The organism is Pirellulales bacterium (genome assembly GCA_019694455.1).
In the GTDB taxonomy this organism is placed as follows: Bacteria; Planctomycetota; Planctomycetia; order Pirellulales; family JAEUIK01; genus JAIBBY01.
In genome coordinates this window covers 1-57,671 of sequence record JAIBBY010000007.1, presented here as the reverse complement: position 1 = coordinate 57,671, position 57,671 = coordinate 1, and the positions used below count along the sequence as shown (strand labels likewise).

Below are 57,671 nucleotides of genomic sequence, written 5' to 3'. Positions count from 1 at the left end.
CTGGCGGTTGGCTGGCGTGACGCCGCGTTAAACCTGACCATGCTCCAAGGCCTGCTCGGCGTTAGTTACGTCGACGGCGTCTATTGGTCGCTGGAAGTCGAACTGGTCTTTTACGCCACGATATTGCTGGTTTGGAAGGTGCTGGGACCAGCGCATCTGGCGGCCACCGTCGTGGCGGGCTTGGCGCTCTCGCTCTTGGCCCATTTCGGAATTCCGGCCCTGCCGCCCGCACTTGCCAGTACCGCCTCCGGGCTATCCACGCGGATCGGCCTGCCATATCTGCATCTCTTTGCACTTGGAATCGGCATGTACCTCTGGAGGTTTCAAGGTCGCCAGAGGACCGGTGCGACGATGGTGGCGAGCGCCGTGATTGCGCACACCTGGGAACACGGCTGGCAGGAGGGCGCGATCATAGTGGTGCTGGCCGTTTCGCTTTGGTTGGCGCTCAATGGGCGCTTTACCATCTTGGCAGCCGCGCCGCTGGTGATGTTGGGCAACATCTCCTATGCGCTCTATTTGACGCATCAGAACATTGGCTACTGCGTGCTGCACGCGCTTGACAATACTGGCTGCAACGCGCATCTGGCCATCGCGGCGGCGATTTTTGTCTCGCTGCTGGCGGCCGGCGCGCTCACCTACGGCGTCGAGCGTCCTGCCTTGGCATGGCTGCGAACGCGGGCGCGAAGCAAGAGGCTGTTGCCGACCACCGACACGCTGCTGAGCGCCATGGCGGCCGCGGCGGCGACCGGCGGCAAGGCGAAACCGATCGGCGCCAGCGCACCGGCGGCTAGCGGCAATAGCAGCAGGTTGTAAACGAACGCCCAGCCGAGGTTCTGGCGAATGGTGCGCACGGTCGCTCGCGCCAAACGCACGGCGTCCGCCGTCAGGCGAAGATCGGGGCGCATCAGCACCAGATCGGCCGTTTCGATCGCCACATCGGCGCCAGAGCCGATCGCGATCCCCAGATCGGCCGCGGCCAAGGCGGGGGCGTCGTTGATGCCGTCGCCGACCATGGCGACCACCTCGCCGCGCTCACGCAGTCGCCGCACTTCTTTCTCTTTGTCTTGCGGCAAGACTTCGGCCGATACCTTATCGATGCCGACGGCCCGCGCCACCGCCTCGGCGGCCAGACGATGGTCGCCGGTCAACAGTCGCACCGACAACCCCAGCGCGTGCAGTGATCGAATCGCCTCGGCGCTGTGGGGGGCCACCTGATCGGCCACCGCGATGATGCCGAGCAGCTTGGCGCCGCGCGCCACCAGGAGCGGTGTTTCGCCATTGGCGCGCAGGCGCGCCAACTCGTCGCGCGCCGCGGTATAGTCGACCTGATGCTCGCGCATCAAGCGCTCATTGCCCACAAACACCAGGCCGCCATCGAGCGCGGCGTAGATCCCCCCGCCGGCCACCACCCGCGCTTCCTGCGCGACAGCCAGCGGCACATGACGGGCTTCGGCCTCGGCCACTATGGGCGCGGCCAGCGGGTGTTCGCTCAAATGTTCGGCGCCCGCCGCCACCGACAAGACTTCCTCAATGGCAACGCCCGGTTGCGGCACGATCTGAGTGACCTTGGGGCGTCCCTCGGTGACAGTGCCTGTCTTATCGAGCACCACCGTGGTCAGTTCTCCCGCCGCCTCCAAGGCCCGCGCGTCCTTAATGAGAATCCCCTTCTCCGCGCCTCGGCCGCTGGCTACGAGAATGGCGGTGGGCGTCGCCAATCCTAACGCGCAAGGACAAGCGACCACCAGCACCGCCACCGCCGCGTTAACGGCCCGCGCCACGTCGCCGGTCAACGACAGCCAGGCCACCAGCGTCGTGGCCGCGATGACGAGCACCGCCGGCACAAAGTAGGCGATCACTCGATCTGCCAATCGCTGCGCGCCAGCCTTCGATTCTTGCGCTCGCTGCACCAGTCGCACCACCTGGGCCAGCGAGGTGTTGTCGGCCAGTCGTGTCACCCGCGCCGTGAGCGCCGCTTGTTGATTGATCGTCCCCGCGAAGATCGAGTCCCCGGGGCGCTTGTCGACCGGAATCGACTCGCCGCTGAGCCATGACTGGTCCACCGCCGAACTGCCGGAGGTCACCTCGGCGTCGAGCGGGACTTTCTCGCCGGGCCGAACCAATATGACGTCGCCAACCGCCACGCTATGCACGCTCTCGTGGGTGGGGCGCCCATCACGAAGCACGACCGCTTCAGGCGGCGACAAATCCAGCAGTTTGCGAATGGCCGACGACGCTCTGCCTTTGGCGCGCGCTTCGAGATACTTGCCCAGGGTGATGAACGTGAGAATCATCCCCGCGTCCATGAATTCCATTCCCTGACCCGACTGGCCGGTAACGTGCTGCCTCTGTAAGAGCGTGGCGACCCCGGCCCCATAGGCCGCGGTGGCGCCGATGGCGACCAGGGTATCCATATTGGTCGAGGCATGTTTGAGTCGCCGCCAGGCGCCAACATAAAACGGCCATCCCAGATACGCCTGCAAGACCGTGGCCAGCGCCAATGCCCCCCAGCCATGCGCGAAGTTGGAGATGGCTCCAAAATGCGCTAGCACCAACGGCGCCAAAAGCGCGAGTCCCGCAGCAACGCGTCGGCCCCAAGCGCGGCGCTCGCGGTCGGAATGTTCCCAATTGACCGCCGGCTGCCCCGTCTCGACCAACTTGGCGCGATAGCCCGATCGCTCCACCGCCTTGACCAGGGTCGATAACTCCGTGGCGGCCGGGTCGATCTCGACGCGAGCCTGTTCGGTGGTCAAATTCACGTGAGCGCTGACGACACCGGGCGCGCTGGCGAGCGCGTTTTCCACACGCGCCACGCAACTGGCACAATGCATCCCTTCGATGTTAAGCGTCATTTCGGCCGCTGCTGGCGCTGGCGTCGTGGGGGCCTTTGGCGCTGGCTTTCGTTTGGAAACTCGGATGGTGTCGCCAAGCGAGCGGACACGCACCGTGTTCGACAAAGCGGGATCAAGCTCCTCCGCTGGCTCTTTGCTCGACGCTGGCGCCGAGAGCTGTAGCTCAACCAAAGGCAAATGAGGCGCGGCGACTCCTGTCACTCGGTAGCCGGCCTGCGCCACGGCCGCGGCCAGATCATCGGGCGAGGGTCCGTCGGCGGCAATCTCCACCATTGCCCGCCGCTGCGGAAAACTGACGCTCACTTCCGCGACGCCAGGAAGCTTTGCCAGCGCGCGACGGAGCGTTTCCGCACACGAGTTGCAGGTCATTCCCTCAATTGGCAATGTCACTCGCGCCATCATCAACCTCCGGCCATGACATTATACGACCGATCGTCAACAATTCGCTGGCGCCTGAGTTTGACATTACTGTCGGCAAATCCAACAATGACGGTCGCTAACTTGGTGGGTCGAACTGGCCAACTCGGGCAGGTCAGTTGCGACCACGGCCAAAGTAGACAGGCGGCGATCTTGCGAGCGAACAGATGTATCGCTTTCAAAGGAGGATTGCGAGATGTCGACCAAGCCGCGAACATCGGGCACTTCGGTCCCCCGCAGCGCCAGTGTGCTTTCGATTACTGAGCGCATCGCCAGTGTGTACGAACAGAGCGGTCATCTGACGCTCCGCGACATCGTGTGCCACGAACATGAAGGCGTGGTGATATTGCGGGGACGTGTGCCAAGTTTCTACTGCAAGCAACTTGCTCAAAGCCTCATCGCCAATTTGCCGGGCGTGCTCGAGGTAAGCAATCTATTGGAAGTGCGAGGAGGCCTGGCGCAGGACGCCGGTGCTTCTCCGTAGCGGACACTCATTGGCCGTTGGTTGAATTCGCTGCTGGCGCCCAGTAGTCTGACAGCCGTCGCTTCGTCTGGCGGCCAGCATAATCGCGTATGACCTAGTGTATTCAGGGCGGCGCCATGCTAATCGAAGGCCAACCTTCCACTTCGCGCCGGCAAATCTTGCGAAAGGGCGCGGCGGCGCTTGGCGCGGTCAGTTTGCCTGCAAGCGCTTGCCGCGCGGATACTAGCGCGCCTGCGGCCGGCAATGTGATTTACGTCTTCCTGTCGGGGGGGCTATCGCAGCACGAAAGCTTCGACCCCAAGCCCGCGGCGCCAGACACCGTGCGCGGAGAATTTCAGCCCATCGCCACCCGCACGCCTGGAGTGATGATATGCGAACACCTGCCGATGTTGGCCGCGCGCAGCGATCGCTGGTCGCTGGTCCGATCTCTGACGCATGCCTCGAACGATCATTCGGCCGGGCACCATATCATGCTCACTGGCCGCGCTTTGATTCCGCCCGCCTTCGACGTGAATAGCCCCCGACCAACCGACTGGCCGTCGATCGCCGCCGTTGCCGGCGCGGTGCTGCCGACGCCGCAATCGTTGCCGCCCGCCGTGGTCTTGCCCGAACGTTTGATTCACCGCACGGGCAGGGTCATCCCCGGTCAGTTCGCGGGTGAGATGGGCGCGCGGCGCGACCCGTGGTTCATCGAGGCATCGCCGTACAACGCCGCGACCTATGGCGCGTATCCAGAATACCTGTTTCATCATCGCACGGGTCCGGCAGACAGCGCGGGACTGGTTTTTCGCGCGCCGAACCTAGCGTTGCCTGCTGGATTAGACGCTTCGCGACTCGGCAGTCGATTGTCGCTGCTAGCCAACATGGAACGACAGCGCGAGCAGCAGGCGTTGCCGGTGTTCGAGCGGGCGCAATCACAAGCGGTCTCGCTATTGACTCATGGCCAGGTTCAGCAAGCGTTCGACGTCACGCGCGCCGATAACGCGACCCAAGATCGTTATGGCCGCAACTCGTTTGGCTGGTCGTGCCTCATGGCGGCGCGGCTAGTCGAGTCGGGAGCGCGTTTTGTGCAGGTGAACTTAGGCAATAACGAAACGTGGGACACGCACGAGGGAATCTTTCCTAATTTGAAGAACTATCTACTTCCGCCGATGGATCGCGCGGTTTCGACGCTGCTCGACGACCTGCACGATCGTGGCCTGCTCGATTCCACACTTGTGGTGGTCGCGGGAGAATTTGGAAGAACACCGCGAGTATCGACGATCCCCGGCGCCAGCCAAGCGGGGCGCGATCATTGGGGCCGCGTGCAGAGCGTCCTAATGGCTGGCGGCGGCGTGCGCGGCGGACAAATCATTGGCGCCTCGGACCGAATGGGGGGCGCGCCCAACGACGCGCCGCACACGCCCGAAGAGTTGGCGGCGACCATGTATAAGACGCTGGGGATCGACGCCAGCGCGGTATGGCACGATGCGGTTGGTCGTCCACATCCCGTGTATCACGGCTCGCCCATCGCTGATTTGTTCTGAGCGGTTGCGGAACCACCGCGGCAGGTGGCACTTAGTTCCGTCCGCTGTTATAAGGGTTGTGTTCGCACCCGGGGCGCGCCTTGGGAAGCTGGCGCGCCGATCCTCCCCAGCCCGATCCGCCATTCTGTCCGCGGAAAGTCGCCTGTCATGGAGCGCGCTCGACTTTTATTGTTGCTGTGCTTTTGCATGCCGTGGGCCGCACACCTGCGGGCAGCGGAGCCAAGCGATTCGCTGGTGATCGCGCCGGGCGACTTCAGCTTGATTGGCCCCCATGCGCGGCAAACCGTGGTGGTGCTGCGGGAGCGAGCCGGGCGCTCGCTCGGCGCGCCGCATGGCGAGGTGACGTTGATGGTCGACAACCCCGCCATCTTGCAGATCGTGGATGGTGTGGCATTGCCCCGCGCTAATGGATCGGCGCGCATCACCGCGCGCGTGCCAACGGGCGAACATGCTGGTCTGGCAGCGACATGTCAGGTGCAGGTGACCGCGTTCGATCAGCCGTTTCAATGGAACTTTCGCAATCATGTTGAGAACGTGCTCACAAAAGGGGGATGCAATTCCGGCGCTTGCCATGGCGCGGCGGCCGGGAAGAATGGCTTCAAGTTGTCGCTCCGCGCCTACGATCCGGAGCGCGACTATTTCACACTCACGCGTCAATCGTTTGGGCGCCGTATTGCGCCGGACGATCCGGGGCGCAGCCTGCTGTTGACCAAGCCGACCGGCGCCATTCCGCACGGCGGCGGAGTGCGCTTCGCTGTTGAGTCGCGCGATTATCAAGTGCTGGCCGGCTGGATCGCCAGCGGCGCGCCGGCGCCTGCCGATAGCGATGCCCGGCTGATTCGGCTCGAATTGCTGCCGGAGCGCGCACTGCTGCGGCCCGGGGTGACGCAGCAATTGATCACGTTGGCGCACTATAGCGATGGACGTCGCGAAGACGTCACGCAGTGGGCCAAGTACACCGCCGCCGACGCTTCGGTGGCTGAGGTCAACGAAACCGGACTAGTCCACGTCATGGGGCATGGCGAGGGGGCGGTAAGCGCTTGGTTCGGCAGCCAAGTGGCGATCGCCTCGATCACGTCGCCATTCGAATCGACGGTTGACGCGAGCGTTTTCGCATCGGCGCCGCGCCGCAACTTCATCGACGACATGGTGCTGGAGAAACTGGCAGAACTGCGGATTCCGCCGTCGCCGCCAGCCAGCGACGCGGAGTTCTTGCGACGCGCGTTTCTCGACACGATGGGAGTCTTGCCGACGCCGGACGAGACGCGGGCGTTTCTGGCCGACAGCGCTGCGGACAAGCGAGATCGCCTCGTGGAGTCGCTGCTGGCGCGCCCGGAATATGTCGATTACTGGACCTACAAATGGTCGGACCTGTTGCTCGTCAGTTCTGAGAAGCTGCCCGTCCCCGCCATGTGGGCGTACCACAACTGGATTCGCAATCGCGTGGCGGCTGGCGCCCCCTGGGACCAGTTCGCCAGAGAGGTGATCACTGCGCAAGGCAACACCTTGGAAAACGGCGCGGCGAATTTCTTTGTCTTGCACGAAGAACCGCTCGACACCGCCGAGACGATCTCGGTGGCGTTTCTCGGCATGTCGATCAATTGCGCGCGATGCCACAACCATCCGCTCGAAAAATGGACCAACGACCAGTATTACGCCATGGCCAACCTGCTGGCGCGGGTGCGCGTCAAGTCGGCCGCTGGCGAGGGCGCGCGGATGGTTTTTTCGTCGAGCGACGGGGATTTGATTCAGCCCGCCACAGGCAAGGCGCAGCCCCCCTGCCCTCTCGATGCGGAGCCCATGACGGCCGACGACCCGCGTGATCGGCGCCTGGTGCTCGCCGATTGGGTCACTTCGCCCGAGAACCCCTATTTCAGCCGCGCGATCGTGAACCGCATCTGGGCGAATTACTTTGGCGTGGGACTGGTCGAAGCGGTCGACGACCTGCGACTCACCAATCCCGCCAGCAACGCCCCGTTGCACCAGGCTCTAGCGCAGTATTTGAAGGAGCAACACTTCGACACGCGAGCGCTCATGCGACTCATCCTGCAATCGGCCACTTACCAGCGGGCCAGCGCGCCGGTCGAGTCGAACGAGGTCGATCGCAAGTTCTACTCCCGATACTACCCCAAGCGACTCATGGCCGAGGTAATGCTCGACGCCTTCGGCCAGGTCACCGGCACGCCCGGCAAGTTCGCGAACTACCCACCCGATTGGCGGGCCTTGCAACTTCCCGACTCGAAAGTGGCCAACTATTTCTTGAAGACCTTTGGTCGGCCAGACCGCGTGACTACCTGCGAATGCGAACGCACGGCTGAGCCAACCATGGTGCAGGCCCTGCACATCGCCAATGGCGACTCGCTGAATGCCCGGCTGCAAGCCGCCGATAGTCGCATTGCGCAGCAACTTGCCGCGGGTCTCGATCACGGACAAATCGTCGATGAGCTGTACCTCGCCGCGCTCTGCCGGACGCCGACTGACATCGAAAGGCAGAGTCTGGTCGCCCAGCTCAACGCGGCGCCCGCCGAAGAGCGTCGGCTGGCGATCGAGGATTTGTACTGGAGCGTGTTGAGCAGCAAAGAGTTTCTCTTTAATCACTGATGACGCTTTGCATGAACCCTCGATGGCTGGCCATTGGACTCGTCGCGATCGCGGCGATGCTCACAACGAGTCGCGTTGTCGCGGACGACGCGCCTCCAGACTTTGCGCGTCAGGTAGCGCCGATCCTCGCCAAGTACTGTGCGGGCTGCCACAACAGCACGGACAAGGAAGGGGGCTTGGTGCTGGAGACATTTGCGTCGCTTTCTCACGGCGGCGACAACGGCCCGGTCGTCGTGGCGAGCGAAACAGCCAAGAGCAAATTGCTATTGGTGCTGACTGGCAAGGCCGAGCCGGCCATGCCGCCAGAGGGAAGCGAACCGCCCAGCACGGGGGAGATTGGCGTACTACAGCGGTGGATCGAGGCGGGCGCCATCGGGCCTGCAAATGATTCACCGGCGCCGAGCTTGAATGTCCCTCAGATTCCGCTCACGGCGCCAGCGCGCAGCGCGGTGTTCTCGGCGGCGTGGTCGGCTGACGGCAAATGGGTGGCGCTGGGGCGTTACTCGCGCGTCGAGCTGATATCCGCCGAGTCTCGCCTGCCGGCGCGAACACTTGCTGGTCCGGCTGGCAACGTGACCGCATTGGCCTTCAGTCGCGATGGCGCTCGGCTGTATGCGGCAGGGGGAGAACCGGGGCTCTACGGCGAAGTCGCCGTGATCGATTGCTCCACAGACCAAGTGGTTCAAAAACTCAAAGGGCACAAAGACAGTCTTTACGCCATGGCGCTGTCGCCCGATGGCAAGTTGCTGGCGACCGGCAGCTACGACCAGAAGGTGCTGCTATGGGATCTCGCCACTGGCCAATCGGTCGCGACGTTGGAGGGGCATAGTGGGGCCGTGTTCGATCTGGCGTTCGCGCGCGAAGGCCGATTGCTGGCCAGCGCCAGCGCCGACCGCACCATCAAGCTGTGGGACGTCGCCAGCCGAAGCCGACTGGATACGCTGGCTCAACCGCTCGGCGAGCAGTACACGGTGGCGTTCAGCCCCGATGGCAAAGTGCTGATTGCGGGCGGCGCCGACATTCGCATTCGAGTATGGGAGCTTAGCGCCACGGCCCAGGAGGGCGCCAATCCGCTCACGGTTTCCAAATTCGCGCATCAGCGTACGATTCTGCGACTGGCCTTTTCGCCCGACGGCGCCACGATCGCCAGCGCGGCGGAAGATGGCGCCGTGCGCTTGTTTGACGCGGCCACGCTCACGGAGAGGCATACCTTGGAGGCACAGCCCGACTGGCCCACCGCGATCGCATTTTCCCCCGACAGCAAGCAGCTTTTGGTTGCCCGCGCCGACGGCGGCTTTCGGTTCTATGCCTTGGACACCGGCGCGCCGCTTCCGCCACCCAAGCCCGAGCTGGCCGTGCTCGCGCCGCGCGGCGCACAGCGCGGCGCCACGGCGCGACTACGACTGTCGGGCAAGCACTTGGCGGGCGAACTGAAATTGGAACTTGATGCCGCGCCCCTGGCGACGAAGATTGTTGAACAAGATTTCGCCGGTTCCTGGGCGGTTGTCGAAGCAGCGCTGCCCGGCGAGTTGCAACCGGGCGATCACGAGTTGAACGTGGCGAGCGCGGCGGGCAAGAGCAACGTCGTTAAGTTGCACATCGACACCTTGCCGCAACTCGTTGCAATAGAACCTGATGACAAGGCCTCGCTGGACGAAACCGCGCTGCCCGTCGGAATCTGGGGTGATCTGCAAAACCCGGGCGACAGCGATTTTGTTCGCTTTCACGCGGAAGCGGGGCAGACCATCGTCTTCGAACTGACGGCGCGCTCGATCGGCAGCAAGCTGAATGGCGTGTTGACGTTGACCAATTCCGCCGGCGCCGTCCTTGCCAGCAACAACGACTATCAGGAAGGCGAAGATCCGCTGCTCGCGCACACCTTTCAAGAAGCGGGCAGCTATGTGCTGCGCGTCAACGACCTGACACAGGCTGGCACGCCAGAGCACTACTATCGACTCACAATCGGCGCGTTGCCGTATGTGACCGCATGCTACCCCTTGGGCGTGCCCGCCGATCGCGAAAGCGAATTGGAATTGATTGGCTGGAATCTGGCCGCCGACGCGCGAGCGAAGCTGCCTGCGGCCAAGTCTGGTGAGCTGAATGTGCCGCTCGACGCGGCCACTCAGCGCTTTCGCAAACCGCTGCGCGTGATCGTCGAGTCACTCCCCGAGACGCTGGAGGTCGAGCCAAACAATCAGCCCGCGGAAGCCACTTCGCTGGTTGTGCCAGGAACCGCCAATGGGCGCATCATGGCGGCTACATCGTCCGCCTCGGCGGATGTTGATCTGGTTCGTTTCGATTCCAAGGGCGGAGAAGAATGGATCATCGAAACCAACGCGGCGCGGCGCGGTTCGCCAATCGACACCAGGGTCGAGGTGCTCGACAGCGAGGGGCGCCCCATCCCGCGCGTGCTTTTGCAAGCCACGCGGGCATCGGCCATCAACTTTCGCGGCATCGACGCCCAGGTTGCTGATGTGCGGGTCGATAATTGGGAAGAGATGGAGCTAAACGAGTATCTCTATCTGGGCGGCGAGGTCGCACGGCTGTTCCGCATGCCGCAGGGGCCCGACTCCGGATTTTTGCTCTATGAACGTGGCGGCAGTCGCGTTTGTTACTTCGACACCAGCGCCACCGCGCATGCCGTCGCCGATGCTTGCTATATCGTACAACCTCAACCTCCCGGCACGCCGCTCGCCAACAACGGCCTGCCGGTCTTTTCGCTTTCGTACTCCAACGACGACGATGGCCAGCGCCAGTTGGGACGCGATAGCCGATTATCGTTCACGGCGCCCGCCGACGGGCAATATCTGGTTCGAGTAAGTGATGTGCGCGGCATGGGGGGCGACCGCTACGCCTATCGTTTGACGATTCGGCGACCGCAGCCTGATTTCCATATCGCGATTGGCGGCGCCAATCCGACGATTCCGCCCGGGAGCGGACGCAACCTCACCTTTACCGCCGATCGGATCGACGGGCACGACAGCGAAGTCAAGCTGGAAGTTACAGGCTTGCCACCGGGATTCGCAATCACATCTCCCATTGTCATTCCGGCCGGGTACAACACGGCGCAGGCGAGTCTGTACGTCGCCGCTGACTCTGCTGTGCCAACCGCGGACAACGCCAAGGCGAGCCGGGTAACTGCCACGAGCATCGTGCAAGGCTCGCTGGTCACGCGCGAGGTTGGCGGTCTTGGCGAACTGAAACTTGGCGGCAAGCCATCGGTGACTGTTCGCATCGAGCCTGCGGAGATCCAGTTGGCGCCTGGCGGCAGTGTCGTCGCGAAATTGAAGATTGAGCGCAGCGGGTTTGCGGGGCGCGTGGAACTCGACGCGGAGAATTTGCCGCACGGCGTCATCATCGACAACATCGGTTTGAACGGCGTACTGATTCCCGAGGGTCAAACTGAGCGGGAAATTTTTCTCACCGCGCGAGAATGGGTGGGCGAAACGACGCGCCCATTCCACGTCGTCACCTTGGAACCTGGCGGCGAAGCATCGCCCCCTGCGATGCTATTGGTTCGAAAAGCGGCCGCTGTCGCGCGGGCCGCCGACGCCATGACTCCCCCAACTCAAGAATGATCGCATGAACGACGCATCGTTTCCTGGTCCTGTCGGCCAGGCGGCCAGTCCACACTTTCCGACGACTCGTATGCGGCGCCTGCGGCAGAATCCGCAACTTCGAGCGTTGGCTCGCGACGTGAACATCGAGCCGGGTCAACTCATTCTGCCGCTGTTCGTCCGCGACCAACTGGCGCAGCGCCAGCCGATTGCGTCGATGCCGCCGCACGCGCAACTCGCCCTGGACGATCTGGCGGCCGAAGCGGCCGAAGCCGTTCGCCTGGGTCTGGGCGGTGTGATTCTGTTTGGCATTCCGGAGCACAAAGACGCCACCGGCAGCGATGCAGTGAGCGATCAAGGCATCGTGCAGCGCGCCGTTCGCGCGGTGAAGCAGGCCGCGCCGCAACTGCTGGTGATCTCCGACATTTGCTTTTGCGAGTACACGCAGCACGGACATTGCGGGCTGGTCAACGATCGCATGGGGCGCGTGGATGTCGAAAACGATTCGACACTCGAGTTGCTGGGGCGTCAGGCGGTGACCCACGCTAAAGCGGGGGTCGATTTGGTGGCGCCGAGCGGCATGATGGATGGCATGGTCGGCGCGATCCGCGGCGCGCTCGATACGGCAGGTTACGATCATTTGCCGATCATGAGCTACGCCGCCAAATACGCTAGCGCGTTCTATGGCCCCTTCCGCGAAGCGGCGGACAGCGCACCGCAATTCGGCGACCGGCGCGGCTATCAAATGGATCCGGCGGCCGGCGCGGGGCAAGCGTTGCGCGAGGTGGCGTTAGACCTGGCGGAAGGCGCCGACTTGGTGATGGTCAAACCGGCGCTCGCCTATCTCGATATCATCCGACAGGTGGCCGACGCTTTCCCAGGTGTCCCGCTCGCCGCCTACAACGTGTCGGGCGAGTACAGCATGATCAAGGCGGCCGCGCAAAACGGTTGGATCGACGAGCAGGCAGCGGCGCTGGAGTCGCTCATCGCCATCCGCCGGGCGGGCGCCAGCGTGATCCTCACCTACTGGGCAAAACAGGTCGCTGGCTGGCTGGCGACCTAGTAGACAGGCAATGCACCGTTGTTGCCAGCGATGCGCTATGCGTCATCGCGCAAGTGTCCCACTCCGGCGCTGGTCGGTACGCGATTTGCGGCTGGCTCGCGATCGCCCCTTGTCCATTTTGTTTGTCATACACATGGCGCCGCCCGAATACGTTCAACTTGCGCTAACGGTCGCTTGAATATTCACCCTGTCGATTCCCATCGTTCTCCACCGCCAGGATCGCGCCACGAATTCAAGTGTTTGCAAGTCACGCATTCATTGAATCAGGTACTGTGAGTCGAGTCGCATCAACGTCGGCATATCTCCCCCGCCCGTTACGACCGGTGTGCGGCCGCAACTTGAGAGAAGCCACGCACATGCAGTTTGCGTGGCGCGTGGGGCATTTCTTCTTGACTGGGCAATTCGAGGGCCGAAGAATGCAGTCAACCACCTGATCGAACTGCAAGGCTGCGGTTTGAGTCTGTGCGGGAGTTTGTCTCGACCAATCCGCGAAAAGCCACGAAACGCTCAAGTCAACCACATCTTGCTGGGTTCCCCAGCCATGTGGAGAGCGATTCGCTTTCGCCGCTAGCGCCGCCGTCACACACTCCGGATGTAGGCAACGTATTTCATATGTCGCGTTCTCCGCGTTTGGCTGTCGGCGCCGTTCAAAGCGATGCCGACTCGCACTGGATCACCTGGGCGCTGCTTGGCGCTTTCAAGAGACGCCAACTGGAAGTGCAACATTTTTTCGGCGATTCGTCGCTGGCAGCGCTGAGCGCGGCAGCCACGATCACCGGCGCTGGCTCTCGCCATTTGGATAGTTGGCTCATGTCGCCCGGGCTCTGTCGCGAGCTCTATGAGCGTTCGACGACGGGGATGGATCTGGCGGTAATCGAGGGAAGATTCCACGGGGGATGCAAAACTCAAAATGAGGCGGCAAGCCTTGAATTGCTCTGCGATTGGCTCGACTTGCCAAAAATTGCGGTCATCGATGTCGAACGGGTCGACGGTTGTCGCTTGCCGATCTTGCCGCATGGCGCCGACGCCTTGCTGCTCGACCGAGTCGCCGGCGCCCGCAGTTTGGTGCGCCATCAAACGGTGCTCGAATCGCGTTATGGCATCCCGGTGCTAGGAGCGCTTCCGCCGCTGCGCGCAGCGCGTCAGTCGATCGCCCGCGCGCCGCACGGTTCGCCCCCTTCGCAAGGCATGTGCAACGAACTGGGCGCCGTGCTCGAGCGTCACGCGCAGCTTGACCGCTTGCTGGAAATCGCCGAGCGTGGATACCCACATCGTTTGCCGTGCGGCTTCTCTAATTGTCGTTGTCAAGGCAGCGGCCGGCGCATTGCCATCGCGTACGACGCCGCCTTCAACTCGTACTTTCAAGACGCGCTCGATCAACTAGAGGCCGCAGGCGCCGAACTGGTGACCTTCTCGCCATTGAACGACGAGCGCTTGCCGGCCGGTTGCGATATTGTTTACTTAGGCGGCGGACAGCCCGAGTTGTTCGCCGACCGGTTGGCCGCGAACCAGTGCATGCTTGCCTCGCTACGAGATCATTATCGCGCAGGGCGCCGCATGTACGCCGAAGGGGGCGGCCTGGCCTATTTGTGCCAAAGCATCCTTGATGTCCGCGGCGCGCGACATGCCATGGCGGCGATTGTGCCCGCCGTGGCGCATTTCCAGTCCGACGCGGCCAGCGGCGTGCCGATCGAAGCGACCCTCGCCAGGTCTTCCTGGCTGGCCGACGCGGGCAGCCGACTACGGGGCTATACGAGCGGCCGCTGGCGATTGGAAGCCGACGCCGAAATGGAATCTTGCCTTCTGGAGCCTGGTTTTCGCAGCTTGGCCCTGGCCATGCGAGGTCTGGTCGGCAGCCTGATTCACGCCAACTTTGCGGCACAGCCATCTCTTCTGGGGCGTTTTCTGGCGCCTTGGCCCCCCGTCGCCGCCCCAACTGTCTGCTGATTTCGTCACGGTCGCCGAGCATGGGTACGCAGGCCATCGTGCTTCGGCTATCTTGCTCCACAGTTGAAATCTGGCGATCTCACCATCGACGGACCAAGCTAGCCTTGTTGCGAACCCGTGGCATACTGCGACATCCGAGTGGCACTAGGCATGCAGTTGGCGAATGATCGGCCAGCGCTCCACCACGGCCGCCGCGACATACTTCTAACACACCTCACTGCAATGGCATGACGAACACGCTCTACCTGCCCGAACTGCGCGAAATGTTGGCCGCCGCCAACTCAGACGAACTACGCGAGTTCTGCACCGCGTTGCATCCGACTCGCGCCGCGGAATTCATGGAGGGCCTTTCGCCGCATGAGGCCTGGGAGGTCCTGCAGCACGCCGATCCACAAACGCGCGCGGAGATCTTTCACTACTTCGACCGCGACCGTCAGGTCGAAATCCTCGAACAGGAGGAACGCGCCAAGGTTGGCCAACTCATTGGCGATTTGGCGCCAGACGACCGCGTCGACATCCTCAACTCCGTCGCGCCCGAACTGGTGCAGGAACTGCTCCCACTGGTTCCCGACGAGGAGCGCCGCGACATCAATCGGCTGCGAGCATACTCCGAGGGCACCGCCGGCGCCATGATGACTACCGACTTCGCTCGCTTGAGCGAAAGTCTAACGGTCACGCAGGCGATTGACGCGGTTCGCAAGCAAGCGGAGGAGTCGGAAACCATCTACTACTTATACGTGGTCGACGACCAAGATCACCTGCGGGGCCTGGTGTCGCTACGGCAACTGGTGTTGGCGCGGCCCGAAACCCCGATCAGCGAACTGATGGAGCGAGCGCTGGTCACGGTGCATGCTGAGGACGATCAAGAAGAAGTCGCCCGGACGGTCTCGCGATTCGATTTTCAGGCCATTCCGGTCGTCGACGACGAACGCCATTTGCTGGGCATCGTGACGTATGACGACGTGATCGACGTTGTTCAGGAAGAGGCGGCCGAAGACGCACAGCGCATCGGCGCCGTGGCCCCCTTGCGGCGCGGTTACCTCGAAACGCCGCTATTGCTATTGAGCTGGAAGCGCGGCATTTGGCTGTCGGTGCTTTTCGTCGGCGCGACGCTGACGATGTACGCGCTCAAGAACTACACCGACGACATTCAGAACTATCCTTGGTTGATTCTGTTCATACCGCTGGTCATCTCAACTGGCGGCAACTCGGGGAGCCAATCCGCCACGCTGGTCATCACCGCCTTGTCCACCGGCGACATCACGCTGCTCGACTGGGCGCGCGTGGTGCGCCGCGAGTTGGTCACGGGCGTATTGCTCGGCAGTTCGCTGGCCGTGATTGGCTTTGGGCTGGCGCTATTGGAGTTTCCGAGTTGGCGAATGGCGCTCACACTGCCCGTAACCGTGGTGGGCGTGGTGATGGCTGGCACGCTGATTGGCGGCATCCTGCCGCTAATTTTCCGGCGGCTAGGCCTCGATCCGGCGATCATGAGCAATCCCTTTGTCTCCGGCATCATGGATATTCTCGGCATCCTCATTTACATGAACGTGGCCCTCGAGATCCTGCGGGTCTTCGCCCCCAGATAGCGGTTTGCGCCGCTTCAAGCGACCGCCGTGCCGATGTAAAGCTGCAAGACCTGGCTCTGCACCTTGATCGCCCGAATCAGCGACCACACTTGCTCCGCCGAGAAGCTCTCTGGCGCGACGCCCGCCAGTTCTTCCAGCTCCGCGGTCATGGCGGCATGCTGATCCGTCGCGGCCTGCAAGCGAATACCCATATCGTGCCAGGCCTGTGCCAGTTCCGCTTGGGAGTCGAGCGCGGGCATGTTGTCGAGATGGTTCGAAAGCAGAAGACAGAGGCGCGCCACGTCGCGCGCGGTCGCTTCGGGATGAATACGCTCGATTCGCTCGGCCAACTGGTGGCAGTTCATGAGTCGCCGTGGAGCGGAGAATTGATTCGTGCGCCGGCACGTCGCCCACGCGTCCATTGCCGGACCACTCAAATCTAGCTTGGCGACGCGCGACTCGGATAGCGGCGACTCCTCAGGCGCGCGGCTGGCCAGAACTTCATGCGCCGACTGTGAGGAATCTGCCGTCGCGGCTCACTCGCCAAACCGCAATCGCGCCACAACCGGAAAATGATCGCTGGGGTATTGGCCATCCTGCGCAAAATCAATCACGCGCGTCGACTCACACTGCACGTCGCCGCGCGTCAATATCCAGTCGATCCGAGCTCCGGGCTTCGCGCCGCGATAATTGTGAAAAGTGCCAATCTCCGCGCCGTGCTCGCGCGCGGTCAGCCAAGTGTCGGAAAATTTCTCCTCGCCGACCAACGTGTCATATGCGGGGTTCTTGCCGGCCGCCGCGTTGAAGTCTCCCACCAAAACGACCGGCAAGCGCCGGCCCAACTTTTCAACTTGCTCCATCACCAGCGCGGCGCTTTTCTCGCGCGCGGCCTGCACCTCGTGGTCGAAGTGGGTGTTCCAAAAATAGAAATCACGCCGCGCAAGCTGATCTCGAAATTTGACCCACGTCACCATCCTGCGATTAGTGTTGCCCCACGTGGTGGACCCAATGACCTGCGGCGTTTCGGACAACCAGAAATGATCGTATTCGAGCGGCGTCAGCCGGTCGCGACGATAGAACACCGCCATGAACTCGCCGCGACTACCGCCGTCGCGCCCGGTCCCAATCCAGGCGTATTCGGACAAATCCTCGGCCAGATCGTTGATCTGCGCGTATACCCCCTCCTGAGTTCCAATTACGTCCGGCTTTTCCTGTTCGATCAAGGCTCGCATGACCGGCCGGCGCGCGGGCCAGGCGTTAGGCGGCCGATTGCTGGCGTACCGCAAATTGAAAGTCATCACGGTCAAATCGCGATCGCCGGCGGCTTCTTCCGCTAGAAGAGAACCGATTCCACAGCACAACAGAACCGCCGCCAAAACCAATCGCTGCATGGCACACCTCGTATTGATTACGTCGTAGGCGTACCGTAACAGATTCGCAAACGCTTGTCGTGCGTGCAGGCATTGCGAAGAATCGCAGGCGCTTTATTCAGCCTATTCAGCCACGAACCGCGGCGGTTGCTGGCGCGCACCGGTCCCCCTACGATGAAGCGCCGCGCGCGACGTGCGCAATTGGTTGCTCTTTTCACGGACTATTTTCGCCTTATGGCCAAACGGAATCGCCAAATTCAGTTGCCCGGCATGGACGTCGAACCCCCTGCCCTTGCCGCAAGCGATACGCGGGCATCGACTGCCAGCGCGCCGCCAGAGAACGGGCACGTCGCCGCCGCCGAGCACACATCGATGGAAGCCGCGAAGTTGCTGGATTCCACGGCTGGCCCTTTGTCATTGGTCGATCGATCGATATGGGTCATCGACGCGCATGCGCTCATCTTTCAGGTATTTCATGCCATTCCCGACATGACCAGCCCGCAAGGGCAGCCAGTGAACGCGGTATACGGCTTTACGCGCGATGTCTTGTTTTTGCTGGAGCAAAAGAAGCCGGACTATTTGATCTGCGCCTTCGACCTGAGCGGCCCCACCTTTCGGCACACGCTGTTCAGCGACTACAAGATTCAGCGCAGCGAAATGCCCGCCGACTTGCGCCCACAAATACCGCTGATCCGGCGCGTGCTGGAAACCTTGGGCGTGCTGATCGTCGAACTCGAATCGTACGAGGCGGACGACGTGCTGGCGACGGTCGCAAGTCAGACCGAAAAGCTTGGTGGCCGCTGTGTGCTGGTCACCAACGACAAGGACTCTCGCCAGTTGATTACCGACCGAACGCAGGTGTATCTGGTGCGCAAGAACGCCTTTTACGACGCGGCCGCGCTAGCCGCCGACTGGGGTATTCGCCCCGATCAGGTGGTCGACTATCAGGCCATGGTGGGGGATTCGATCGACAATGTGCCCGGCATTCCGCTGATTGGCCCCAAGGCGGCGCGCGATCTGCTTAATCAATTCGACACTCTCGACGCAGTGCTCGAAAACGCCGACCAGGTAACCGGCGAAAAGCGGCGCCAAAACCTGATCGCCGGCCGGCAACAGGCGCTGCTCAGCCGCGAACTAGTGCGACTAGCGACCGACGTGCCGGTGCAAATTGATTGGCGCGCCGCGGATACGTCCCGGCTGGATGTCGGCCGTTTGCTGCCGATATTCAGCGAGTTGGGATTTCACTCCTTTGCCGACAAGGCGCGCGCCGCGGCGCCCAAACCGATCGCAGAGCCCTGGCAGGCCGATTATCGCACGGTCGACACACCGGAAAAATTTCAAAGCTTTTTGGCAGAACTGCGCGCGCAGAGCGCCATCTCGCTCGATACCGAAACCACCGACATCGGTCCCACGCGGGCGGAGCTCGTTGGGCTGTCGTTCTGCTGGCAAGCCGGCGTCGCCTGGTACTTGCCGGTGCGGGCGCCTGAGGGCGAAGCGCGACTCGATCTGCAAACGACACTCGCCGCGCTGCGACCGGTGCTGGAGGATCCGGCGGTCGCCAAAGTCGGCCAGAACTTGAAGTACGACATGATTGTGCTCCGCGGCCACGGCATCCGCGTGGCAGGGGTCGAGTTCGACACCATGGTCGCCAGCTACCTGCTCGACGCCGGCGAGCGCAACCACAACCTCGATGAGCTGGCCAAGCGCTATCTCGATCACGAGACCATCAAGATCTCCGAACTGATTGGCGCCGGCAAGAATCAGAAGCGCATGGACGAGGTGAGTGTGGCGCTTGTTGCGCCCTACGCCGCCGAAGACGCCGACGTTGCCTGGCGCTTGCGGCCGCTACTTGCGCCGCGACTGGCCGAGCTTGGGCTGGAGCCGTTGTTTCGCGATCTGGAGTTGCCGCTGATCGATATCCTGGTCGAACTGGAGTCGAACGGGATTCGCATCGATCCTGCCCGATTGCACACGCTCAGCGAGCAATATGGCCAGCGCATGCGGCAATTGGAGGTGGAGATCTACGGCCTGGCCGGGCACGAATTCAATATTGCGTCGCCTAAGCAGCTTCAGCAGGTGTTGTTCACGGAACTGCGCTTGCCGGTCGTCAAGAAGACCAAGACCGGCCCCAGCACCGACGCCGACGTGCTCGAAACACTCGCGCCGCAACATCCGCTACCCGCGAAGATCGTCGAGTATCGGCAATTCGCGAAACTGAAAGGCACGTATGTCGATGCCTTGCCGGCCATGCAAAACCCCCGCACGGGGCGCGTGCATGCCAGCTTCAATCAAGTGGTCGCGGCCACCGGGCGGCTGAGTTCGAGCGATCCCAATTTGCAGAATATCCCCATCCGCCATGAGACGGGGCGCGAAATCCGATCGGCGTTCCTACCCGGTCAGGATGGCTGGCGACTGCTAGCGGCGGACTATTCACAGATCGAACTGCGGGTGCTGGCGCATTTTTCGCAAGATGCGGCGCTGTGCGAGGCGTTCGCCAACGATCAGGACATTCACACGCTGGTGGCGAGCCAGGTGCAAGGGGTACCGCTGGACGAGGTGACACGCGAGATGCGTTACAGCGCCAAGGCGGTCAACTTTGGCGTGATTTACGGACAAAGCGCGTTTGGACTGGCCAAGCAGCTAGCGATCGAGCCGGAGCAGGCCGCTGAGTTCATCGACGCGTACTTCAAGCGCTATCCCGGTGTTGATCGATTCATGTCCGAGGTGCTCGCCGAGTGCCACGCTCGGAGCTACGTCACTACTATGCTGGGGCGGCGCCGCGCCATTCAAGGGGTGCGTTCGTCGGTCGGTCGGCAACTCAACATGGCCGAACGGACGGCGGTGAACACAGTGATTCAAGGCTCGGCCGCCGACCTGATCAAGCTGGCCATGATCGCCGTTCAAAAGCGATTGATGCGCGAAGGACTTGCCGCGCGGATGCTTTTGCAGATTCACGATGAGTTGGTGTTCGAGGCCCCGGCAGACGAGGTCGCCACGTTGGCCGCATTGGTTGCGGAGGAAATGTCCGGGGTCTCCCCATTGAGCGTTCCGCTCAAGGTGGACGTGAAATCGGGAGCTACTTGGGCCGACGTCGAACCTTGGCAGGCATAATCGCAATTGGAGAAGCGGCACGATGACCAGCGACACGACGCCTATCGCCGACGGCTCTCGCCGGTTCTTGGTGATCGGCCTCTTGGGCGGCGTAGCCAGCGGCAAGAGCTTCGTTGCAGAGGAGTTCCGCCGCCTGGGCGCCGTGGTGCTCGATGCCGATCGCGCAGGCCACGACGTGCTGCGATTGCCCGAGGTCATGCAGTCCGTGCGCCAACACTTTGGCGATCAGGTGTTTGACAGCAATGGCCAAGTCGACCGGCGCGCGTTAGGGCGACTCGTTTTTGGCGACGACGCCCAGGCGTCCAGCAATTTACGACGACTCGAAGAAATTACGCATCCGCCGATTGGCGAGCGGTTGGCGGCCCAGGTCCAGGCGGCAGCGGCAGGTGGAGCGGCGGCCGTTATCCTAGACGCGCCAGTGATGCTAAAGGCCGGCTGGGACAGGCTTTGCGACAAGATTGTTTACATTGAAGCCGCCGATGAGGTACGTTTAGAAAGGGCCCGCGCCAGGGGCTGGTCAGACCAAGAATTCCGCCGGCGCGAGGCGGCCCAGGAAAGTTTGGATTCCAAAAGAAGCCGCTCCGATGCGATAATAGACAACTCCCGCTCCGCCGACTCAACACGAGTCCAAGTCGAACGCCTCTGGCAAAGTCTTTTCCCGTAGAACCGTCGCGACAGCAGTTCTTGCTGAGCGAACCATCCAACCTCAATCGTTTCTAGCTCTACCGAATCTATCTCCATCCATTGATCGCGCGGCGAAAGAGCACTTGCCAAGTCGCCGCAAGTCCTTTAATTAAATCCTATCCCGCGAAAGGCCTTTGCGCGAGGTCTTACCGACGCTCGCGTTCCCTCCGCCGACGCCATCCGCGCGTTGGCTCCCCACCTGTCACAGGACTGCCGGATCATGACGCCCATCAAGAGCACCCGTCCGTATAAATCGCGGCCGTCGGGTATCGACGGAGACGGGCAGCACGCGCCGCACAATGGCGACGCCTTCGAGTCCGAACCGTTGTCGCTGGCCGAAGAACTGGCCGAAGAGGCGGATCGCCGCAAGAATCGGCCCGCCAACAGCGAAGATTCGCTCGATCGCTATGAGCAAATCAAGCAAGGCGACATCCATATTGCCGAGTTGCAACGAATGTCGATGTCGCAACTCATCGACGAGGCGCGCCAAGAGAACCTCACCGACTACATGGGGATCAAGAAGCAGGACTTGATCTTCAAGATTCTCAAGGAGCGGGTGAAGCTCAATGGCCTGATGTATGGCGAGGGGACGCTGGAAGTCTTGCCCGACGGCTTTGGCTTTTTGCGCAGCCCCGATTATCACTATCTTTCCTGCCCCGATGACATTTATGTCTCGCCAAGCCAGATTCGCCGCTTTGGCCTGCGGACCGGCGCCACGGTTTCGGGCACGATTCGCCCGCCCAAGGAAAACGAGCGCTACTTCGCGTTGCTGCGCGTCGAGGCAATCAACTACCAAGACCCCAACGAGTTGTCGACGCGCGTATTCTTCGACGACTTGACGCCCATTCATCCCGACAAGCGCATTGTGCTCGAAGCGACGCCCGAAGAAGTGAACATGCGGGTGGTCGACCTGATCAGCCCCATTGGCTTTGGACAGCGAGGATTGATCGTCAGCCCGCCCCGCGCCGGCAAGACCATCCTGTTGCAGAAGATGGCCAAGGCCGTGCTGCACAACTTTCCCGAGGTCTACGTCATCATGCTGTTGATCGACGAGCGACCGGAGGAAGTGACCGATATGGAGCGGCAGGTCAAAGGCCCCAATTGCGAAGTCATCAGCTCCACGTTCGACGAGCCATCGGCCCGCCACATTCAGGTCGCCGAGATGGTGATCGAGAAGGCCAAACGCATGGTCGAGTACGGCCACGACGTGGTCATTTTTCTCGACTCCATCACCCGCCTGGCGCGCGCCTGGAACTCCGAGTGTCCGAACTCGGGCAAGATATTGTCGGGCGGCGTCGACGCGAACGCGCTGCAGCGTCCCAAACGGTTCTTTGGCGCCGCGCGGCGGGTGGAAGAAGGAGGATCGCTCACCATTATCGCCACGGCGCTGATCGAAACCGGCAGCAAGATGGACGAGGTGATCTTTGAGGAATTCAAAGGCACCGGCAACATGGAGGTGATGCTCGACCGGCGCCTGGTGGACAAGCGCATTTGGCCAGCCATCGACATCAATCGCAGCGGAACCCGCCGCGAGGAGATGATTATGGATCCCGAGGAGCATCGCCGAGTGTGCCTGTTGCGGCGAGTGCTCAATGACATGAACTCGCCCGAGGCCATGGAACTGTTGGTGACGCGGTTGCAAAAGACCAAGACCAACGCCGAGTTCTTGATGAGCATGAAATCGTAGTCGCTTAGAGCGGAAAGGAACGCGGCGTGGCACGGGTATTCGAGGGGCGGCTGGTCCCCCCCCAGGGGCGAGTGGCCATCGTCGTCGCGCGCTACAACGACTCGATCACCGGGCGCTTGCTGGACGGGGCGCTGTCCAAGCTGACCGAGCATGGAGTCGCGGACGATCAGATTGACGTCGCCTGGACGCCGGGCGCGTTCGAGATTCCGCTGGCGGCCGAACGGCTGGCCGCCTCCGGGCGCTATCTGGCGATCATCTGCTTGGGGGCGGTAATTCGCGGCGAGACGACGCACGACCAACACATTAACCGCGCAGCGTCGCTGGCGATCGAGGAAATTGGCCGCCACTGGGGCCTGCCGGTGCTGTTTGGCGTGCTCACGTGCGACAATCTGGAGCAAGCGATCCATCGAGCCGGCGGAAACGTAGGAAACAAAGGCGCCGAGTGCGCCGAAGCGGCCTTGCGCATGGCGGATTTGTTGAGCCAGTTGCCCTAATTCGCCGCTCGCCTCACAATTGCACTGTGAGTTAGCTTTCGCTTGGGATGTGACCACCGGACCAGAGAATCAGGCGCATGACTCGCCGCAGTCGAGCACGTGAAGTGGCCCTTCAGGTGCTCTTTCAAGACGATCTGAATCCTCGCGGCAATCCAGCGCATGCCGACGAGTTTTTGTCGCGCCGATTGTCGGCCGCCGAACTGGCCGACTTCGCGCGCACTCTGGTGTCTGGGGTGCGTCGCAATCGCAGCGAACTCGATGAGTTCCTGGCGAAAACGGCCGACAATTGGAGCCTGGAACGGATGGCCTGCACCGACCGCAATATCCTGCGACTAGGCGCCTTCGAGATCTTGTATGGCGACACGCCAGGCGCTGTCGCCATCAACGAAGCGGTCGAACTGTCGAAGCGGTTTGGCACGGCCCACAGCCCGCAATTCGTCAACGGCATCCTCGATCGCCTGCTGGCCTTGCGCAAGTCGATGTGAATCGCGCTTCGCTAATTGATTTTTCTGTAAGAGTGGATTCATGGGTCTGTTCGACAAGCTGAAGCAAGGTCTGAAGAAGACCGCGCAGGTGCTCAACACCGACGTTCGCGACTTGTTCAAGCGCGAAGGGCGTCTGGTGGACGACGATTTTCTGGCCGAGCTGTACGCCATTCTCGTGAAGACCGATATGGGGGTGGCGGCCGCCAAGGTGATTGTCGAACGCGTGCGCCGCGATTTTCGCGGCCGCGTCGTATTTCTGGACGACGTCATTGAAGCCGGCAAGCCAGAGCTCAAAACCTTGCTCACGCAGCCCGAGCAGCCGATCCGTTTTGCTCCGGAAGGGCTTACCGTAATCATGGTCGCCGGCGTGAACGGCTCGGGCAAAACCACATCGATCGCCAAGTTGGCGCATCTCTTAAAATCTCAAGGCAAGTCCGTGGTGCTCGGCGCCGCCGACACGTTTCGGGCGGCTGCGGTTGAGCAACTCACCATTTGGGCCAAGCGGTTAGGCGTTGAGATCGTCACGGCGCCGCAAGGCGCCGATCCGGCCAGCGTCGCGCACCGCGCGGTGGCCGCCGCGCTGGAGCAAAAGGCCGATGTGTGCATTGTCGACACGGCCGGCCGCTTGCAAACACAGCAGAATCTGATGCAAGAGCTGAGCAAGATACATCGTGTGATTGGCAAGCTCGTGCCCGACGCTCCACAAGAAGTGCTGCTGGTGCTCGACGCCACCACGGGGCAAAACGGCATCAGCCAGGCCAAGCACTTCACGGCCGCCGTGCAGTGCAGCGGCATCGTATTGGCCAAGCTCGACGGCAGCGCCAAGGGGGGGGTGATCGTCGCGATTCGGCAGCAAATCGACCTGCCGGTCAAATTTGTGGGAGTTGGCGAGCAACTCGAAGATCTGGCTGCGTTCGATTCGTCGAGCTTTGTCGACGCGCTCTTCGCTGATATCGCGGCGGCGGCATAAGCGGAGATAGAGCAGCCACTGCATGGCTGGCGGCATCGACCTGCTAGCAACCCCTCATTCTCTTCGCTACTGACAAGGTTTTCGCGACCGTCACCCCGGCGCTCTATATCCCCCGATTTTGGGGAATCTCCCCGTCAATCGCGCTTCGCAAGGGGGTCGATACGACCATTGGCCGCTACAGGCGGTGACGCGGATTAGGCGCTTGCGCCAACTCGCGTCCAGCGGCCACATATAGCACGTGTCACGTCGTTGTCGTTGACCGTGGGCCTCACACCCACCATGCATTCCTCCACGAATCGGAGTCGCCGAACATGAGACTGTCCCAATGGGCGCTTTGCACAGCGCTGTTGGCAGTGCTCGCTCCTAGCGCCGCCTTAGCCCAGCAACCTTACCCAATGTTGCCTTCGAGCGGCGTTCAGCGAACTGCCTATGAGTATCGAGATTACTACGCCCAAGACCCTGCCTTGCGCGACGAAGAAGGGGGTGGGCATGTCACCACACGCGCAGAGGACGAGGCCTATCAAGCGCAATCGGGTGGACTCGCCGCCGCGGCCGCCGGAAATGGCAGCGGGGACAATGGATGCGGGAACGGCTGCGGTGAGGAGGAAGCTGAAGGACCATGCCGACTCTTTGAGTGCGAATGGCTGGAATCGCGAAACATTACCATTGCGGGCTGGGTCGCGCAGTCGCCATTTACGTGGAATCCTCAGAACCCGGACAATCGATTCAACGGTATTGTGACCTGGACGGATCGTTCGAACGAGTATCAACTCAATCAGTTGTACTGGTACGCTGAGAAAACTACTGACACCGAGAGCTATGGCTCCGACATCGGCGGTCGCGTCGATTTGATGTACGGCACCGATACTCGCTTCACGCAAGCGCTGGGGCTCGAAGACAAGTGGAATCTAGGCCAGCGCTTCTATGGCCTCGCCCTGCCACAGTTGTACATGGAAGCGGCTTTCGGCGATACGAAAACCAAACTGGGCCACTTCTACTGCCCGTCGGGTTACGAAGTAGTGCCTACGGTTAATAACTTCTTCAACACCTTGCCTCTCACCTTCCAATACGGCGAGCCCTTCACGCTGACCGGACTGCTCACCACATACGCGGCGTCGGACAATCTGTCGCTGGGTGGCGGTTTTGTGCGCGGCTGGGACACCTGGGATGGCAGTAACCCAGCCTCCAGCCCCAATCTCGCGCCGATCGGCGCCGTCACGGCGACTGGCGAGGGGGGTGATTCGTTGGCCTTCTTTGTCATCGAAAGCCAGGAACTCAATCAGAACGGTCAGTTCACGCACCGGCATCTGAACACCTTTGCCTACAGTGTGCCACTCAACAATGAGTGGACCTATGTCGCCCAGCACGACCTGGGATATCAAAACGCCGCAATGGCCAACGGCAAGAGCGCTTGGTGGTACGGCTTCAACAACTACCTGTTCTATAAAGTCAGCGACACGTGGACCTGGGGTGTGCGCGCCGAATGGTTCCGCGATCAGGACGGGTTTCGCGTCGGTGGCTTCCTTCCCACACTGGCCAACGGCAGCACTCGCGGATTGCCCACCACCTTTTCGGGCTATGCCGGCAACTTCACCGAGTTGACGTTTGGCGCCAACTGGAAGCCGACCGCCAACTTTGTGGCGCGACCTTGCATTCGCTGGGACACCTATGCCGGTGAGGACAACAACGCCGGCGGCCTGCGTCCCTTCGACGATGGCAACAAGAACTGGCAAATCCTGGTCGGCGGCGACATCATCCTGCTGTACTAATCGCACCGCGCCAATTCGACTGCAACCCAACGGCCCGCCCAAGTCGCAAGATTCTGGCGGGCCGTTTTTTTGTTTGCTTTCGTCTGCCTATCCGGCGCGCAGTCGGTGATGCAAGGCCATGCACCCGCTTGCGGCGCAGATTTCCAAATGGCGCCGCAACTCTTTTCAAGCAAGCGAGATAGACCGCCTCCTCGTCCGCCGATCTGGCCTGCTGGCACATCACTTGCTAATGCACGCATCGTCGTTGCTGCCAGGTGCAATTCCCAGCGGCACGATGAACCAAACGAATCCAGCAGGATGCAATGCGAAACCTCTAGCCAGCAAACGTGGGATGTCTCTGGCGCGCCTGTCGCGGCTACGACTGAGCGGCGGTTGTGTGCGGAGCAAGGTCGCAGCGGCCCAGGCTGCCAGCGGCGTCCCCACTTGGGCCAATGGTTTCGCGGGTGCTTATTTAAGGAAGGTTCCTCTGGAGCCAGAAGGATGCCCCAATGACTTGGGTGAGTGCTCCGCCTGCCTCATCCAAGTCGGGGCATTTTTCTTGCGCGAACATTTCAATCCGCCGCGAATGACCAATTGAGCCTTCCGCTCCGCGCCGCTACGATTGGGCGACCAGCATCCCGAGGAAATTCGATCACATGAAACTGATTATCGCCATCATTCAGCCTAGTCGATTAGAGGCCGTCAAAGCGGCGCTTACCGAAGTCGAGGTGTTTCGGCTGACCGTGATGGACTGCCAGGGATTTGGCCGCCAGAAGGGGCATACCGAGGTCTACCGCGGCCACGAGTTCACCGTCAACCTGCTGCGCAAGGTGCAATTACAGATCGCGGTCAACGACGAGTTCGTCGAGCCGACCGTCAATGCGATCATCAAGGGTGGCCGCACCGGAGATAAGGGCGAAATTGGCGACGGCAAGATCTTCATTCTGCCGCTCGACGATTGCATTCGTATCCGCACCGGCGAGCGCGGCAGCGAAGCCATCTAGCTTGGCGGACCCATACCGCCAAACAACTCTCAACCAATACGCGGCGCCACGCACGCGCGGCGCTTATTCATCCTCGTCGTATGGGCTTTTCCGTCGCGGCAGATAGTGGCACAGCGCCACCCCGCCGAAATACAGCACGATGAGCGGTATCGCCATCAAGAAGATGCTGTACGGATCGGCGGGCGTGAGCACCGCCGAAATCACCGTGATCGCGAAGATGGCGATGCGCCATTTCTCCAGATACATCTGTACGCTGAAGATGCCGATGCGGTCTAAGAACAGCATCACCAAGGGAAGCTGAAAGCTGATGCCAAAGCCCAACGGCAGGATCAGCACAAAGCTGAACCACTCGCTGATGCGCGGATCGGGATCGAGCCCCAGCCATTGATTGAAGCCAATCAAAAAGTCGAGCACCGGCTTGAACACGAAGAAAAACGCCAGCGCCGCGCCCGCCAGAAACAGCCCCAGGCTGAACGGCAGGAACACGTGAACATAGTGCTTTTCGTTGGGATACAATCCGGCGGCGACAAACGACCACAACTGGTAAAAAACCCACGGGCTGGAAATGATGATGCCCGCCACCACCGAGGCCTTGATCCAGATGGAGAACGCCTCCTGAGCGCTGAGTGTTGTGGGGCGGACTCCCTGAATCTCGGTGCTAGGACGCCAGATGAGCATGGGCACCAGATTCAGCGCCGCGGCGGTTTGATCGGAGGTCGCTTCCTCGTCGGTCACAGCGGCGGAAGGCTTTGCGCGGGCCGTCTCGGCCGATTGCCGACTGACATAGACTCGCTCCGGCACCAGTCCATGTTGGATTGCCGCAATTGCTTCTTTCTCGGTGAATCCCAGCGTCTGTCGACTATCGCGAAGAGCGCTCAGATAAGCCGGCAAATTCTTCTCCGCCTTGTGGGCGTAATAGCCCTCGAGCGCGTCGACCAGGGGCTTTTGCACCAAGAGAACAATTTGCTGCCCCAGCAGCAAACCAATGCAAATACCGATCACCAGGCCAATCAGCGCGCGAAACAGGCAAATCCGCAACTCTTCGAGGTGTTCCCCGAAGGTCATGGTGCTGTCTTTGAACAGATCCTCGTTCGGCGGCTGAAACTTCATGCGGGCGGAGACAGAGGCTGGCAGAGCGGCGGGCGCTGCCGCGGGGTGCGGGGTCGAGCGGAAGGTATCGGTCGATAATAGCAGGGGCTTCGCAGAGCCACAATTACGCCCTTTTCGATCGCAATTGTCGCCGCTGGCGACGGTCGTAATACTGTTACAGGTTGTAAATCAGGTTCAAAACAGCCGCCGCGGAGTCCCGTTGACATGATCGATCGCGCCAAATCCGCCTCGCAACAACCCCTGGCAAGCCTGGACGAATGGGAAGACGATCTCAAGCGTCGCTATCCCGAACCGGCGGCCGATAACAAGCCGTTTTGCGCGACGGACCCCGACAAGAAGAAAGAAGAATTTCGCGATTACCGCGCCGAGGCTCGGGCCAGCGTCAAGGAGTTCTATCGCCTCAACCACACGCACCAAACGGTCGACTTTGTGCGCGGCAAGCGCGCGCAATTCCTGCCGCTTGCCAAGAAGCGCATGGGCGTGTGGGAAGCGTTGGAATTCCTCAACACCCTGGTTGACGATAGCGATCCTGACACCGACGTGCCGCAGATTGAGCACTGCCTGCAAACCGCCGAGGCGATTCGCCGCGATGGCCATCCCGATTGGTTCATCGTAACCGGCTTGATCCACGACTTGGGCAAGATTCTCTGCCTGTATGGTGAGCCGCAGTGGGCGGTGGTGGGAGACACCTTCCCCGTCGGCTGCAAGTTCTCAGACAAGATCGTCTTCCCGGAGTTCTTTGCCGCGAATCCAGACTCAGCGATGCCCGAGTATCAGACCGAGTGCGGCATGTACGAGGAGCGCGGCGGACTGGATCAAGTGCTGATGTCGTGGGGGCACGACGAGTACCTATATCATGTGGTCAAGGAGCACCTGCCGGAGCCAGCGCTGTACATGGTGCGTTATCACTCTTTCTACCCCGCGCATCGAGAGGGGGAGTATCAGCATTTGATGAGCAGGCACGACCAGGAGATGTTTGATTGGGTGCGCAAGTTCAACCCCTATGATCTATACACCAAGAGCGAGCAGCGCCCCGATGTGGCCGCGCTACGGCCGTTTTATCAAGACTTGATCGACCGCTACTTTCCCGCCGAAATCGCCTGGTAGCGTCGCCTGCACTCAGTCGTTGGGTGGCTCGGGCGCGAGCGTCAACGGCACGCGCACGAAGCGTGGATGGTAAATATCCGCGTTGTTCACGTTCTCGGAAAAATCGAGCGAGTTCACCACGTATGTCACCAATAGCTCGCCCGACCGAGACAACTCCCGATGCGCCTTGGCCGCGTAGGTGATGTGTTTTCTCTGGCTGCTCAAGCCGGGAACGGTGTAAACCGCTCTCGGCTCGGACCAGGGCCCCCACGGCGATTGCGCCGCGCGCAGCAGAATGCGGGCGCCAAACAGTGGCTCGCTTTGCGTAAGCAACCAGCGCCGGCCGCCATCGACATCGACCGGCGTTATCGAGTACTCGGTGGTCAATCCGGTTGTCAGTCCCACCGCGTCTCCCGGCCGCGGCGACCAGCCATTCACGGTGCGAAACTCCCATTGGTCCATCTGCTCAATTAGATCGCCAGACACACGCGCGGCGACCAGCTCGTTGCCAAATGGCCCGTGGGGGCGGTATCCAAAAACGTGCGCGTACTCGCGCCCGTTGGCGTCGCGGTCAACGAGCACCTCGCAACCCCATACGATCGCGGAGTCGGAGCGGGTTGTATCCGACAGCTTAGACGTCGCATGGGGCACGGCGATTTGCCGCACTCTCCATTGCGACCAGTCATCGTGCGGATTGTCGACCACCGCCATGGCGCAACCAACATTGCGAAAATCCATCACCTTAGCGCCGCTGCGGGCCATGCGCCACAGGAAGATCACCAAGCGCGCCGACAGTTCGTGCGCTCGCAACAGCGCGCCGTCGGCCACCCAGTACCAGGTTTCGATCGGCGATTGTTGAACAAGATCGCCCAATTGCTTTGGATCGGGCTGAATCCAAGCCGCCGGTTTATTTCCAGCCTTCGACGTGCCCCATAGGAACTCGACGACTGGTGGAGCAGGAGGCTTTCCCTGCGGAAGCAGGGGATGCCGCGCCAGCGTATTGTTGACCATCGTCGAGCCTGTCGCATGGCGTTGGTCGCGCACGTCGCCGATCCAGGTGTCGGCAAACAGCCAAAGGACGTGGCCATTGGCCAGATCGACCGAATACATCGCATCGCCACCGGTCCAGCCCTGCGCGCGCTGGAATGCCGCGTCCCACTCGGCATCCGGGACTGCAACCGCTGGTTCGACGCCGCGAACCGCGCAAGCCACACCCAGGACGAGCGCCAAATGGAGCACACATCGGCGCCAATGCCGGTAGTGTGAGTGCAACCTCATGACACAGATTCTCGCGCATCCAGCCGGGGCGCGGCAAGCGGTTAGCACGTCGGCCCTCTCAGCGCGGCGGCTGTTGCGGGGCCCGAGCCGTGGCCTCAATCTGCAACTTCTGCGCGTCGGACTGATCGAAAATGGTCCACACGCGATAGCGATCGCGGATCTTGGCCAAGATCTCGTCGGCCTGCGCGCGGACCCGATTCTGATGAATCTGCTCTTTGATCTTGACCTGGGCCTCCAGGAAGGGAGTCACGCCGGCGTCGCGCCGCTCCACCACCCGGACGATATACAGGCTCTTCTCGTCATCAATGATGGGACTCAACTGGCCAATCGGCAGCGCGAACAAGGCTTCGTCGAGCTTGGTCGAGGCCAGGCTGCCGCGGTTGGTCCAATCGCGCTGGCCCCCTGCCTCGGCGGTGATGCCTTGCGAAGCGCGTTTGGCCACCTCGCCAAACGGCACACCTCCCAGGACCGCGTTGCCGGCCTCGCCGATGGCCCGCCAGGCCGCGGCCAGTTCGCTGGGCGACTCGATGTTCACCTTGATTTCCTCCCAGCGGGCGCTGGCGGGGAACTCAAACTCCGCAATCCGCTCGCGGTAGGCGGCGAGCATCTGCTCGTGGGTGACTTCTTCATCGAACTTGATGTGTTGTCCCACCCATTGCCGCGCCAACTCGCTCTCCATCCACGACTTCTTTTCCCGTTCCAGCGTGGTGCCAAATCGGCGGTACTCGGCGTCCAGTTCGGCTCGCGTGTCGACTTTCGCCGCCTTGAGCTTTTTCTTGTATTCCTGGTCCTCCCACGCCTCGGACAACTTCTTCTGGATTTTCTCCATGGCCTCTTTGGGCACTTCGCGATGCGCGTCGCAGCAGGCAAGTTTCACCTCGACCAGCGGCGTCAATCGCTGCTCAATCAGCATCCGGCGGGCGTCGTCCAATTGCTCCGGCGGAATCTTTCCCTTGTTCTTTTCCAACACCTCATTGACGCTCATCATCAGATCGCCGAGCAGAATCACCTCTTGATCCACCCGCGCCATCACGATTGTGGGATCGGAGAATTCCTTGGGGATGCTCGTTCGCGGAGCGGCGAGCACGCCAGTGGGTCGCATGGCAGGCATGGCGGTTGCCGGCCGCGCGCCGGTGTTGCCTGTGGGAACAGTCATTTGCGGGGCGCTCTTAGCCGCGCCAAGCGGGGCTTGAAACGCCGCGGCCTCCACAGGCGAACGCGGTGATGCGCTGCTCAAGGGGCGCACACCGGTTACCACGGGCAGCGGCCCTGGCTTTGAATTGGGCAGCACATACGGCATGCCGAGAACGGCCTGCATCTCCGGTCCATAGATCGAAGGAATTTTCGAAGCCGGGCCGCCAAGCCGTGGGGCGCGCCGCGCTTGAGCGCGATACTCATTGGCCAATCGCTCCGCCTCGCCAGGGCGTAAGCTGTCGATACCGCCCAGCGAAGTTCCTGGCAGTTCTCCCTTTCGGCGTGGTCTGTCACTGCCCGCCCAACCCGCCGGACGCTCTGGCGAAGTCGGGGCTGTTGGTGGGCTGATGTTAAACGATTGATCGCCCAACCCTTGTTGCAATGACTGAAGCGGCAAGGGTTGTGAGGGATCGACGCCCGGCGGATACACATTCTGGGCGACTGCCGATGCGCACAGCGCGCAGCACACGCAGAGCGCATGCGCAAGCCATCGCCTTGCTGGTCGAATGAGCATCGACGCCATGATCCCTCAGCGGCACGCTCGTCACGGCCCGTTCCGCTTTGCCATCCGTGCGCGGAGTTCGAGCCAGAAATCGGGCGGGATTTTAGACTTAGGCGCGTCCGTGCTGCAACAGCGCTTTGGCAATGTCGAGAATCGCGTCGGCATCGCGGCTGGATTTGCCCAGGGCCAAATAGGCGCTCTTGTCGTCCACAATCCGCAGCCTCCCCCCGGTGCTATCGGCCAGCGCCTTGATCCGCTTGCGCGAGACGTAACCCAGTACCAGATATTGTTCGTCGAGATGCAGCGATTGCACCTCCCATTGATGGGCCAAGACGCGCAACTCCATCAGCGCCAGCAACCGTTCGACCGGTTTGGGAGGTTCGCCAAAACGATCCATCAGCTCCGCGCGCAAATCGGCAAGCTGCGACAAGTTGGTAATCCGCGCTATTCGGCGATACAGGTCGATCTTCGCGCGAATGTCGGGGACGTAACTTCTCGACAAGAACGCTTCGCCGGGCAGCGCCACGTTGACTTCCACTGATTCGCGGGCGGGCAGGTTCTTGAGGTGTCGCACCGCCTTTTCCAGCAGTTCGCAATACAGTTCATAGCCTACCGCCGCGATGTGCCCGCTTTGCTGGGTCCCCAAGATGTTTCCGGCGCCGCGAATCTCCAAATCGCGCATCGAAATGGCGAAGCCGGCGCCAATATCGCTGAACTCCTCAATGGCGCGCAATCGCTTGGCGGCAGTCGGATTGAGGCTCTGATGCGGATCGATCAACAGATAGCAGTAGGCCCGATGCTTGTAACGCCCGACACGTCCGCGCAACTGGTGCAAATCGGCCAGGCCATAGCGATCGGCCTGATCGATGAAGATGGTGTTCGCATTGGGGATGTCCAGCCCGCTCTCTACAATCGTGGTCGCTAGCAACAAATCGAAGCGATGATTGACAAAGTCAAACATCACCTGCTCAAGCTCTCCCTCGGGCATCTGGCCGTGGCCAACGCCAATGCGGGCTTCGGGCACAATCTGCCCCAGGCGCCGCGCGACGACCTCGATGTCGTTCACACGATTATGGACAAAGTAGATTTGTCCGTCACGGTTTAGCTCGCGCAGCACCGCTTGGCGAACCAGGTCTTCGCTGAATCGCGTGACGCGAGTCTCCACCGCCAACCGATCCTCGGGCGGCGTCATCAAGTTGGAGATGTCGCGCAAGCCCAAGAGCGACATATGCAGCGTGCGTGGAATCGGCGTGGCCGTGAGCGTCAGCACGTCGACCACTTCGCGCAGCGCCTTGAGTCGCTCCTTGGCGTCGACGCCAAACCGCTGCTCCTCGTCGATGATGACCAGGCCCAGATTGTGAAACTGCACGTCCGACTGCACCAATCGATGCGTGCCGATCACAATATCGATCGCGCCGGACTGCACGCCGTCGATCACGCGGTCTTGCTGTTTGCGCGTGAGAAAGCGGCTGAGGCCCGCGATATTGAAGGGATACTCCGCCATGCGGCCGGTGAAAGTGCGCCGGTGCTGTTCCGCCAGAATCGTTGTCGGCACCAGCACCGCCACCTGATAGCCGGCGTCGATCGCCTTGAAGGCGGCCCGCATCGCCACTTCCGTCTTGCCGTAGCCCACGTCGCCGCAGATTAGTCGATCCATGGGGCGCGTGAGCTGCATCTCCTGCTTGAGGCAGGTGATCGCGTCGAGTTGATCCTTGGTTTCGCAATAAGGAAACGCGGCGTCGAATTCCGTTTGCCACTCAGTGTCGGGCGGAAAAGCGATGCCGGGACGCGAATGTCGCCGCGCTTGCAGGGCCAACATTTCAATTGCCAGATCGTTGACCGCATTTTCCGCCAGTTGCTTGTGGCGCATCCAGGTGCGCCCCCCCAAGCGGGCCAGCGTGGGGCGCGCCTTGGTGCCGCCGACATACTTCTGCACCAACTCGATACGCGACACCGGAACATATAGCTTGACGTCGCCGTGAAACTCCAGTTCCAGGTGTTCTTCGACCTGATCTTCTTTCTCCAGGAGTTTCAGTCCTCGATAGCGGGCAATGCCGTGGCTGACATGCACCACCAAGTCGGACTCGCGCAATTCGAGGAAATTGTCGATGATGCGACCGAGCTGCCGCTGCGAGCTGCGCACCACCTCGGTGCGATGAAACACCTCGGCCGAACTGAGCGCCAGCGTTCGCGCCGGCACCAGTCGAAAGCCCTGCGCCAAGTGCCCGATGGGAAAATGAAGGCGGCCGCTGGTGGCCAGCGTCGTGGTGGCGAACAATTCCTCAAGCCGCTTCACCTCGGCGTCGGTCTGGCAGACCAGAAACACCTCCTGATCCTGACCGACCGCTTCTAACTCGTCGCGAATCCGATTCACCTCGCCGCTAAAGCGCTCGACCGATTCAACCTTGAGATGACAGGTTGTTTCCAGCGAACCGGCGGCCACGGCCTCGGCCGTCACCGACGGATACTGATAGATTCGCTTGAGCGTTTCGGCCGTAGTGTGATAGTGCTCGGGATGATCGAGTCGATTCAGGTAGTGGCGTCCCGATTCGTCCAGCTCGCTCGGTTCGACCAGAAGAAACCAGCTTTGCGGCGGCAGGTAATCGACAAGGTGCCCTGTATACACGCCTTGAGGGTCGATGGCCGTCAGTTCCAGCGTTTCGACCGGCGCCAGGCTGCGCTGCGTCGCCACATCGAAGCGGCGCAGCGACTCGATCTGGTCGCCAAATAGCTCCACCCGCGCCGGCGCATGCCAATCGTTCGCGAAAATATCGAGAATGCCCCCATGCAACGCGAACTCGCCGGGCAACTGCACCGCCGTGATGCTTTGGTAGTGATTGCCGACCAGCCACTCCAGCAGCGGTTCCACCGGCAACTCATCCCCCACCCGCAAACGGCGCGTTTGCCGCCCGATCAGTTCCGGCGGAGGCGCGGGCTGCAATAGCGCCTGAATGCTCGTCACCACGATCGGTGGTCGATCGTCAGAGGCCAGATCCTTGAGCAACCGCAGGCGTTCGCCAAACACGGCGTCGTAGGTGCGATCGCCCGGTAGCGACTCAGCGGCCGGAAAACTGGCCGCGCGGCGCATGGTGAACAGCGCCAAATCGTCGATGAACAGATCGACGTCGCTGGGGTGAGCGCAAACCACCACCACCGGCGCCGACGCATGACCGGCCAGCGCCGCCGCCGCCAGCGCGCACGAAGATCCCCAGACTCCGTCGAGCGTGGCGCTGTGGCCAGATCGCAGACTGGCCAGCACGTCGGCGAAGCCTTCGACCGCCTCGAGTCGTCCGACCAGGCTCAGTAGCCGATCCGACGTTGCGTTCGGGGTCTCAAGACTCGTCATAGAGTGTTTGAAATTCTAGACATGCCGCGATTTTTTTGAAGAGCAATTTGGAATGTCGGCGCCCGAATCGCGAGCCGAAGACGCCGTTTGCCGCGCTGGTCCGCAGTCGATACGATGCGATGAGCCGCACATGCCAATCTGCATTGCCAGCCCTGAGGAGGATGGCCGCCCCACATGAGCGAACTGCCGGAGGATCATGGAATTCGAGCCGTCATCGACGATCAGGCGCTAAGTCTGTTCATCGACTACGACCGACCCCGGCTGAGCCAATTGACGGCGTCGGGCAAATTTGAATATTTTCGCCGCCGATTCGAATTTGCCGTGCTAGAACCGCTGGCGGTCTTGCTCGACGAGCACGATCGCCCCAGCCACGACCGCGAGGCGTCCGTGCTTATCCTCTGGGGCAACTCGCTGATGTGCGCCATCGAGGCGCTAGGGCACTTTCTTACGCCGTCTATCGTGACCAATGCCCAGGCCTTTCAAACGTTTGTCACGGCGTTCATGGATCACTCGTGGCGGGACCGGCCGAACACGCCCCCACCAGGGGTCGACACCTATTCGCGTTGGCTCTGGCACTCGTTTCGGAACGGTCTGGCGCACGGCGCCTACGTCAAACATGGCGGCTTCGAAAAGCTGAACGGCCGCCTGTTTTTCGAGTCCCCCACTTCAGGCCTCCGCGTCGATCCCTGGGCGCTAGACATCGAGTTTCGCAGCGGGTTTAAAAAGATGCTGCAAACGGTCGCGCAGCCTGAGAACTACTTTCACAACACCTTCGTCGAGCGTTTTGAATACACCTACATTCAGGGAGAGGCCTGAACCGGCGGCGCGCCGAGCCAGCGATCAAACCACTCGTAGGCCCGCTGCCGCTCGGCATCTGGAAAATCGTGCTCAGCGTCGGGATAAAGCGCCGCTAGCCTATCGGCCGCGCCCAATAGTTTGAACACGGGCCGCGCCGCGCTGATGCACTCTCGCACGCCGCCGACATCGAAATTCGCGTCGCGCTGAGGCGCCACCGCCAAAAAGGCGCGGGGCGCGATGGCCGCTACCACCTCGGTAAAGTCGAACGGCATCTGCTCCGGGTCTTTGTGGTAAATCTCCGCGATCCGCGGCATGTAACCCTTGTGGCTCCAGCCTGTGAGGTCGCCGCCGTAGTACCGCGCAAAGCGGCAGAATCCGCAACTCGACACCACGCACGTAATGCGCTCGTCGAACGCGGCGACAAAAAGGCTGTTGTGCCCTCCCAGCGAATGCCCTACCACGCCGATCCGCTTGCCATCCACCTCCGGTAGCGACTGCAATAGATCAATCGCGCACATGTGATTCCAAATCCCCTTCATGGTGGCGCTTTGGTAGCCGCCCTTGTAGGGATCGAACTGGTATTCGCCAAAGTTTGGATAATCGACCGAGAGGGTCACGTAGCCACGTTCGGCCAGCTCCTTGGCGTAATGCAGCGTGTAACGATCGGCGAGCCCCGCTGGCGATGCGCTGCCCGCCTTGGTGGTTTGGTGCAGACACAACACGGCGGGCCGTCTGTCGGCGCCGTGCGGAACCAACAGATAGCCCGTAACGCGATCGCCTGGTTCGGTGGCAAACGAGATGCGATGCTGCTGGTACTTGTCGAACCGGCGCGGCTCAGAAAGCGCTGGCTCCAGCGCTACGCGGCGCTCGGGCCCCGGCAACGGGCCCATGACTTGCTGCATGTTCGCCAGGATATGCGCTCGCCGCGTGCGCCACTGGCCAGCGGTGGTGATGGGCTGCTCTCGCCCAGCCTCATCGCGCAAGATCAGCAAATTCATCTTGTCGGGATAACGGCGAGCGACCGCAGCGTCTTGCGCCAGCAGCGCTCGCCAGGGCAACAGCGGCACCAATATAATAGCAACGAGAAAAAGCCTCATCAACTACACCTTCGTAGGTGGGATTTTTTCAATGCCGCATTTCGCCACACGGCAGTTCACCCTGGCCAAGTCGCTGGTCTGGCTCACTGCCGCAGCGATCGTGTTCGCCTGCGCGCGCCCAGGTTGGTCTCAGGTTGTGGCCGTCCATGCCATCGCCTTGGGCGCTGCCGCCGCGCTATTCTATGTGATCTGGAGAGTCGCCACGCGTCCCTATCCGTCAAAATAGCCCGGATGAATCCGGCCCCCTTGCCCTGGCGGATCGTCAGCCGCAGGCGCGAACCGCTTCTTGCCGCGGAAAACGCTACACTATCGCGGCGACTTATCCACTGAACGCAGCGGCTTGTACTCCGAATGCTCGAACGCTACCTCATCGTTTGGCTCTCGCTGCTGGCTTTGGTGGCCTATTCGTGGCCGGGAGCGAGCATTGGCTTTGATCCCTTCCTGGCCAGCGTTCCGCTGTTGCCGCTCATGATTGCCGTCATTATGTTCGCGATTGGTTGGCTGATGCCGCGCGACGAGTTGGCCCAAGTCGTCCGCCGCTGGCCCACCGTGCTGGGCGGCACCGCCGTGCAGTACACGGTTATGCCGCTGTTGGGCTACACCATGGGGCGGCTGTTCGGCTTTGAGGGCCCCTTGTTCGCGGGCATTGTGATCGTGGGCTGCGTCCCAGGCGCAATGGCGTCCAACGTGCTCACGCTAGTCGCGCGCGGCAACGTGAGTTACTCCGTAAGTCTCACGACGTCCGCCACTTTGCTGTCGCCGCTTGTCGTGCCGCTGGGGCTGTGGCTGTTTCTCGGCGCCAGCGGCGTGCCGATGCCCGGCTCGGTTGCTCGCAATTTGGTGCTGCAAGTGGTGCTGCCGGTATTGGTCGGCCATCTGCTGGGGCGCGGCGATCGCGGTTGGCAACAAACGGGGCGCCGGTTGGCGCACCTGGTCGCCAACTTGCTCATCATCTGGCTGATTGCCGTAGTGGTCGGACAAAACCGGGGCGCGATCGAACACGTTGAACCGCGCTTGGCCTTGGCGCTCTTGTGCGTGAACTTGTTCGGTTATTTGTTCGGCTACCTGGGCGGCTTCCCGCTGCGAATCGACGAAGCTGCCCGTCGTGCATTGGCGATTGAGGTCGGCATGCAGAACGCCGGTCTCGGCGTGGTGCTGGCGAACCAGCTTTTCACGCCCGAGGCGGCCTTACCGCCAGCCATGTTCGCTTTTGGCTGCATGATGACCGGGGCGATGCTGGCGCGTGTCTGGGCCGCCTTTCCGCCGCGCACTCACTTGCCTGCCACTGCAAACGCGTAGCGCGACTATTTCGTCGCTAGCGGCGGCGTCGCCCCCGAATCACCCGCCGGCGCTGGCGTGCCCGGTTCGTACCACTCGCCGCGCAGCCAATCGACGATTAGCTCAATCTCGCGCGGCGTCCGCACGTTGTCGAACGCCGGCATCTGGTGGTTGTCGCCGTAGAAGCGCTCATGGCCTGGGTTCTTCACAAACTCAATTAACCATTCGCGCGATCCATAGCCAGTCAGATTGGGCGCCGTGCCTCCTTCGCCAGCCTCCTCAAACGGATGGCAATCGACGCAGCCAAACTTCTCCTTGATGAGCTTGGCGCCAGCGTCAATCTGTTCGGCGTCCTTGGCGTCTGCCGCGCGCTGCGAAGCGAGCTTGGCCTGTGCCGACAGCGCTATGATCCCTTTTTCGAGTTCCGCCTTGTCGATGTCGGCCACGTTGTCCTTGACCCAGTTCACCATTTCCTGATCGACATGCTTGGTATGGCCAAAGTAGTTGGGCCCCGCCACTTGCTCTGGGTTCAAGAGTCCGGCAATCCACTGGCGACTGGCGAAGCCATACAAATTCGATCCCTTGGGCTCCGCCGGCGCCGCCAGCCCGACGCCCTTGGCGTCTTGATACAGGTGGCAAGTGGCGCAGTTCTGTTTGAACAAGTAGCGCCCTTCGATCTTGGGATCGTTGCGCACAAGACTGATGGCGCCGGTCGGCGGAATGCCCTGCCCTTCGGCAAGCGTGATGGCGCGCTCGGCGTCGGCATGCGCGTCGGCCACCGCCTCGTGATAGCGGTCGTTTTGCCGATCGGCGTTCAGCGCCGCTGCGGTGAGCACGCCGATTCCCACCAATAGCCCCACTAGAAAGGCAATGTTGAAGCCGTGTCCCAACTTCCAACGCCCCACAAACGGCATCAAGGCGAGCACTGTCATCACCACGCCGGGGATGACGATCGCCCCCAGAATCTCCTGCGATTCGCCGTGAAAGTATTTGAGAAACTGAAACAAAAACAAAAAGTACCACTCGGGGCGCGCGGCATCATAGGGACGGGCCGCGTCGGCCGGGGCGCCAAGCTCGGCGCCGCCACGCCAGACAACCAATAGCAGCACCACCGCCAGCACCGCCAGGCACGCCACCGCGTCTTTGAACACCTGATCGGGCCAAAACGAGCTGTCGACTTCCGACGCATTCTTGGCGTGGATGCCATGGCGGCGGAACACGTAGATATGCACCACCAAAAAGAAGATCAACAGTCCTGGCAACACGCCGGCGTGCAGCGCAAAGAATCGCGTCAGCGTTTGATGCCCGTACGATCCGCCACCTACCGCCAGTCGCTGTAGCGAGGGGCCGACCACCGGCACGATGCCCATGATGTTGGTGGCGACCTTGGTGGCCCAATACCCTTTTTGGTCCCACGGCAACAAATAGCCGGTGAGCGACAACCCCAACACGATCTGCATCAGGATCAAGCCCACCCAAAAATTTACTTCGCGCGGCGCCCGATAGGCGCCATCGATCACCACTTGCAACAGGTGCAACGCAAGCAGCACCACCATGAGCTGCGCCATAAAGTGGTGCAGTCCGCGCAGCAGCCCCCCCCCTTGCATCTCAAACTGAATGTAGAAGACGCTCTCCCACGCCGTCTGGGCGCTGGGACTGTAGGCCATCCACAGGAACAGCCCTGTGATCACTTGCGCCGAGAATGCGAACACCAGCGTGCTGCCCCACACATATCGCCAGCGGGCGCCCCCCGGAATACGTTCATATAGAGCTTCGTGCGCCAGCGCGCGATACCCGGTGCGATCGTCGAGCCAATCCAATAGCGCGCTCATGCCCTGGGTATCCTTTTGCTCGAACCAGCCAAAAAGTTCTCGAATTTGACATACACGTCCTGCGTTCCCGATTCGTCGCGCACCTCAACGGCCAGCGGATCAAGGCCGCGCGGACTAGGGCAGTGCTGCGGATCGATGCGCTCGCCGTTCTCCTGAAAGCTGCTGTCGTGGCACGGACATTGAAACTTCTTCTGATCGCCCAGAAACGCCACCATGCAGCCCGCATGAGGACATTCGGCGTTGAAGGCGAACAACTTGCCGTCCACGTTGCGCAGGTAGACGGCGCCCACTGGCTCGCTGTCGTAATGCGTCCAGGCGTCGGTGCGATCGCGAATAACCTGGAACAGTCGCGGCACGCCATCGGCAGGCACTGCGGCCAACGGCGTGATGCGCACAAACTCGGCTGTAGCGCCCTTGCGCCGCAGCGGATTGAGGAAGGTCCACAAGCCACTGGCCGCTGGAACTAGCATCACCAAGCCGCCAATCACGACCGCGCCGACCTTCTCCAAAAAGTTGCGGCGCTCGTCGCCGGCCGGGGGTTGCTTAGCAGCGGGCGGCTGCTTGCCTGCGGGCGGAGATGCCGTGCGGCTCATGCCACATCCTTAATTTTGGACCTCACGATGCGTCGCCAAGCTGTCTCGCGTTCGCGGACTATACGCGACTCGCTTGGCAGGCGAGCGCGCCCTAAGGGCTGGCGACCCATTGCAGGCGGGAAGCGGGCGGAAATTCGCGCGGAGCACACGCCGCGCTGACGGCGCGGATTATCGCATCGCCGCGCGCACAGCGTCAAGCACCGCGCGCTGCGCGCTAGCGAGCGGTCCTGACACACTGGCGCCCGCCGCGGCCTTGTGTCCGCCGCCACCGAACTTCTCCGCCAACGGGCTACAGCTCACTTGCGTGCGGCTGCGGAAGCTGATCTTGAAGTCGCCTCCGGGTTGTTCGACAAAGATCACAGCCACTTCCACGCCTTGAACTGAAAGCGTGAGATTGATGACGTCCTCGGTGTCGCTGCGCAGCGCGCCGGTCTCGCGAAAGTCGGCCTCCTCCACCCAGGTATACATCAGCCGCCCCTCCATATCGCTGGTGGTGCGGGCCAAGATGCGTCCGCGCAATTGCAAACGCGCCAGCGTGTCTTGTTCGTACAGCGCGGTCCACAACTGTTGCGGACGCACGCCAGCGTCGACCAGCCGCGCGGCGACCCGATACGTGCCGCCCGACGTCGAGGGAAATCTAAACCAGCCAGTGTCGGTCGCGATCGCCGCGAACAGCGGCAGGGCGATCTTCTCGGTGATCGTCACCCCCAAGGCATCGGCCGCCTCCACCACCAGGCGCCCGGTGGCCTCGGCGCTGGTGTTTTTGAAGGGCTCGGCGCCCAGATCGTCTTCGCTCAGGTGATGATCGATGACCAGCTTGCGAGCCTGGCTGCCGCGCACCACGTCGGCCATGGGCCCCAATTGCTGCCACGCGCTCGTATCGAGCACTATCAGCACCTGGGCATCAATCTGACTTGCTTGAATGTCTTGTCCCAGCGCGCGAATCTTTCGTTCCGGATCGATAAAGGCCAGGTTGGGGGGCGTCGACTGACCGTTGACAATCGTGACTTGCTTGCCAAGCGACTCCAAAACACCCGCCATGCCCAACTCGCTTCCCAACGCGTCGCAATCAGGACGGATGTGACTGGTGAGCAAAAATCGGTCGTGTCCGCGCACAATCTCGGCGAATCGCGGCCAATGGATCGAATCAGGGGTCATGACGCCTCCGTCGGTTTGGCTGAATGTTCTTGCTGATGTTCGGTCACGATGCGCCGGGTTTCGATTATGTCGGCCTGCAATTGGCGCTTCAGCGCGTCGACGCCGTCAAAGGTTCTCACCTCGCGCACGCGCGCCAGGAAATCGACTTCCAATGGTTGGCCATAGATCGAATCGTGCCAATCGAGCAGGTGCGCTTCGACCTTCAGCGCGTGCTCTCCAAAGGTTGGATTCGGACCGATGTTGATCGCGGCCGTATGGCTGGCGCCTCCCAGATGCGCGATGCCGGCATACACCCCCACTGCCGGCAATAGCGTGTCGATCGCCTCGATATTAGCCGTGGGGAATCCCAGCTTCGCGCCGCGCGCTGCGCCATGCGCCACCATGCCGCGGATTCGGTAGGGACGGGTCAGCAATTGGCTAGCCATGCGCACCTCGCCCGCCGCGATGAGCTTGCGGACTCGCGAGCTACTGACGATCTTTCCATCAACGTACACCGGTTCGACGATCTCGCACTCGATGTTCGCCTCGGCGGCGTAGCGGCGCAATAGGTCGATATTGCCCTCGCGATTGTGCCCAAAGAAGAAGTTCGGGCCTTCGACCAAAGCGCGCGCGTCGAGCCGCGCGCGGACAATTTGCTCAAAAAAGTCGCGCGCCGATAGTTGCAATAGCGCCTCATCGGTAGGATACGCCAGCACGCAGTCGACCCCCAATTCGAACAGCAGCGCCGCCTTCCGATCGGTCCAGGTGAGCGGCGGCGGCGCGTCGTGCGGCCGCAAGAGTCGCACCGGGTGCGGATCGAACGTGAACACCAACGATGGCCCACCGACCCCGCGGGCCCGCTCGATCAATTGCCGCGCAATCCGCGCGTGCCCCAGATGCACGCCGTCGAAGTTGCCGATCGCCACCGCTCCCGATCGAAATCGGTGGGGCAAATCGGCCAAATCGCGAATAAGTCTCACTGGCGGTGCGAATCCCGTTGAGCGGCGTCTCTTTATTGGCAAGCACTGGCTGCCAGAAGCGAATTGGCAATTATCTTTGCCTGGCTTAACAGGGTCAACCGGCCAGATTTTGCATAGGGCTGTTCGCTGGCCAAATCGATGCGATACGATAGTGGCACGTCGCCATCGCGGGTGTGATTGAGCCACCGACTCGGCCGCGTCCCACGGTGTCGCCAGTACACATTGCCACTTCACAATGAACCAAATCAACGAGAGGATGCGATGATCTTGCCAGGATGGTCTGCCGCGCTCTGCTTGGCGATTTGCCAGCTTGCGCAACCCGCGCAGCCCGGCGCGTTGCCACCGCTGGGTCCGGCGATTGGCGCCGAGGAGCCCGAACCGACTCCCCCGGCCGACTCAGCGGCGCCGCTAGACGCATTTCCGGCCAATGCGCCCCCAGCGGCCTTCGATGCCGCTGAGCCACCCGCCGACAGCGCAGCGCCTGCACATGCCACCGATCCGCCGCTTGGTCAGCCGGCCCCGCTGGAACAGCCCGCTGCCTCTCAACCTCTGGCCGAGGTCGATCCGCATCAGCCTCTAGAATTGGGCGATCGGCTTTATCGCGCGCTGGCCGCCGCTGCTGCCAGTGGCCTGGAAGGACGCCCACTGGCGCTCACCGACGCCTTGGCGCGCGTATCCGATCCCGCCTCTCGGCTGGAGGCGGTACATGCTTATTGGCAGTTGGCGGCGAGCATGCTCGACTTTCATTTTCGCGACGTCGAGGCTCGCGCACTGGAACAGTTGCTCGACACCGTGGACGCCCGCGCCGCCAACAGCCAGCTTTCAGCCGCGAAGTCCGCGGCCGACGCGCGGCGGCAGGAAGCGCAATTGGCTGTCGTCGATGCGCAGTCGCGTTTGACGCGAGCGCTGCGAGCGCCGGCCGCCAACGAAGTCTACCTGGCGAGCGACGCGCCGCACGCGGGACCCTATAAGACCAAATTCGACCAACTCTTTCAGACCGGCGTCGCGCCGCCACAGGCCTGGCTGTTGAATCGCGTTTTGCCGTTACGGCATCAAGAGGTCCAATCGCGATGGCAAGCAACGCAGTCAGCCGAATTGGCCGCTCAACTCAGCGACGAATCGCACCGGGCCGGCGCCGAGACGCTGGCGTCGCTGCTCGACGATTTAGCCCTCGTCACCTCGGTCCGCCGCTCGCTGGTCGCCAGTCTGCGCCAATATAACGACGAAATCGCCAATTACGCTCTGGGCGTCTTTGTGGCCCCAAGCGAGGTGCAACCGGTTGCGGGCATGCTCATCAAGCCGCGCCCCGGACAACCCGGCGAAGCCGATCAAGGCGTGCGCCGCGCACAGTTCGATGAACCCGCTGCGACGCCACCGGCCGAAGCCGGCGCGAGCGGACTGACACGCGATGAGGTCGCCGATCTACTGGCGAACACGCAAGTTTTTCCTGGCCTCGTTGAGCTGGACGACAATTTGCGAGCGCAACGGCTTGTCTCGAGTCTGTACCAGGCGCCGGTGGCGGCGCCGCCGGCGCATCCCATCAACCTGCTCGATGCGCTCAAAGCGCCAACCGTCGCTTCGCAGTCGCGTCTCGATCTCATCCATAACTATTGGTTAGCCACCGAATACGCCGCTCGCAGTCGTCTCTTGGAGGATTCCGTCGCGCAATTGGAAATGTTGCGCACGGCCGCCGCGCTCGACGGGGCGGGCAAGCGGCCCTCGGCGTCAAGCGCCTTGGTGATCGCGGCGCAGGCGTCGGCCCGTGGCGACCATTTAGCCACGGAGATCGCGCTGGCCAACGAGCGCTGGTGGCTCTCCACCGCGCTGGGCAAACGCCTGAACGACGAATGGGTCACGCCGATCACGCCGCCGCACGCGGGACGATATCGCGACAAGGTAGCGCAAATCAGCGACGATCCCACCTTTGCCGTGCGCGCGCGACTCATTGCGCGCGTGTACGATGTGATTCTGGCTCAGGCCGCGGCAGTCGTCAGTGCCGACCAGGCGCGATCGGCGGCGCTAGCTGCGTTTGCACAATCTCCCGCCAATCCGCGCCCCGCGCTCAAGGCGATTAGTGCCGAAATCAACGAGACGCTTGGCCTTTGCGCCAATATCACTCGCTTCAATCATCAAATCGCCGAATACGCGCTGGCGGTTCTGCCCGCCAATATTTCGCCCGAAATCCTGGTCTCGACGTTAATCGTTAGCCCAGCGGCTTCCGCGGCGCCTCAAGGCTAGCCGTTCGGCTGTTCCACCTTGCGCTTGAGACGTTCCTTGAACCGCTCCAAGGTAATCACGGCGCGCACATGCTGGCCTTTGGCAATCAGCTCCTGTTCGTCGCGCGCCTCGATCGTCAACGTGACGAAGCGACCTTCGACCTTGGTGACCACCGCCTGGGCGGTGACGGTCATGCCCGCCGGTGTTGGCGCCAAATGCTGAAACTCAAAGCCCACTCCGACCGAATCGTCGCCGGCGTTGAGGTGCGGCGCCATGGCCTGCCAGGCCGCGGCCTCCATGAAGCCCAACAAATGCGGTGTGCTAAGCACCGGCGCGCCCCCTGGATTGTGGTGACTGACCAAATGCTCCGTCACCACGCACCGCCGATAGGTCCCTTCGATTCCCGGAGTCAGGCTACTGTTCATGGCTTGGTTGTCCGCGGATTACTTTTGCGCTGTACGATAAATTCGCCGATGGCCTCGCGCGCCATCGGATGACGAAAAGTGCGGGCGAACGCCGCCGCCGAGCGGCGATCCCATTCGGCATGCGCCACGCCAGTCCAGTTGGCGTAAAACTGTTTGGCTTCGGCTACCACATCCGCGCGCGAACCGCTCCATTTTTTGGCGAGATCACCGAGTGCGGCGTCCACTTCCAGTGACGGAACGATCTGGTCCACAAGTCCAAGAGTCAATGCTTCCTCGGCGGTGACGCTTCCACGCGCAACAAGAAACTGTCGCGCGCGGGCAGGGCCAAGCCAACTCGCCAAGCGCGACAATCCCCACGGCGGCATCCAGTTCCGCGCCAGCGGCGTGAAGCCGAGTTGCGCCTGCGGCGTGGCGATGCGCCAATCGCAATAGAGCGAAATGAGAAAACCGCCTCCCAGCGCGAACGACTCCATGACCGCGACCAGCGCCATCGGCAGCATCGCCAGCCGATCCAGTAGCCGCGCCAGTCGCATATCCAACTCGTCGCTGACAGTCGCATCCGCCGCGGCAAGCTCCTTGAGATCGGCGCCGGAGCAGAATTTTCCGTCCGCGCCGCGGATAAACAGAGTTCGCACCGCGTCAGCGCGCTGCAACGTGTCGAGATGCTCGGCCAATAACTCCACCATGCGCGCGTTGATCGAGTTGGCCCGCTCGGGCCGATTAAGCCACAACGTCGCGCACGAATCGGCGATCTCGAGATGGAGCGGCAAGTCGCGCATGGCCCGTGAGTCTAACCTGTCGCACGGCGACACAGAAGCGGCTAGTCCATCAGTGCTTCGGCCAGCGCCGCTCGCAGTTCGGCCAGCACCACCGAGTCTGGCTCCGTTTCGCAGCGTCGCTCCAATACCGCCTGGGCCGCATCACCGCCTATTCGCCCCAGCGCCCAGGCGCATGCGCCACGCACCAACGCTTCTGGGTCATCGAGGCCAAGTGTCAGTGCCCCGATCGCGGATCCCAATTTCTGATTACCCAACACGACCGCGGCGTTGCGTAACAATCCACGGCGCTTGGCGCGCCAAATGGGAGAACCGCGAAACCGCTGGCGAAACGCCTGCTCGTCCTGCGAAAACAACTCGGTCAGATCGAGCGGGTCAAGATCGGCTCGCGGCGCGAGATTTGAATCAATGGAAAGGGGCGCATGTTGATTCCACGGGCACACCTCCTGACACACATCGCAGCCGAACACCCAGTCGCCCATGCCAGGACGTAAATCAGAGGGCACGGGCCCACGCAATTCGATGGTCAGGTAGCTAATGCAGCGCCGCGCGTCGAGCACATACGGAGCGACGAAGGCGCCAGTCGGACAGGCATCCAGGCAAGCCCGGCACGTGCCGCAATAGTCGGATGCCCATGGCTCGTCGTATTCCAGTTCCAAATCCGTTAACAGCGCCGCCAGAAAGAAATAGCTCCCCAGGCCGCGATTCAACAGCAATGTGTTCTTGCCGATCCAGCCCAGGCCAGCAAGCTGCGCGAACTCGCGCTCCAGAAGCGGCGCCGTGTCGACTACGCAGCGCCAGCGCGCGTCGGGCGTCACCGGCGCAATCTCGTTCGCCACCCGCTCCACGCGCTGGCGGATCAGATCGTGGTAGTCGGTTCCCCAGGCATACCGCGACACGCGCCCCCTCCCCTGCCCTGCCACTTGTGGCGCGCTGGCTTGGTACGGTAGCGCCAGCATCACCAGCGATCGCACCCCATCCAGCACATGACTAGGATGTTCGTACGCAGCAGCGCGCCGGCTCAGGTAGTTCATCTCTCCCGCATACCCGGCAGCCAGCCATTCAGCGAACCGTTCGATTCCGCCGGGCCGCACTGCGGCACAGATGCCCACCTGGGCAAAACCCGCGCGCCGCGCCGCCTGCTTGATCTGCTCACTCAGGCCGAGTCTTGCGGTGGCGCTTGGGTGAGTCATTGAAGCACGAGGCTCGCTAGCCGCCAAAGAAGATTGAATGGCTGCCGCCCAGTGTACGCCTGTTCCGTCACGCCAGCGAGGCGTCGCGCACGTTGTGCGGCCAGCCGTTTCGATTATTCTGGAACCGAGTCGTCTACCTCTTGGGTCGAAAACAAGGCTACCACGATGCGCTCCCCTGTCACCGCTTGCCTCGTCCTGCTTGTCGCTCTTTCGTGTTCCAATATCGCGCATGCGCAGCCTTGCGGCGGCGCCGGCGTTGGCGCTTGGTTCCCCGGCTATTGGTACAACATTTACGGCATGGAATCGATCCCGTACTACCAATTGCACCCGCCGGTGTACTACAGCGTGCCGGTGCCGCGCACCTATGGTTGGAGCCCATTCGCCTATCCGCCCGGAACCATGACTCCCGAGGTGGAGATGATCGAGCCACAGGTGATGAACAATCCGTTTGTGCCGCGCGAAGACCAGGCCGCCTCCACCGACGGGCGCGTTGCCGTTCGGCCCCTGCGTGTCGCCAACCCGTTTGCGGTCGAGAGCGACGCTCAGCTATCACAGACGCAATAACACGCTGACCATGCTAGCAGTGACTAAACTGCTCTAGACACCGCGCGCGAAGCCGCTACTCTACGCCACCCCCATTTTCGGGCAAGAGCCACCGGTCCGCGCTACGCCCACTGCGGACATAATGGTCACGGACGACCACCGCGGCCGCGCCGCCGCGAAAAAAGGAGTTGGCGATGGATTGCAAACGCTGGCCGCTATTAGCACTGTTGGCGCTGACTGGCTGCCAGTCGCAAGTGCCAACGCAGAATCCCTTCTTTGCGACGACCGTGCCGCCGCCGAGTACGGCCGGAACGGCCGAGGCACCCGCGTTCGGCGCGGGCTCAATGCCCGGCGTCACGAGCGGAACACCGGCGCCTACGGCGACTCTCGGCGCGCCGGCAGGCAGCACTTTTCCGCCCGCCGTCACGGCGCCTACCTCGAATTATCCTGGCACATCACTGCCCGCGGGGGTGGCCCCACCACCGGCCGGCGCCACATCGGCGCCCGCTCAGAGCACTCCGTATTATCCGCCCGGCGGCACCTTTGACTTTCGCACAGGGTCAATCGAGCGAGCGATTGGCGAATCGCTCGCTGCGGCGAGCGAGCCCATTCCAGAATCGGCCAGCTACGATCGCGGCGCCACTGGCGGCGCCGAGCGCCCGTCACGTGCCACCATCGCGAGTACCCAAACAAGCGAGACGCAATCCGCATTGTCGCAGCCGACCGATCTGGCGCGCGGCGAACGCATTGATCGGCTCGAGTGGGCGGCTGACGGCGTCGGCGCCGCAACCGATTTGGCCACAACCGGCGGCCGCGCCAACGAGTCGCCGATTCGAATCCCCGCCGCGGCGCGAACGGAGCTTCGAATCGTCGAGTCGAGCGAGCCAGAACGCGTAGCATCCACCACAGGTTGGACGACAGGGCGGCGACGTAGCGATGAACCCGCGCAACTGGCCGTCAACGACGCTCAGATGCGCCGATTGGACAGCGCAAGCGAGCCGGCGCCCGCAGAAGATCATCGGCCGTCGCGGGTGACGCTCGCTTCGCATCAAACCCCAGCGCGCTCTACTTCCGCCTCGACCGGCGGAGAGTATCGACACGACGAACAATACCAAACCCTGTATGGCAAGTTGGAATACTCGCAGGCCAGCGACCAATGGAAACTGCGGTACATTCCGATCGATGGCCAGACCGATCGCTATGGCGGCAGCGTGGTGATCGACAACGTCGCCGCCGTCGAGGGTCACCGGCCAGGCGAGTACATCATCGCCGAGGGCGCCATCACTAGCGACAAGGCCAATGGCGCCCGCTATTCGCCCAAGTTCGCCGTGCGCAGGACGCGCGTGCAGTAGCCGCCGGCGTTCCATTGTCGGCGCGCCATCCCCTCGCGGCGCCGAGTGTCATAGAATCGCAGTGGGGAACTTTCTCTGTCCAGATTCGACGCTGCGATCGGTTCGCTATGAGCCTATTGCCCAACGGGCTAGCCAATCCCTTGCAGATGCTCACCGGCGGTTCAAACGGCTGGCGACTCGCGCGTTGGGCGGCGCAACTGCCGAAGATCGCTAGTTTTGAACCCACGCTGCAAGCGCTCTCTGATCCCGAACTGCGTAAACGCAGCCTGTCGCTGCGCTATCGCGCCAAGGCTCAGGAACCGTTGGAACGCATCCTGCCCGAGGCGTTCGCGCTGGTCCGCGAGGCGGGGCGCCGCCGGCTGAACATGCGGCACTTCGACGTGCAAATGCTCGGCGGCATGGCCATGTTCCATCGTTCCATCGCCGAGATGCAAACTGGCGAGGGCAAAACGCTCACGGCCACTCTGGCAATGTACCTGTTCGCCTTGGCGGGCAAGGGCGCGCATCTGGCAACCGTCAACGACTATCTGGCGCGGCGCGACGCCGACTGGATGCGGCCTCTCTACGACGCGCTGGCCATCTCCGTCGGAGTCGTCGAATCGAACCTGTCGCAAGACGACCGCCGCGCGGCTTATGCCTGCGATGTGACCTACGGCACCGCCAAGGAGTTTGGCTTCGATTTTCTCCGCGACCGCCTGCTCTTGCGCCGCATTCGCGAGGGGCAAAACGACATCGTCGGCCAGATGCTGGGGCTCGACGCCGCGCAAGGCGAACTGCCGGTGCAGCGTGACGCGCAATTCTGTCTGGTCGACGAGGCCGACAGCATTTTGATCGACGAGGCGCGCACGCCGCTGATCATCAGCGCCTTGCCGACCGAAGCCGAACGCATTGCCGTGCAATGCTATCGCTGGGGGGCCGAAGTCGCGCCGCAGTTCAGCGAAGCGGACCACTACGAATACGATTACGACAAGCAAAAGGCCGAGCTGAACTTTGCGGGCCGCCAACTCGCGCGCAATCTGCCTAAGCCCGAGGCGATGGACGCCGTCGGCATGTCCCACATTTATGAATATGTGCAACGCGCCATCAAAGTCTCGCGGGCCTTCATTCTCGACCGGCAGTATGTGGTGCGCGACGGCGAGATCGTGATTGTCGACGAGTTCACCGGCCGCTTGTCCGAGGGACGCAAATGGCGCGACGGGTTGCACCAGGCCATCGAAGCCAAGGAAGGCGTGGAAGTGACCGTCGACGCTGGTCAAGCCGCCCGCGTCACCGTTCAGGATTTCTTTCATCGTTATGAGCGGCTGGCGGGCATGACCGGCACCGCTGCCAGTTCGGCGCGCGAGCTGCGCAAGATCTATGGGGTGAACGTCGTGCCAATTCCCACCAATCGGCCCGCTATTCGGCAGCGTCTGTCCGATCGCGCGTTCGGTAATAGCGACGTTAAATGGGCCGCGATCGCCGAGGAAGTGCGCGAGCTCAACGCCACCGGCCGTCCGGTGCTGATCGGCACGCGCTCCATTGACAAGAGCGAACTGCTGTCGCGCCTGCTGCGCCAGATCGGCATCGAGCATCGCGTGCTCAACGCCAACAAGATCGTGGAAGAGGCCGAGATCGTCTCGCGGGCAGGGCAACTCGGCCGCGTGACCGTATCGACCAACATGGCGGGGCGCGGCACCGACATCAAGCTCGGCCCCGGAGTGGCCGAGCTAGGCGGACTGCACGTGATTTGCACCGAAATGCACGACTCGGCGCGCATCGATCGGCAATTGGTTGGTCGCTGCGGCCGGCAGGGAGACCCCGGCACGTTTCGCCAATACCTTGCGCTCGACGACGACATTTTGCTGACGGGACTCGGACCCACGACTTCCAAAAAGCTCAAAGAACGTGGCAAGGACGCGGGCGGAGGATTCGATCAACTCGCCAAACTCTTTGTTCGCGCCCAGCGCAAGATAGAACGTCGCCACTATCGCGATCGCCGCGCGCTCATGTACTTCGAACGCGAACGCAAAAAGATTCAAAAGCAGATGGGGCAAGATCCCTATCTCGACACTGCCGGCTAATCCGCCTCGCCACGACGCCGATTGGTCGGCAGGCGCGGCTTTAAGAGCGCCGCCGCTGCCAGCGCCATGAGCGCCAACACAAAATACTTGGGCCAACGCGCCAGAATGATCGCCAACAGGATGACTCCGCCAAAGAGCCATGAGGGCGCGCGCTCGAGTTGCGGCAGCGCCAGCCAAATGGCCAATAAGACCAGACCCACGCGCAACAGCGCGGCGGCCAGCGACAAATATTGTCCGCCGGTCCCAGACGCGAGATAAGCGACCAGCGCTAGCGCCAATAGCGCCAGCGCGATGATGCCCAATCGATTCCGTACAGCCATGATTTAGATGCGATCGAGCGCGTCGATCCAACGTCCCAAGTCCAAAAGCTCGTCTGCGGACAACGGCCGCTCGGTTTCGCCCAAATCCTTCCGCGTCACCGGAAACTTCATCGTCTCCAGCTTCTCCAGCCCGGCGCGAATGGCCCGGGCAGACGCCGACTTGGCGCTCGACGCGGAGTAGATGGCCAAGCGCTGAAGCGGATCGTTGTCTGGCGCTTTGCCCGCCGGCGGGGCATTGATCGCCGCGACGGCGCGAATCTTCTCGCGCTGGGCGAACGCGATGGCATATGCCAGCGAACCGCCGGTCCCCTCCCCTGCCGCCACGACACGCGCTGAGTCGATGTTGTACGATTTGATGACTTCGGCCAGCGCCCCCTGAATGAAGCGCTCTTCGGTCGGCTTCCAACCGCCAGCGTCGGCGGCCTGGGGCGCCACCAAGATCAGGTCACGCGCCTCGCACATCGGACGAAATCTTTCAATCAATTCGTCCGACTTGCCCCCCCCTGCTCCGTGCAGCCACAGCACTAAGCCGTGCGGCACGCGCGGATCGTAGTCGCTCGGCACATAGGCCACGCACTTGTTCGTGAACTCGGGAACGTTGATATCCAATTTGCCCACGCTGGGGCGCTGTTCCGCCGCGCCGGGCAGCGCCCCGTGCGACGCCGGCAGCACTGGAGGCAGATCAGTCGGCAGCGCTGCCAACTCAATTTCGGCGCTCCGCATCTCTTCGCCATGAGTCCATTGCAACTCGATCGTCTCACTTGGCGCGAAACGAGCCAGCGCTTCCCAGACCTCTTCCAGCGAATTGACAGCGTGACCGCCGATGTGCGTAATGCGGTCGCCCGGCGCCAAACCAGCGCGGCTGGCAGGGCTCTCGTGGTAGACATACCGAACCACAATGCCATGCACGCCGGTTGCCGGGTCGCGCAGCGGCAACACCCCAATGAACGGATGAGCGTACGGCGGCAACTCGCCGACCAGTTCCAAGCGGTGTTCCAAGCGCTCCTCGCCGCGCAGCACCACCAGGCTGATCTGATCGCCGGCATATCGCGGATTCAACTCACTGCGCATGGCCGCATGCGACTCGATGGCGCTGCCATCGATCTCGGCGATACGATCCCCTGGTTTGATCCCCGCGCGATACGCTGGCGAATTGGGACGCACCGCGCCGACAATCGCCGGCTCGCCGAACAGACTGGCGCTCTTGAGACTGACGCCCAATAGACCCGAGCGCAAGTCACCTTCGCGCAGCCGTGGCAGAACTTGCTCGATATGCGCCAGCGGTATGGCGAAACCAATGCCCGAGTCGTACCATTCGGCGCCGGCGACTTCGCTTTGTTCATCGGGCGACAGCGGAACCAAGATGCCGAGCACGCGTCCGTCGAGATCGACTAGCGGCCCGCCGTAGTTGAGCGGCGAGATCTTGGCGTCGGTCTGTATGGCCTTGCCCCAGATGCGGCTTAACCCGCTGATGATGCCGACCGATAGGTTCGGCCGGGCGGTATCGTATGCCTTGCCGACCGCAATGGCCCAGGCTCCGACGTGCATAGACGACTCTTCCGCCGCCTCTGGAACCGCGAGCGGTCGTTTGGCTTCAACCTTGAGCAACGTCACCATGCGATTGGAGTCAGTCCCCACCAGGCGCGCCGCGTGACGTTCGCCGTCAGGCAGCGTTACCAAAATCGAACTCGGATCTTGCGCGAAGTTGAACGCGCTGGAGACAATGTAGCCATCGGCCGAAACAATCAGCCCGGTCGTCGCGGCGGAGCCGACCTCGACCCGTCCGACCCGCTCCAAGCCGCCCACGGTCTCGATGCGGACCACCGACGGGGCCACCCGGTCGACCGCCGCGCGAAACGCCTGATCTTCCCGGCGAGTTAAATCGTCGGCGCCGGCCGCCGCGGTGACTAGCGCCAGCCAAATACACATCGCTATTCGCAAGTTAGCCAGGCGCATCATGGCGACTGCAGCGCCTCCAAGCGGATTTCGATCAGTTGATTGTCGCGCATCACGCCCAACCGCACTGGGTCGGCACGGTCGATCAGCTCCAACTCGATTTGCAGCGCCTGTATCGACTGCACCAAGCGGTCATTGACCGACACGATCAAATCGTCCGCCCGCAGGCCGCCGCGCCGCGCAACCGAGTCGAGCGCGACCCGGTCGACAAAGGGCGGGGTGCGTTCGACGACGTTCGGCACGGTGTCCAAACCCAATCGTTCCAAGCTCCAGGCCTGCGCCGGCTTCTCCGCTTCGGCGCGTGGCGCGGAAATGTATTGCCCACTCGCCAATTTGTCGATTTCTCCCACGATTTCCTCGATCGGCACGGCGTAGTTCAACCAGGCGCCGGTCGCCGCGCTACGGACTTCCTTGCCGAGAATCCCGAGTAGCGAACCATCCGCTGCAATGAGCGCCCCGCCCGCCGCGCCTGGGTTATTGGTCATGGCGTCGAGCACATAGACCGGCCCTCGATACGGCATCTCGAACACGCCGCGCCGGGCCGCGAACTGCGTTTTGGCGGCGATGATCCCATGCTGCACGCTCGCCGCCTCGTCCCCTGCGGCCACTCCAAACACATTGCTTAGCGCCAACACTCGCTCTCCCAGTTCGGCGCCGCGCGACTGGGCTAGATCGAAATACGGCAAGTCCTCGGCTTCGATTTGCAGCACCGCCACTTCGCGCTGGGCGTCGGCGCCCAATAGCTTGGCGGAAAATCGCCGGCCATCGGCCAACGTGGCTTGCACCAGATCGGTGTCGAGCACATAGCTCCAAGCGGTGAGAATCTTGCCATCGGCGGAAATCAGCATTCCGCTCTGATACGGCTCCAATCCGCGAAAGCCGCCGGCGCCCATTAGTTTGACGATTTTCGGCTGCGCCCCGGCGATTGTCTCCACAAAATCGGCGCGCGCTCCCGCGTGCGAGGAGACAAGCGCCGCCACGAGCAAGGCCCATCGGATAATGATCGCTCTCGGCGTCATCGCTCGCTCTGCTTCAAGACGGCAAACTCAGGGAAGTGGAACACGCCATAAATCTCGTCGCCGTAGCGACACTCGATCTCTCCCGGAATCGCTCGACCCTCTTGATCGTGATAGGCTCGAAAGTACAACTCGCACGGATCCTCATCGGCGACCAAAAACAGTTCGAGCGCGACGAGACGCCCCGACTGCTTGTCCAGATAACAACGCACGCGCGTGCCCGCCGCCTGCCCCAGCAGCACGTCGTACAGCGCGTCGCCAATCGGCAAGGGCGCTTCGCCTTGATACACAAGCTGGTCAAAGCCCGCCGGGCCACGCAAAAGCAGTTGTCGCCAAAAATGAAGCGCGGCCATTAGCCCACCGCTGTCCGCCGGATCGCGCGCCGCGGTCAGATCGTCGCTGATGTCGAGCCGCAACTGGCCGCCCGGCAGCACGGCCTTGACGGTCTTATCGTCCAGCGTGAACTCGGCGTCGCCAGCGGTCGCCAGTTCTCCTTTCAATCGCCAAGCGCCGGTCCAAGGCGCAAAATCGCCTTGGCCGAATAGCGACTTCAAGACGCGCGCCAGCTCGACCTCGTTAAAGTGGAAATTGGCGAATCCATCGCGCTCGGCGAACAACGCCTTCACCGCTTGCGGCATCTCCTTGGCCTGATGCGCGCCGCCGATGGGCAGTTGCTTGGGCACGGGATGCTCCCCCTCCGGCGGCGCCTCCTTTTCCCTGTCTCCCTCCGGCAACTTGGGGAGCTTTGGTCCCCCCTCATCCTCGTCGTTCGGCTTGTCCGGGTCGGGCACGCCAGGGCCGGCGACCACTTGCGCCAATTCGGCCTCGGTGTGCATCCCCGTCAGCCGCACAAAGACGCGCTGCGTTTCGCCACGGCGACGATACTCAATCGGCACGCGCCACCCATCCGGCAACACGCCCAACGCGTTTTTGAACGCGTTCACCGTGCGAATGGGCCGCCCCGCGAAACTCAACACCTCATCGCCATAACGCAGGCCGCGGCGATAAGCGTCCGAGGTTTCGAGGATGTCGCTAATCACCACGCGCCCCTGGCCGTCGCTGGCGACCACGGCGCCCAGGCTGGCATGGTCCACGACGCGCCCGCCGCGCAACGCGCCGAGGAACTTCTTGATCTGGTTGATCGAGATTGCATAGGCCACGCCCACATTCACACGGCCGCGCTTCTCGAACGAGCCACGACCATTGATGCCGATCAGCTTGCCATCCGAGTTGAATAGCGGCCCCCCCGAGTTGCCCGGATTGATCGACGCGTCGATCTGCAGGCAGTCGGCGTACTCCAAGAAACTGCCGGCCGGCGGTTGATAGCGATGCACCCCGGAGACAATGCCATAGGTCACAGTCGGACGAAAATCGGTCGCCAGCAGAAACGGGTTGCCCATGGCGAAGACCCATTGGCCAACTCGCATCTGATCGCTATCGGCCATCTCCGCGAAGGGAAACTTCTCGCGCCCCAGCAGTTTGATCAGGGCGACGTCACCTGTTGGATCGAGGCCGACGAGCACCGCATCCAGGTAACTGCCGTCCGCCAGGCCGCATTTCATCCACGCGCCAGAGGGCTTGGTCACGTGAAAATTCGATAGCGCGTAGCCGTCGGGTGTGATGACGACTCCCGATCCCCCTCCCCCACCATCAGCCGAAAAGATAGCGACCACGCTCGGCTCGACGCTCTGCATCACGGCGATCCGCCGCGCTTCGGCCTCGCGAACGAGCGGATCGACCTCGGCAAGCACAAGCCGCGGCAGCAGTAAGACGGCGAGCGACAACCACAAGAGCATGTGCTTCATCGCATCAACTTGGCCTCGCAAAGATTGAGATGATCGGCCACGTCCTGATTCTCGCCAAAGTCGACCACAATGGCCAACCGCTGCACGCCGGTGATGTCCAGGTCAATTGGCGTCGGCGCTTGACCGCCACGCGCTTCGAACTGCAGCAACCGGCGGCCATCGCCTTCAATCGCCACGACGACGTCCCCCCGCCGATCCATGCGATCGTCGATGCC

At 62.3% G+C, this 57,671-nt stretch carries 43 protein-coding genes; 23 read left to right on the top strand and 20 right to left on the bottom strand.

Annotation, left to right across the window (positions count from 1 at the left end):
- Positions 1-635: 635 nt before the first annotated feature.
- Positions 636-3,248: a heavy metal translocating P-type ATPase gene (locus K1X71_04875; protein ID MBX7072459.1), complete on the bottom strand. Its 2,613-nt coding sequence runs from the start codon at positions 3,246-3,248 to the stop codon at positions 636-638.
- A 214-nt stretch (positions 3,249-3,462) separates the two neighbouring features.
- Between K1X71_04875 and K1X71_04870 the strand changes: the two genes are divergently transcribed.
- The 7 genes from K1X71_04870 to mgtE all read left to right on the top strand — a co-directional run bounded on the left by K1X71_04870 (position 3,463) and on the right by mgtE (position 16,030).
- On the top strand, positions 3,463-3,750 hold the full coding sequence (locus tag K1X71_04870) for a BON domain-containing protein (GenBank protein MBX7072458.1): 288 nt from the start codon (positions 3,463-3,465) through the stop codon (positions 3,748-3,750).
- 116 nt (positions 3,751-3,866) lie between these two features.
- On the top strand, positions 3,867-5,276 hold the full coding sequence (locus tag K1X71_04865) for a DUF1501 domain-containing protein (protein ID MBX7072457.1): 1,410 nt from the start codon (positions 3,867-3,869) through the stop codon (positions 5,274-5,276).
- A 147-nt stretch (positions 5,277-5,423) separates the two neighbouring features.
- Positions 5,424-7,877, top strand: coding sequence for a DUF1553 domain-containing protein (locus K1X71_04860; protein MBX7072456.1), 2,454 nt, complete (start codon positions 5,424-5,426; stop codon positions 7,875-7,877).
- An 11-nt stretch (positions 7,878-7,888) separates the two neighbouring features.
- Positions 7,889-11,455, top strand: a complete 3,567-nt coding sequence (locus tag K1X71_04855; GenBank protein ID MBX7072455.1) for a pre-peptidase C-terminal domain-containing protein — start codon at positions 7,889-7,891, stop codon at positions 11,453-11,455.
- A 4-nt stretch (positions 11,456-11,459) separates the two neighbouring features.
- The gene (gene hemB, locus K1X71_04850) at positions 11,460-12,497 is read left to right on the top strand and encodes a porphobilinogen synthase (protein MBX7072454.1); all 1,038 of its coding nucleotides are present in this window, start codon (positions 11,460-11,462) and stop codon (positions 12,495-12,497) included.
- 612 nt (positions 12,498-13,109) lie between these two features.
- The gene (locus K1X71_04845; GenBank protein MBX7072453.1) at positions 13,110-14,444 is read left to right on the top strand and encodes a hypothetical protein; all 1,335 of its coding nucleotides are present in this window, start codon (positions 13,110-13,112) and stop codon (positions 14,442-14,444) included.
- Positions 14,445-14,671: 227 nt separating this feature from the next.
- Positions 14,672-16,030 (top strand): magnesium transporter, encoded by a 1,359-nt coding sequence (mgtE, locus tag K1X71_04840; protein ID MBX7072452.1) that lies wholly within the window; start codon positions 14,672-14,674, stop codon positions 16,028-16,030.
- Between the two features lie 14 nt (positions 16,031-16,044).
- Here the strand turns inward: mgtE and K1X71_04835 are convergent, their stop codons facing one another.
- Both K1X71_04835 and K1X71_04830 read right to left on the bottom strand, forming a co-directional pair.
- Positions 16,045-16,374 (bottom strand): hypothetical protein, encoded by a 330-nt coding sequence (locus K1X71_04835; GenBank protein MBX7072451.1) that lies wholly within the window; start codon positions 16,372-16,374, stop codon positions 16,045-16,047.
- Positions 16,375-16,545: 171 nt separating this feature from the next.
- Positions 16,546-17,400 carry an endonuclease/exonuclease/phosphatase family protein gene (locus K1X71_04830; protein ID MBX7072450.1) on the bottom strand — a complete coding sequence of 285 codons (855 nt, stop codon included), beginning with the start codon at positions 17,398-17,400 and terminating at the stop codon, positions 16,546-16,548.
- Positions 17,401-17,751: 351 nt separating this feature from the next.
- Between K1X71_04830 and polA the strand changes: the two genes are divergently transcribed.
- The 8 genes from polA to K1X71_04790 all read left to right on the top strand — a co-directional run bounded on the left by polA (position 17,752) and on the right by K1X71_04790 (position 27,562).
- Positions 17,752-20,490, top strand: a complete 2,739-nt coding sequence (gene polA, locus K1X71_04825) for a DNA polymerase I (protein ID MBX7072449.1) — start codon at positions 17,752-17,754, stop codon at positions 20,488-20,490.
- Positions 20,491-20,512: 22 nt separating this feature from the next.
- Positions 20,513-21,154, top strand: a complete 642-nt coding sequence (coaE, locus tag K1X71_04820; protein MBX7072448.1) for a dephospho-CoA kinase — start codon at positions 20,513-20,515, stop codon at positions 21,152-21,154.
- A gap of 450 nt (positions 21,155-21,604) precedes the next feature.
- The gene (gene rho, locus K1X71_04815) at positions 21,605-22,861 is read left to right on the top strand and encodes a transcription termination factor Rho (GenBank protein MBX7072447.1); all 1,257 of its coding nucleotides are present in this window, start codon (positions 21,605-21,607) and stop codon (positions 22,859-22,861) included.
- A gap of 26 nt (positions 22,862-22,887) precedes the next feature.
- Complete coding sequence (gene ribH, locus K1X71_04810; GenBank protein ID MBX7072446.1) at positions 22,888-23,355, top strand: 6,7-dimethyl-8-ribityllumazine synthase; 468 nt, start codon at positions 22,888-22,890, stop codon at positions 23,353-23,355.
- Positions 23,356-23,432: 77 nt separating this feature from the next.
- The gene (gene nusB / locus K1X71_04805; protein ID MBX7072445.1) at positions 23,433-23,840 is read left to right on the top strand and encodes a transcription antitermination factor NusB; all 408 of its coding nucleotides are present in this window, start codon (positions 23,433-23,435) and stop codon (positions 23,838-23,840) included.
- A gap of 40 nt (positions 23,841-23,880) precedes the next feature.
- The gene (gene ftsY, locus K1X71_04800; GenBank protein ID MBX7072444.1) at positions 23,881-24,810 is read left to right on the top strand and encodes a signal recognition particle-docking protein FtsY; all 930 of its coding nucleotides are present in this window, start codon (positions 23,881-23,883) and stop codon (positions 24,808-24,810) included.
- A 311-nt stretch (positions 24,811-25,121) separates the two neighbouring features.
- Positions 25,122-26,579: a porin gene (locus tag K1X71_04795; protein MBX7072443.1), complete on the top strand. Its 1,458-nt coding sequence runs from the start codon at positions 25,122-25,124 to the stop codon at positions 26,577-26,579.
- A 635-nt stretch (positions 26,580-27,214) separates the two neighbouring features.
- A complete protein-coding gene (locus tag K1X71_04790) occupies positions 27,215-27,562 on the top strand; it encodes a P-II family nitrogen regulator (protein MBX7072442.1) in 348 nt (115 codons plus the stop codon).
- A 63-nt stretch (positions 27,563-27,625) separates the two neighbouring features.
- Here the strand turns inward: K1X71_04790 and tatC are convergent, their stop codons facing one another.
- Entirely contained in the window at positions 27,626-28,672 is a 1,047-nt protein-coding gene (gene tatC, locus K1X71_04785) for a twin-arginine translocase subunit TatC (protein ID MBX7072441.1), read from the bottom strand.
- A gap of 204 nt (positions 28,673-28,876) precedes the next feature.
- Here tatC and K1X71_04780 point away from each other — a divergent pair, with 204 nt between their 5' ends.
- Positions 28,877-29,779: an inositol oxygenase gene (locus tag K1X71_04780; GenBank protein MBX7072440.1), complete on the top strand. Its 903-nt coding sequence runs from the start codon at positions 28,877-28,879 to the stop codon at positions 29,777-29,779.
- Positions 29,780-29,791: 12 nt separating this feature from the next.
- Here K1X71_04780 and K1X71_04775 read toward each other — a convergent pair whose 3' ends face one another.
- The 3 genes from K1X71_04775 to mfd form a co-directional block, all read right to left on the bottom strand.
- Positions 29,792-30,997 (bottom strand): hypothetical protein, encoded by a 1,206-nt coding sequence (locus K1X71_04775; protein MBX7072439.1) that lies wholly within the window; start codon positions 30,995-30,997, stop codon positions 29,792-29,794.
- 97 nt (positions 30,998-31,094) lie between these two features.
- The gene (locus K1X71_04770) at positions 31,095-32,192 is read right to left on the bottom strand and encodes a peptidyl-prolyl cis-trans isomerase (GenBank protein ID MBX7072438.1); all 1,098 of its coding nucleotides are present in this window, start codon (positions 32,190-32,192) and stop codon (positions 31,095-31,097) included.
- A 649-nt stretch (positions 32,193-32,841) separates the two neighbouring features.
- Positions 32,842-36,078 (bottom strand): transcription-repair coupling factor, encoded by a 3,237-nt coding sequence (gene mfd / locus K1X71_04765; protein ID MBX7072437.1) that lies wholly within the window; start codon positions 36,076-36,078, stop codon positions 32,842-32,844.
- Positions 36,079-36,252: 174 nt separating this feature from the next.
- Between mfd and K1X71_04760 the strand changes: the two genes are divergently transcribed.
- Positions 36,253-36,894 (top strand): hypothetical protein, encoded by a 642-nt coding sequence (locus K1X71_04760; GenBank protein ID MBX7072436.1) that lies wholly within the window; start codon positions 36,253-36,255, stop codon positions 36,892-36,894.
- Here K1X71_04760 and K1X71_04755 read toward each other — a convergent pair.
- A complete protein-coding gene (locus K1X71_04755) occupies positions 36,879-37,943 on the bottom strand; it encodes an alpha/beta fold hydrolase (GenBank protein ID MBX7072435.1) in 1,065 nt (354 codons plus the stop codon). The two genes, K1X71_04760 and K1X71_04755, sit on opposite strands and share 16 nt — an antisense overlap.
- A gap of 61 nt (positions 37,944-38,004) precedes the next feature.
- Between K1X71_04755 and K1X71_04750 the strand changes: the two genes are divergently transcribed.
- Positions 38,005-38,199: a hypothetical protein gene (locus tag K1X71_04750; protein ID MBX7072434.1), complete on the top strand. Its 195-nt coding sequence runs from the start codon at positions 38,005-38,007 to the stop codon at positions 38,197-38,199.
- 125 nt (positions 38,200-38,324) lie between these two features.
- Positions 38,325-39,272, top strand: a complete 948-nt coding sequence (locus tag K1X71_04745) for a bile acid:sodium symporter family protein (GenBank protein ID MBX7072433.1) — start codon at positions 38,325-38,327, stop codon at positions 39,270-39,272.
- Positions 39,273-39,277: 5 nt separating this feature from the next.
- Here the strand turns inward: K1X71_04745 and K1X71_04740 are convergent, their stop codons facing one another.
- The 4 genes from K1X71_04740 to K1X71_04725 form a co-directional block, all read right to left on the bottom strand.
- The gene (locus K1X71_04740) at positions 39,278-41,083 is read right to left on the bottom strand and encodes a cytochrome b N-terminal domain-containing protein (protein MBX7072432.1); all 1,806 of its coding nucleotides are present in this window, start codon (positions 41,081-41,083) and stop codon (positions 39,278-39,280) included.
- Positions 41,080-41,676: a Rieske 2Fe-2S domain-containing protein gene (locus K1X71_04735; GenBank protein ID MBX7072431.1), complete on the bottom strand. Its 597-nt coding sequence runs from the start codon at positions 41,674-41,676 to the stop codon at positions 41,080-41,082. The genes K1X71_04740 and K1X71_04735 overlap by 4 nt, the downstream gene beginning before the upstream one ends.
- Before the next feature lie 168 nt (positions 41,677-41,844).
- On the bottom strand, positions 41,845-42,834 hold the full coding sequence (locus tag K1X71_04730) for a DHH family phosphoesterase (GenBank protein ID MBX7072430.1): 990 nt from the start codon (positions 42,832-42,834) through the stop codon (positions 41,845-41,847).
- Positions 42,831-43,793, bottom strand: a complete 963-nt coding sequence (locus tag K1X71_04725) for a bifunctional riboflavin kinase/FAD synthetase (protein MBX7072429.1) — start codon at positions 43,791-43,793, stop codon at positions 42,831-42,833. The genes K1X71_04730 and K1X71_04725 overlap by 4 nt, the downstream gene beginning before the upstream one ends.
- 261 nt (positions 43,794-44,054) lie before the next feature.
- On the opposite strand from K1X71_04725, the gene K1X71_04720 reads away from it, so the two are divergent.
- Positions 44,055-46,031, top strand: a complete 1,977-nt coding sequence (locus K1X71_04720) for a hypothetical protein (GenBank protein MBX7072428.1) — start codon at positions 44,055-44,057, stop codon at positions 46,029-46,031.
- Here K1X71_04720 and K1X71_04715 read toward each other — a convergent pair.
- The 3 genes from K1X71_04715 to queG are packed head-to-tail and all read right to left on the bottom strand — an operon-like array spanning position 46,028 to position 48,404.
- The gene (locus tag K1X71_04715; protein MBX7072427.1) at positions 46,028-46,435 is read right to left on the bottom strand and encodes a thioesterase family protein; all 408 of its coding nucleotides are present in this window, start codon (positions 46,433-46,435) and stop codon (positions 46,028-46,030) included. The genes K1X71_04720 and K1X71_04715 overlap by 4 nt on opposite strands.
- The gene (locus tag K1X71_04710; GenBank protein MBX7072426.1) at positions 46,432-47,214 is read right to left on the bottom strand and encodes an enoyl-CoA hydratase/isomerase family protein; all 783 of its coding nucleotides are present in this window, start codon (positions 47,212-47,214) and stop codon (positions 46,432-46,434) included. Before K1X71_04710 ends, K1X71_04715 begins: the two co-directional genes overlap by 4 nt.
- A gap of 41 nt (positions 47,215-47,255) precedes the next feature.
- Positions 47,256-48,404 (bottom strand): tRNA epoxyqueuosine(34) reductase QueG, encoded by a 1,149-nt coding sequence (gene queG / locus K1X71_04705; protein MBX7072425.1) that lies wholly within the window; start codon positions 48,402-48,404, stop codon positions 47,256-47,258.
- A 165-nt stretch (positions 48,405-48,569) separates the two neighbouring features.
- Between queG and K1X71_04700 the strand changes: the two genes are divergently transcribed.
- The 3 genes from K1X71_04700 to K1X71_04690 all read left to right on the top strand — a co-directional run bounded on the left by K1X71_04700 (position 48,570) and on the right by K1X71_04690 (position 52,359).
- Positions 48,570-48,968 carry a hypothetical protein gene (locus K1X71_04700; protein ID MBX7072424.1) on the top strand — a complete coding sequence of 133 codons (399 nt, stop codon included), beginning with the start codon at positions 48,570-48,572 and terminating at the stop codon, positions 48,966-48,968.
- 173 nt (positions 48,969-49,141) lie between these two features.
- The gene (locus K1X71_04695) at positions 49,142-50,299 is read left to right on the top strand and encodes a hypothetical protein (protein MBX7072423.1); all 1,158 of its coding nucleotides are present in this window, start codon (positions 49,142-49,144) and stop codon (positions 50,297-50,299) included.
- Positions 50,300-50,406: 107 nt separating this feature from the next.
- A complete protein-coding gene (locus K1X71_04690; protein MBX7072422.1) occupies positions 50,407-52,359 on the top strand; it encodes a preprotein translocase subunit SecA in 1,953 nt (650 codons plus the stop codon).
- On the opposite strand, the gene K1X71_04685 is transcribed toward K1X71_04690, so the two are convergent.
- The 5 genes from K1X71_04685 to K1X71_04665 all read right to left on the bottom strand — a co-directional run.
- On the bottom strand, positions 52,356-52,679 hold the full coding sequence (locus K1X71_04685) for a hypothetical protein (protein ID MBX7072421.1): 324 nt from the start codon (positions 52,677-52,679) through the stop codon (positions 52,356-52,358). The two genes, K1X71_04690 and K1X71_04685, sit on opposite strands and share 4 nt — an antisense overlap.
- A 3-nt stretch (positions 52,680-52,682) precedes the next feature.
- On the bottom strand, positions 52,683-54,608 hold the full coding sequence (locus K1X71_04680; protein ID MBX7072420.1) for a PDZ domain-containing protein: 1,926 nt from the start codon (positions 54,606-54,608) through the stop codon (positions 52,683-52,685).
- A gap of 26 nt (positions 54,609-54,634) precedes the next feature.
- A complete protein-coding gene (locus K1X71_04675) occupies positions 54,635-55,654 on the bottom strand; it encodes a S1C family serine protease (protein ID MBX7072419.1) in 1,020 nt (339 codons plus the stop codon).
- Positions 55,651-57,456 carry a trypsin-like peptidase domain-containing protein gene (locus K1X71_04670; protein ID MBX7072418.1) on the bottom strand — a complete coding sequence of 602 codons (1,806 nt, stop codon included), beginning with the start codon at positions 57,454-57,456 and terminating at the stop codon, positions 55,651-55,653. Before K1X71_04670 ends, K1X71_04675 begins: the two co-directional genes overlap by 4 nt.
- Positions 57,453-57,671: NPCBM/NEW2 domain-containing protein (locus K1X71_04665; protein ID MBX7072417.1), on the bottom strand; the 219-nt coding region annotated here is incomplete at its 5' end. The genes K1X71_04670 and K1X71_04665, both read right to left, overlap by 4 nt.

Coding starts and splice junctions, on each gene's coding strand:
- K1X71_04875 (MBX7072459.1), bottom strand. CDS start 3,248: ATGGCGCGAGTGACATTGCCAATTGAGGGAATGACCTGCAACTCGTGT.
- K1X71_04870 (MBX7072458.1), top strand. CDS start 3,463: ATGTCGACCAAGCCGCGAACATCGGGCACTTCGGTCCCCCGCAGCGCC.
- K1X71_04865 (MBX7072457.1), top strand. CDS start 3,867: ATGCTAATCGAAGGCCAACCTTCCACTTCGCGCCGGCAAATCTTGCGA.
- K1X71_04860 (MBX7072456.1), top strand. CDS start 5,424: ATGGAGCGCGCTCGACTTTTATTGTTGCTGTGCTTTTGCATGCCGTGG.
- K1X71_04855 (MBX7072455.1), top strand. CDS start 7,889: ATGAACCCTCGATGGCTGGCCATTGGACTCGTCGCGATCGCGGCGATG.
- hemB (MBX7072454.1), top strand. CDS start 11,460: ATGAACGACGCATCGTTTCCTGGTCCTGTCGGCCAGGCGGCCAGTCCA.
- K1X71_04845 (MBX7072453.1), top strand. CDS start 13,110: ATGTCGCGTTCTCCGCGTTTGGCTGTCGGCGCCGTTCAAAGCGATGCC.
- mgtE (MBX7072452.1), top strand. CDS start 14,672: ATGACGAACACGCTCTACCTGCCCGAACTGCGCGAAATGTTGGCCGCC.
- K1X71_04835 (MBX7072451.1), bottom strand. CDS start 16,374: ATGAACTGCCACCAGTTGGCCGAGCGAATCGAGCGTATTCATCCCGAA.
- K1X71_04830 (MBX7072450.1), bottom strand. CDS start 17,400: ATGCAGCGATTGGTTTTGGCGGCGGTTCTGTTGTGCTGTGGAATCGGT.
- polA (MBX7072449.1), top strand. CDS start 17,752: ATGGAAGCCGCGAAGTTGCTGGATTCCACGGCTGGCCCTTTGTCATTG.
- coaE (MBX7072448.1), top strand. CDS start 20,513: ATGACCAGCGACACGACGCCTATCGCCGACGGCTCTCGCCGGTTCTTG.
- nusB (MBX7072445.1), top strand. CDS start 23,433: ATGACTCGCCGCAGTCGAGCACGTGAAGTGGCCCTTCAGGTGCTCTTT.
- ftsY (MBX7072444.1), top strand. CDS start 23,881: ATGGGTCTGTTCGACAAGCTGAAGCAAGGTCTGAAGAAGACCGCGCAG.
- K1X71_04795 (MBX7072443.1), top strand. CDS start 25,122: ATGAGACTGTCCCAATGGGCGCTTTGCACAGCGCTGTTGGCAGTGCTC.
- K1X71_04790 (MBX7072442.1), top strand. CDS start 27,215: ATGAAACTGATTATCGCCATCATTCAGCCTAGTCGATTAGAGGCCGTC.
- tatC (MBX7072441.1), bottom strand. CDS start 28,672: ATGAAGTTTCAGCCGCCGAACGAGGATCTGTTCAAAGACAGCACCATG.
- K1X71_04780 (MBX7072440.1), top strand. CDS start 28,877: ATGATCGATCGCGCCAAATCCGCCTCGCAACAACCCCTGGCAAGCCTG.
- K1X71_04770 (MBX7072438.1), bottom strand. CDS start 32,192: ATGACTGTTCCCACAGGCAACACCGGCGCGCGGCCGGCAACCGCCATG.
- mfd (MBX7072437.1), bottom strand. CDS start 36,078: ATGACGAGTCTTGAGACCCCGAACGCAACGTCGGATCGGCTACTGAGC.
- K1X71_04760 (MBX7072436.1), top strand. CDS start 36,253: ATGAGCGAACTGCCGGAGGATCATGGAATTCGAGCCGTCATCGACGAT.
- K1X71_04750 (MBX7072434.1), top strand. CDS start 38,005: ATGCCGCATTTCGCCACACGGCAGTTCACCCTGGCCAAGTCGCTGGTC.
- K1X71_04745 (MBX7072433.1), top strand. CDS start 38,325: ATGCTCGAACGCTACCTCATCGTTTGGCTCTCGCTGCTGGCTTTGGTG.
- K1X71_04740 (MBX7072432.1), bottom strand. CDS start 41,083: ATGAGCGCGCTATTGGATTGGCTCGACGATCGCACCGGGTATCGCGCG.
- K1X71_04735 (MBX7072431.1), bottom strand. CDS start 41,676: ATGAGCCGCACGGCATCTCCGCCCGCAGGCAAGCAGCCGCCCGCTGCT.
- K1X71_04730 (MBX7072430.1), bottom strand. CDS start 42,834: ATGACCCCTGATTCGATCCATTGGCCGCGATTCGCCGAGATTGTGCGC.
- K1X71_04720 (MBX7072428.1), top strand. CDS start 44,055: ATGATCTTGCCAGGATGGTCTGCCGCGCTCTGCTTGGCGATTTGCCAG.
- K1X71_04715 (MBX7072427.1), bottom strand. CDS start 46,435: ATGAACAGTAGCCTGACTCCGGGAATCGAAGGGACCTATCGGCGGTGC.
- K1X71_04710 (MBX7072426.1), bottom strand. CDS start 47,214: ATGCGCGACTTGCCGCTCCATCTCGAGATCGCCGATTCGTGCGCGACG.
- queG (MBX7072425.1), bottom strand. CDS start 48,404: ATGACTCACCCAAGCGCCACCGCAAGACTCGGCCTGAGTGAGCAGATC.
- K1X71_04700 (MBX7072424.1), top strand. CDS start 48,570: ATGCGCTCCCCTGTCACCGCTTGCCTCGTCCTGCTTGTCGCTCTTTCG.
- K1X71_04695 (MBX7072423.1), top strand. CDS start 49,142: ATGGATTGCAAACGCTGGCCGCTATTAGCACTGTTGGCGCTGACTGGC.
- K1X71_04690 (MBX7072422.1), top strand. CDS start 50,407: ATGAGCCTATTGCCCAACGGGCTAGCCAATCCCTTGCAGATGCTCACC.
- K1X71_04685 (MBX7072421.1), bottom strand. CDS start 52,679: ATGGCTGTACGGAATCGATTGGGCATCATCGCGCTGGCGCTATTGGCG.
- K1X71_04680 (MBX7072420.1), bottom strand. CDS start 54,608: ATGTGTATTTGGCTGGCGCTAGTCACCGCGGCGGCCGGCGCCGACGAT.
- K1X71_04675 (MBX7072419.1), bottom strand. CDS start 55,654: ATGACGCCGAGAGCGATCATTATCCGATGGGCCTTGCTCGTGGCGGCG.
- K1X71_04670 (MBX7072418.1), bottom strand. CDS start 57,456: ATGAAGCACATGCTCTTGTGGTTGTCGCTCGCCGTCTTACTGCTGCCG.